The sequence below is a fragment of the Nesterenkonia haasae genome, assembly GCF_010119385.1.
Classification (GTDB): domain Bacteria; phylum Actinomycetota; class Actinomycetes; order Actinomycetales; family Micrococcaceae; genus Nesterenkonia; species Nesterenkonia haasae.
Genome location: NZ_VFIE01000018.1, coordinates 547717 through 604860, shown reverse-complemented (window position 1 = coordinate 604860; position 57144 = coordinate 547717). Strand labels below are relative to the sequence as shown.

The 57144-nt window shown below is 61.9% G+C and carries 54 protein-coding genes (2 of these 54 cut by a window edge); 32 read left to right on the top strand and 22 right to left on the bottom strand.

Going from position 1 to position 57144, the window contains the following annotated elements; genetic code table 11:
* Positions 1 to 654 carry the 3' portion of a PIG-L deacetylase family protein gene (locus FH975_RS06255; protein ID WP_407938614.1) on the top strand. It extends 126 nt beyond the left edge of the window, so 654 of the gene's 780 nt are visible here — the last part of the coding sequence; its start codon lies beyond the left edge, outside the window; it ends in the stop codon at positions 652 to 654.
* Here the strand turns inward: FH975_RS06255 and FH975_RS06250 are convergent.
* From FH975_RS06250 to FH975_RS06240, 3 genes are all read right to left on the bottom strand, one after another.
* Positions 651 to 2186 carry an anti-sigma factor domain-containing protein gene (locus FH975_RS06250; RefSeq protein ID WP_153078133.1) on the bottom strand — a complete coding sequence of 512 codons (1536 nt, stop codon included), beginning with the start codon at positions 2184 to 2186 and terminating at the stop codon, positions 651 to 653. The genes FH975_RS06255 and FH975_RS06250 overlap by 4 nt on opposite strands.
* Before the next feature lie 79 nt (positions 2187 to 2265).
* Positions 2266 to 2790 (bottom strand): tRNA (cytidine(34)-2'-O)-methyltransferase, encoded by a 525-nt coding sequence (locus tag FH975_RS06245; RefSeq protein WP_153078134.1) that lies wholly within the window; start codon positions 2788 to 2790, stop codon positions 2266 to 2268.
* Positions 2787 to 3830: a J domain-containing protein gene (locus tag FH975_RS06240; RefSeq protein WP_162320527.1), complete on the bottom strand. Its 1044-nt coding sequence runs from the start codon at positions 3828 to 3830 to the stop codon at positions 2787 to 2789. The genes FH975_RS06245 and FH975_RS06240 overlap by 4 nt, the downstream gene beginning before the upstream one ends.
* Before the next feature lie 37 nt (positions 3831 to 3867).
* On the opposite strand from FH975_RS06240, the gene FH975_RS06235 reads away from it, so the two are divergent.
* The 3 genes from FH975_RS06235 (at position 3868) to FH975_RS06225 (ending at position 7396) form a co-directional block, all read left to right on the top strand.
* Positions 3868 to 5076 carry a cysteine desulfurase family protein gene (locus FH975_RS06235; RefSeq protein WP_162320526.1) on the top strand — a complete coding sequence of 403 codons (1209 nt, stop codon included), beginning with the start codon at positions 3868 to 3870 and terminating at the stop codon, positions 5074 to 5076.
* A gap of 9 nt (positions 5077 to 5085) precedes the next feature.
* A complete protein-coding gene (locus FH975_RS06230; protein WP_153078137.1) occupies positions 5086 to 5568 on the top strand; it encodes a YbaK/EbsC family protein in 483 nt (160 codons plus the stop codon).
* Between the two features lie 103 nt (positions 5569 to 5671).
* Entirely contained in the window at positions 5672 to 7396 is a 1725-nt protein-coding gene (locus FH975_RS06225) for an ABC-F family ATP-binding cassette domain-containing protein (RefSeq protein WP_162320525.1), read from the top strand.
* 13 nt (positions 7397 to 7409) lie between these two features.
* Here FH975_RS06225 and FH975_RS06220 read toward each other — a convergent pair whose 3' ends face one another.
* Together FH975_RS06220 and FH975_RS16755 are read right to left on the bottom strand one after the other, a co-directional pair.
* Positions 7410 to 7976, bottom strand: coding sequence for an isochorismatase family protein (locus FH975_RS06220; RefSeq protein ID WP_162320524.1), 567 nt, complete (start codon positions 7974 to 7976; stop codon positions 7410 to 7412).
* 35 nt (positions 7977 to 8011) lie between these two features.
* Complete coding sequence (locus FH975_RS16755) at positions 8012 to 8146, bottom strand: hypothetical protein (RefSeq protein ID WP_268896672.1); 135 nt, start codon at positions 8144 to 8146, stop codon at positions 8012 to 8014.
* A 154-nt stretch (positions 8147 to 8300) separates the two neighbouring features.
* On the opposite strand from FH975_RS16755, the gene FH975_RS06210 reads away from it, so the two are divergent.
* Positions 8301 to 8795 carry an NUDIX hydrolase gene (locus tag FH975_RS06210; RefSeq protein ID WP_162320523.1) on the top strand — a complete coding sequence of 165 codons (495 nt, stop codon included), beginning with the start codon at positions 8301 to 8303 and terminating at the stop codon, positions 8793 to 8795.
* Here the strand turns inward: FH975_RS06210 and FH975_RS06205 are convergent.
* The 9 genes from FH975_RS06205 to FH975_RS06165 all read right to left on the bottom strand — a co-directional run bounded on the left by FH975_RS06205 (position 8792) and on the right by FH975_RS06165 (position 17715).
* Positions 8792 to 9547 carry a hypothetical protein gene (locus FH975_RS06205; RefSeq protein ID WP_162320522.1) on the bottom strand — a complete coding sequence of 252 codons (756 nt, stop codon included), beginning with the start codon at positions 9545 to 9547 and terminating at the stop codon, positions 8792 to 8794. The genes FH975_RS06210 and FH975_RS06205 overlap by 4 nt on opposite strands.
* 14 nt (positions 9548 to 9561) lie before the next feature.
* A complete protein-coding gene (locus FH975_RS06200) occupies positions 9562 to 10623 on the bottom strand; it encodes a uroporphyrinogen decarboxylase/cobalamine-independent methonine synthase family protein (protein ID WP_162320521.1) in 1062 nt (353 codons plus the stop codon).
* A 22-nt stretch (positions 10624 to 10645) separates the two neighbouring features.
* Positions 10646 to 11032, bottom strand: a complete 387-nt coding sequence (locus FH975_RS06195) for a chorismate mutase (protein WP_153078143.1) — start codon at positions 11030 to 11032, stop codon at positions 10646 to 10648.
* Positions 11033 to 11063: 31 nt separating this feature from the next.
* Positions 11064 to 12188 carry a tRNA 2-thiouridine(34) synthase MnmA gene (gene mnmA / locus FH975_RS06190; protein ID WP_162320520.1) on the bottom strand — a complete coding sequence of 375 codons (1125 nt, stop codon included), beginning with the start codon at positions 12186 to 12188 and terminating at the stop codon, positions 11064 to 11066.
* A gap of 233 nt (positions 12189 to 12421) precedes the next feature.
* Positions 12422 to 13684: a DUF58 domain-containing protein gene (locus FH975_RS06185; RefSeq protein WP_162320645.1), complete on the bottom strand. Its 1263-nt coding sequence runs from the start codon at positions 13682 to 13684 to the stop codon at positions 12422 to 12424.
* Between the two features lie 41 nt (positions 13685 to 13725).
* Positions 13726 to 14733 (bottom strand): AAA family ATPase, encoded by a 1008-nt coding sequence (locus tag FH975_RS06180; protein WP_153078145.1) that lies wholly within the window; start codon positions 14731 to 14733, stop codon positions 13726 to 13728.
* Positions 14730 to 15989 carry a DUF4350 domain-containing protein gene (locus tag FH975_RS06175; protein ID WP_162320519.1) on the bottom strand — a complete coding sequence of 420 codons (1260 nt, stop codon included), beginning with the start codon at positions 15987 to 15989 and terminating at the stop codon, positions 14730 to 14732. Before FH975_RS06175 ends, FH975_RS06180 begins: the two co-directional genes overlap by 4 nt.
* Positions 15986 to 16630: a DUF4129 domain-containing protein gene (locus tag FH975_RS06170; RefSeq protein ID WP_162320518.1), complete on the bottom strand. Its 645-nt coding sequence runs from the start codon at positions 16628 to 16630 to the stop codon at positions 15986 to 15988. The genes FH975_RS06175 and FH975_RS06170 overlap by 4 nt, the downstream gene beginning before the upstream one ends.
* On the bottom strand, positions 16627 to 17715 hold the full coding sequence (locus FH975_RS06165; RefSeq protein WP_162320517.1) for a hypothetical protein: 1089 nt from the start codon (positions 17713 to 17715) through the stop codon (positions 16627 to 16629). The genes FH975_RS06170 and FH975_RS06165 overlap by 4 nt, the downstream gene beginning before the upstream one ends.
* Before the next feature lie 139 nt (positions 17716 to 17854).
* Between FH975_RS06165 and mtrA the strand changes: the two genes are divergently transcribed.
* The 6 genes from mtrA to secA all read left to right on the top strand — a co-directional run bounded on the left by mtrA (position 17855) and on the right by secA (position 26606).
* A complete protein-coding gene (gene mtrA / locus FH975_RS06160) occupies positions 17855 to 18538 on the top strand; it encodes an MtrAB system response regulator MtrA (RefSeq protein WP_153078149.1) in 684 nt (227 codons plus the stop codon).
* Positions 18539 to 18633: 95 nt separating this feature from the next.
* On the top strand, positions 18634 to 20304 hold the full coding sequence (gene mtrB / locus FH975_RS06155) for an MtrAB system histidine kinase MtrB (protein ID WP_328821796.1): 1671 nt from the start codon (positions 18634 to 18636) through the stop codon (positions 20302 to 20304).
* Entirely contained in the window at positions 20304 to 22049 is a 1746-nt protein-coding gene (locus tag FH975_RS06150) for an LpqB family beta-propeller domain-containing protein (RefSeq protein WP_162320515.1), read from the top strand. The genes mtrB and FH975_RS06150 overlap by 1 nt, the downstream gene beginning before the upstream one ends.
* 64 nt (positions 22050 to 22113) lie before the next feature.
* Positions 22114 to 22953 (top strand): ComF family protein, encoded by an 840-nt coding sequence (locus tag FH975_RS06145; protein ID WP_162320514.1) that lies wholly within the window; start codon positions 22114 to 22116, stop codon positions 22951 to 22953.
* A gap of 142 nt (positions 22954 to 23095) precedes the next feature.
* Entirely contained in the window at positions 23096 to 23824 is a 729-nt protein-coding gene (gene hpf, locus FH975_RS06140; RefSeq protein WP_153078153.1) for a ribosome hibernation-promoting factor, HPF/YfiA family, read from the top strand.
* A gap of 166 nt (positions 23825 to 23990) precedes the next feature.
* A complete protein-coding gene (gene secA / locus FH975_RS06135; protein WP_162320513.1) occupies positions 23991 to 26606 on the top strand; it encodes a preprotein translocase subunit SecA in 2616 nt (871 codons plus the stop codon).
* Between the two features lie 8 nt (positions 26607 to 26614).
* Here the strand turns inward: secA and FH975_RS06130 are convergent, their stop codons facing one another.
* Both FH975_RS06130 and FH975_RS06125 read right to left on the bottom strand, forming a co-directional pair.
* Positions 26615 to 27223, bottom strand: a complete 609-nt coding sequence (locus FH975_RS06130) for an Rv3235 family protein (protein WP_162320512.1) — start codon at positions 27221 to 27223, stop codon at positions 26615 to 26617.
* A gap of 53 nt (positions 27224 to 27276) precedes the next feature.
* Entirely contained in the window at positions 27277 to 27549 is a 273-nt protein-coding gene (locus tag FH975_RS06125; RefSeq protein ID WP_162320511.1) for a LysM peptidoglycan-binding domain-containing protein, read from the bottom strand.
* Between the two features lie 133 nt (positions 27550 to 27682).
* Here FH975_RS06125 and FH975_RS06120 point away from each other — a divergent pair, with 133 nt between their 5' ends.
* Complete coding sequence (locus FH975_RS06120; protein ID WP_162320510.1) at positions 27683 to 28210, top strand: hypothetical protein; 528 nt, start codon at positions 27683 to 27685, stop codon at positions 28208 to 28210.
* A gap of 6 nt (positions 28211 to 28216) precedes the next feature.
* On the opposite strand, the gene FH975_RS06115 is transcribed toward FH975_RS06120, so the two are convergent.
* Positions 28217 to 28426 carry a helix-turn-helix domain-containing protein gene (locus FH975_RS06115; RefSeq protein ID WP_153078158.1) on the bottom strand — a complete coding sequence of 70 codons (210 nt, stop codon included), beginning with the start codon at positions 28424 to 28426 and terminating at the stop codon, positions 28217 to 28219.
* A gap of 166 nt (positions 28427 to 28592) precedes the next feature.
* On the opposite strand from FH975_RS06115, the gene FH975_RS06110 reads away from it, so the two are divergent.
* The 6 genes from FH975_RS06110 (at position 28593) to FH975_RS06085 (ending at position 38100) form a co-directional block, all read left to right on the top strand.
* Positions 28593 to 29297: a CpaB family protein gene (locus FH975_RS06110; RefSeq protein WP_162320509.1), complete on the top strand. Its 705-nt coding sequence runs from the start codon at positions 28593 to 28595 to the stop codon at positions 29295 to 29297.
* Positions 29297 to 30679: an AAA family ATPase gene (locus tag FH975_RS06105; protein ID WP_162320508.1), complete on the top strand. Its 1383-nt coding sequence runs from the start codon at positions 29297 to 29299 to the stop codon at positions 30677 to 30679. The genes FH975_RS06110 and FH975_RS06105 overlap by 1 nt, the downstream gene beginning before the upstream one ends.
* Positions 30680 to 30725: 46 nt before the next feature.
* On the top strand, positions 30726 to 35597 hold the full coding sequence (locus FH975_RS06100) for an NAD-glutamate dehydrogenase (RefSeq protein WP_162320507.1): 4872 nt from the start codon (positions 30726 to 30728) through the stop codon (positions 35595 to 35597).
* Positions 35598 to 35599: 2 nt separating this feature from the next.
* Complete coding sequence (locus tag FH975_RS06095) at positions 35600 to 37126, top strand: sensor histidine kinase (RefSeq protein ID WP_162320506.1); 1527 nt, start codon at positions 35600 to 35602, stop codon at positions 37124 to 37126.
* A gap of 205 nt (positions 37127 to 37331) precedes the next feature.
* The gene (locus FH975_RS06090; RefSeq protein ID WP_028463811.1) at positions 37332 to 37580 is read left to right on the top strand and encodes a WhiB family transcriptional regulator; all 249 of its coding nucleotides are present in this window, start codon (positions 37332 to 37334) and stop codon (positions 37578 to 37580) included.
* Between the two features lie 118 nt (positions 37581 to 37698).
* Complete coding sequence (locus FH975_RS06085; RefSeq protein ID WP_162320505.1) at positions 37699 to 38100, top strand: hypothetical protein; 402 nt, start codon at positions 37699 to 37701, stop codon at positions 38098 to 38100.
* A 48-nt stretch (positions 38101 to 38148) separates the two neighbouring features.
* On the opposite strand, the gene FH975_RS06080 is transcribed toward FH975_RS06085, so the two are convergent.
* The gene (locus FH975_RS06080; RefSeq protein WP_153078261.1) at positions 38149 to 38508 is read right to left on the bottom strand and encodes a DUF1844 domain-containing protein; all 360 of its coding nucleotides are present in this window, start codon (positions 38506 to 38508) and stop codon (positions 38149 to 38151) included.
* A gap of 105 nt (positions 38509 to 38613) precedes the next feature.
* Here FH975_RS06080 and infC point away from each other — a divergent pair, with 105 nt between their 5' ends.
* The 5 genes from infC to FH975_RS06055 all read left to right on the top strand — a co-directional run bounded on the left by infC (position 38614) and on the right by FH975_RS06055 (position 41880).
* Positions 38614 to 39348 (top strand): translation initiation factor IF-3, encoded by a 735-nt coding sequence (gene infC / locus FH975_RS06075; RefSeq protein ID WP_328821802.1) that lies wholly within the window; start codon positions 38614 to 38616, stop codon positions 39346 to 39348.
* Between the two features lie 285 nt (positions 39349 to 39633).
* The gene (gene rpmI / locus FH975_RS06070; RefSeq protein ID WP_119903029.1) at positions 39634 to 39828 is read left to right on the top strand and encodes a 50S ribosomal protein L35; all 195 of its coding nucleotides are present in this window, start codon (positions 39634 to 39636) and stop codon (positions 39826 to 39828) included.
* A 50-nt stretch (positions 39829 to 39878) separates the two neighbouring features.
* Positions 39879 to 40265, top strand: coding sequence for a 50S ribosomal protein L20 (gene rplT, locus FH975_RS06065; protein ID WP_153078165.1), 387 nt, complete (start codon positions 39879 to 39881; stop codon positions 40263 to 40265).
* Between the two features lie 234 nt (positions 40266 to 40499).
* Positions 40500 to 41564 carry a TrmH family RNA methyltransferase gene (locus tag FH975_RS06060; RefSeq protein WP_328821795.1) on the top strand — a complete coding sequence of 355 codons (1065 nt, stop codon included), beginning with the start codon at positions 40500 to 40502 and terminating at the stop codon, positions 41562 to 41564.
* Positions 41548 to 41880: an RNHCP domain-containing protein gene (locus FH975_RS06055; protein ID WP_202923036.1), complete on the top strand. Its 333-nt coding sequence runs from the start codon at positions 41548 to 41550 to the stop codon at positions 41878 to 41880. The genes FH975_RS06060 and FH975_RS06055 overlap by 17 nt, the downstream gene beginning before the upstream one ends.
* 32 nt (positions 41881 to 41912) lie before the next feature.
* Here FH975_RS06055 and thpD read toward each other — a convergent pair whose 3' ends face one another.
* Positions 41913 to 42812, bottom strand: a complete 900-nt coding sequence (gene thpD / locus FH975_RS06050; protein ID WP_153078167.1) for an ectoine hydroxylase — start codon at positions 42810 to 42812, stop codon at positions 41913 to 41915.
* Between the two features lie 135 nt (positions 42813 to 42947).
* Positions 42948 to 43898, bottom strand: a complete 951-nt coding sequence (locus FH975_RS06045; RefSeq protein ID WP_162320642.1) for a cation diffusion facilitator family transporter — start codon at positions 43896 to 43898, stop codon at positions 42948 to 42950.
* Positions 43899 to 43995: 97 nt separating this feature from the next.
* Between FH975_RS06045 and FH975_RS06040 the strand changes: the two genes are divergently transcribed.
* Positions 43996 to 45183 carry an amidohydrolase gene (locus FH975_RS06040; protein ID WP_162320504.1) on the top strand — a complete coding sequence of 396 codons (1188 nt, stop codon included), beginning with the start codon at positions 43996 to 43998 and terminating at the stop codon, positions 45181 to 45183.
* A 41-nt stretch (positions 45184 to 45224) separates the two neighbouring features.
* The gene (locus FH975_RS06035; RefSeq protein ID WP_153078169.1) at positions 45225 to 45524 is read left to right on the top strand and encodes an acylphosphatase; all 300 of its coding nucleotides are present in this window, start codon (positions 45225 to 45227) and stop codon (positions 45522 to 45524) included.
* A gap of 31 nt (positions 45525 to 45555) precedes the next feature.
* On the opposite strand, the gene FH975_RS06030 is transcribed toward FH975_RS06035, so the two are convergent.
* Complete coding sequence (locus tag FH975_RS06030; RefSeq protein WP_162320503.1) at positions 45556 to 47643, bottom strand: S9 family peptidase; 2088 nt, start codon at positions 47641 to 47643, stop codon at positions 45556 to 45558.
* A gap of 215 nt (positions 47644 to 47858) precedes the next feature.
* Positions 47859 to 48452, bottom strand: a complete 594-nt coding sequence (locus FH975_RS06025; protein WP_235928477.1) for a hypothetical protein — start codon at positions 48450 to 48452, stop codon at positions 47859 to 47861.
* Between the two features lie 116 nt (positions 48453 to 48568).
* Between FH975_RS06025 and FH975_RS06020 the strand changes: the two genes are divergently transcribed.
* The 7 genes from FH975_RS06020 to FH975_RS05990 all read left to right on the top strand — a co-directional run.
* Positions 48569 to 49264, top strand: a complete 696-nt coding sequence (locus FH975_RS06020; protein WP_153078171.1) for a CDP-alcohol phosphatidyltransferase family protein — start codon at positions 48569 to 48571, stop codon at positions 49262 to 49264.
* Between the two features lie 2 nt (positions 49265 to 49266).
* A complete protein-coding gene (locus FH975_RS06015) occupies positions 49267 to 49995 on the top strand; it encodes a lysophospholipid acyltransferase family protein (RefSeq protein ID WP_202923035.1) in 729 nt (242 codons plus the stop codon).
* Positions 49992 to 50984, top strand: a complete 993-nt coding sequence (locus FH975_RS06010) for a phosphatidate cytidylyltransferase (protein WP_162320501.1) — start codon at positions 49992 to 49994, stop codon at positions 50982 to 50984. The genes FH975_RS06015 and FH975_RS06010 overlap by 4 nt, the downstream gene beginning before the upstream one ends.
* 196 nt (positions 50985 to 51180) lie before the next feature.
* Positions 51181 to 53184: a DUF2207 domain-containing protein gene (locus FH975_RS06005; protein ID WP_162320500.1), complete on the top strand. Its 2004-nt coding sequence runs from the start codon at positions 51181 to 51183 to the stop codon at positions 53182 to 53184.
* A gap of 122 nt (positions 53185 to 53306) precedes the next feature.
* The gene (locus FH975_RS06000) at positions 53307 to 56312 is read left to right on the top strand and encodes a DUF4040 family protein (RefSeq protein ID WP_162320499.1); all 3006 of its coding nucleotides are present in this window, start codon (positions 53307 to 53309) and stop codon (positions 56310 to 56312) included.
* Positions 56312 to 56842 carry a sodium:proton antiporter gene (locus FH975_RS05995; protein ID WP_153078176.1) on the top strand — a complete coding sequence of 177 codons (531 nt, stop codon included), beginning with the start codon at positions 56312 to 56314 and terminating at the stop codon, positions 56840 to 56842. Before FH975_RS06000 ends, FH975_RS05995 begins: the two co-directional genes overlap by 1 nt.
* A protein-coding gene (locus FH975_RS05990; protein ID WP_162320498.1) for a monovalent cation/H+ antiporter subunit D family protein crosses the window boundary here: on the top strand, positions 56839 to 57144 show its start. The gene runs 1305 nt beyond the window's last position; only the first 306 of its 1611 coding nucleotides appear in the window; the start codon lies at positions 56839 to 56841; its stop codon lies off the right edge, out of view. The genes FH975_RS05995 and FH975_RS05990 overlap by 4 nt, the downstream gene beginning before the upstream one ends.

Sequence of the window (57144 nt, the reverse complement as noted above, 5' to 3'; positions counted from 1 at the left end):
ACGATCGCCGCATTGACCGATGCTGGTGTCGAGGTCACTCTGTGCATGCTGACCACTGGTGACGCCGGTGGGTTCGACCCCGGTCGGAACGCTGAAGAGACGAGCCGACTCAGGAGGGCCGAGCAGGAGGCAGCTGCGGACGTCGTCGGGATATCCGAAGTGATTGTGCTGGATGAACGGGACGGTTTTGTCCAGCCCACCTCGCAGCTGGTGGGGGAGTTGGTGCGCGTGATGCGCCAGACCCAGCCCCAAGCGGTGCTGAGCTTCCACCCGGAGAGGGCGTGGGACCGACTGCAGAAAGCCCACCCCGACCATTTGGCGACCGGTGAGGCCGTGGTGCGGGCAGCGTACCCCTATGTGGAGAACCCCTTCGCATATCCAGAACTAGAGGCAGCGGGGTTGCCGGCGTTCAAAATCCAGCACCTTCTGCTGATGGGATCGCCAGCAGAACGCGTCAACCTCCGGGTGGACGTCACCGGATACCAGGATCGGAAACTTGCCGCGCTGGGCCGGCATTTCAGCCAGCATCGCGATGCTGACCGGATGCGGGAGTTCGTCGTGGAGCAGCTGCAGACCGCACACGGTGCTGGCGGTTATGCCGAGGAGTTCCACCACGTGGTCGTCAACGACCCCGCCCGGATCTCCGGGTTCTAATCCAGCGGAAGTTGGGCCACGATGTCACCCTGCGGACGCTCTTCACCGCGCACTTCTTCGACAGTGACCAGCAGCGCCTGGTGCTGGGCCAAATTATTGATGTCGATGATTTCATCTTCTAGCTGGTCAGCGGTGAAATTTCCTATTGAGGCAGGTTCACCGGCACCGCTGGGAAGAAGCCACAGCTGATACGTCTGGTCGCCTTCAGTGCCGGGAACATCCTCGAACTGGACATATCCGACATCTTCGGTGGGAGCGAGGACCGCGTCGATGGTCCCGCCCTGCTCCATTTGGTAGTCCTCCACTAGTGAGGCATCAGGGTCGGCATCGGCGATGGCCTGGACGTCGCGGGGGACGGTGAACTGCCAGATGACCAAGGCCCCGATGAGCACAATCGCTATGAACCCGGCAATGAACATCCACTTTTTGACCACAGGTTTACGGCGTTCGTCCTCCCCGGTGTGGTTGGAGATGTCCTCCACCAGCGACACCCCGACCTCTTGGCCGCCGAGTCCTTCCAGGAGTTCCTCCAGCAGAGTAGAGGGAGGAGCCACCGGGTCGGAGGCGAAAATCTCTGCCAGTGTCCGCCGTGCTGCGAGCACACGGGTCTCCCACTGCTGGGCTTCCTCCGGAGAGGCCGTGAGTGCTTTCTCATCGAGCAGTGCGCGTTCCGCATCGTCCACGGCGTCGAGTGCGTAGAGCTCCGCGAGCTCCACCAGCAGACCTTTGTCCAGATCGGCAGCAATCTGGTTCGAGAAGTTGCGGTTCACGCCTCCGGAGCGCTCCAGATCTTCCTTGGTGACCGCGGCGCGGAGGATAGGGTCGGTGCCGGTGTCCCGGGCTTCGCGCTGGCTGTGTAGACGCGTCATGGCATCGCGCAGCCTGGATTTGATCGACGGCACCGCCGCGCCGACCGTTTCGGCCACCTCCTGGTGGGGGATACCCGCCAGGAAGGTCAGCGCCAGGGCTTGGGCCTGAGAGTCGGAGAGCGCCAGCAGATCTTCCAGCACCTCTTCGGGAAGACCGGCGACGCCGCCGCCTTCACTTTGCGGCACGGGCGTCAGTGGAATCGGGCTCGTGCTGCGGTCGCGGAATCGCTCCACGAAAATCCGGTGCGTCAGCGGGATGAGCCATTCTAAGACCAACTCATACTCATTGGGTCGGTAGCTGGGACTCTCCGGACTGACATCTGCGAACTCCTCCGTCAGCAGCTGAGATGCCTGAGTTTGCAGCCGAAGGTCACGAGCCCGAGCGTCAGCCTGATCCCAAAGATGCCGGTAGACCGCGATCGTCGAAGAGTGCGCGTGATCGTACTCTGCGTGCATGATGAGCGCCAGCCCGTAGACCACGTCGGCGGTGGCATCAAAGAACGCAGAGAACGCAGCCTGGTCCCCCTGCGCAGTGCTCGTCAGCAGATCCGTCAGAGTGGGCTGTTCGATCTGCTGGTGGTGATCAAGTTCCACCGGTGTTTCGGCGACCGGTGCGGCCTCTTGGGGGGAGGCCGCCTCATCGCGGCGGGGAGTCTCGCTCATAAGGCCGAGTCTAGTCAGCGGACCTGAATGCTGAGGCGACCAACACCCACCCGGAGCCGTGCATCTCTGTGCGCCAGGATCACACAGCGCCGTTGAAGCGACATTGCCGCCAGGCCTCATACACGGCAATCGACACGGAGTTCGCGAGGTTGAGGCTGCGCCTTCCGGGCAGCATGGGGATACGCACAGTTCCAGTCACCCGTGGGTCCTCTTTGACGGAGGTGTCCAGACCCGTGGACTCTCGGCCGAAGAGCAGAACGTCCGCGGGGCGGTAGCTGACATCGGTATGGGCCGTGGAGCCCTCTCCGGTGAAGGCGAAGACCCGCGCGGCCGCAGCCTCGCCGGTACCAGGGGGCGGTGTAACCAGGTTGCTGGAGACCCCAAGGTGCGCATAGGCGGCCTCGAGGTCCTCGTGTTCGGTCATCACAGCGAGATCGTGGTAATCCAAGCCTGCCCGCTTGAGCTTGGCATCGGAGAAGTCGAACAGGGTCGGTCCGGCGATGTGCAGCTCAAATCCGGCAACGGCAGCGAGCCGGATGATGTTGCCGGTGTTACCGGGTATCTCCGGCTGATCCAGCACAATGCGTAGTCCTACACCGCTCATAGGTCATCCGGCACAGCAAGCCTGCCGCGCAGCGCTGCCATGAGGTGACGATTGACCACATTTGCCTGTTCAGATTCGGAGAGCACATTGACCAGATGGCCAATGGCGCGCCCGGCAGCGAGTGGCATGTGTCCACGCCGTCCCGCCCCTTGAGGCTCGACCACGGGGTGGAATAGGTCCCCATCGGCAGCGATGAGAATGTGCTGCCAGTCGGTGGTGATGGGGCCGTCCCCAGCGCCCAGCGACCGCAACTGGCGATTCAGACTGTTGCGCAGCAGCTTTGCCGCGGTCGCAAGGTCTGGCAGGGCCAAGCCCCTCCCGGCCACGCGCAGCGTACGGCCGTCCCACGAGGCGGTCGAGCCTGGCACCTCTAACCCACTCACCAACACCAGAGTGGACCCGCAGACCACCACATGGTCCACGCGATCGGAGCTCTTCGGCACCCGCAGCTGACCCTTCCGGTCAAGCTCGGGTGCATCCAGGGCCACGTCATTGAAAAGTCTTGCTGCAGGAAGCGCGCTGAGCACGTGCTTCTCCAACAGCCCGGAGGTGCGACGCTGTCGGCGCTTGGTCCGGCCCCCGAAGAGCCCACCGGACTCGAATGCACCGTGGGTCTTCTGGCTGGTCAGGGTCAGGTTCAGCGGCTCCGGCTCCGTAAGCGGCGGCACATAGACGGGTGGCTGGTCTGCGCTGGGGGAGCGGGAAGCCGACCTGCGCCGCGTCCGAGTTTCTGAAGGGCGCGGGCCTGCCCCGCGTGCAGCCGCGCTGCGCGAATAGGTGAACCCAGTGCCCTCTTCCGTGGGGGCAGGCGTTGCTGCCGAGGGCGCGGAGCCTGTCTGGCGGCGTCGTCGATCATATTGTGCGCGGTTCTCAGGGGAGCCGAGAACATCCCAGGCGGCTTGGATCTGGTGGAATCTCTCCGCGGTGCCACCGCGATCAGGATGGTGTTCCCGGGCGGCGCGACGGTAGGCGGCACGAATGACCTGGGGCTCGGCGTCAGGCGCCACGCCCAGCACTGTGTAGAAGTCCGGCTCATTCATCAGAGACACCAGATTACCGCGCGTAGAATCGGTGGTGATGTCCCGCTACTTCGATCACGCCGCGACCACCCCAGTGAAACCCACTGCGGTGCAGGTGCTCACCGAGCAGATGCCGAGGCTCGCCAACCCCTCTTCGCTGCATGGTTCCGGACGACGAGCGCGATTAGCTGTGGACTCTGCACGCTCTCAAGTTGCGGCCGCCGCCGGCGCAGATCCGTCTGAGGTGATCTTCACCTCAGGTGGCACGGAAGCCGACAATCTGGCGCTGAAGGGTCTCTATTGGCAACGCCGGGCCGGTGATTCCCGGCGGCGCCGCATTCTGCTGCCCGGCACCGAACACCATGCGGTGCTGGATACAGCTGAATGGCTTGAGGCCCAGCACGGCGCCGAACTTGTCATCATTCCGGTAGACGGTGAGGGGATGGTGGACATGGCCGCGCTCGGACAGTTGCTCAGCCATAACCCCGAGACGATCGCTCTGGTGACGGTGATGTGGGCCAATAATGAGATCGGCGCAGTTCAGCCAATAGCGGATATCGGACGACTCTGCGCAGAAGCAGAAATTCCCTTCCACACTGATGCAGTGCAGGCATTCGGCTCGCTGCCGGTCAGTTTCGCTGAGTCCTCGGCGTCCACCATGGCGCTGAGCGGACACAAGATCGGGGCCCCGGTGGGGATCGGAGCGCTGCTGGTGCGCAGGGATGTGAAGCTCGTTCCGGTGCTCCACGGCGGGGGTCAGGAGCGCGATATCCGGTCCGGAACTCTGGATGCACCAGGGATCTGTGCGTTCGGTGCTGTGGCGGAAGAAACGGTGGCCCACCTTCCGGAGGAGGCCGCCCGGCTTGCTGGCCTGCGCGATCAGCTCTTGGACGCCGCCCTTGAGTTAGAGGGGGTCCATCTCTGCGGGCCGGACCCGCGTATCTCACCACCGCTGAGGATGCCGAACAATCTGCACATCATTGTCGATGGCGCGGAGGGTGACTCGCTGCTGTTCATGCTGGATATGGCAGGGTTCGACACCGCCACGGGATCAGCTTGTACCGCTGGGGTCCCGCGCCCGTCACATGTGCTGTTGGCTATGGGCCTCACCGAGGTTCAAGCCCGCGGAGCCCAGCGATTCTCCTTGGGTTGGACGACCACTGAGAACGACGTCGCGGCCCTAGCTGAAGCGCTGCCAGGAATCATTGCCCGCTCCCGGAGCGCTGGCCTTGCGGCAGACACGCCCCGCTCCGCCGCACAACGGTAGGTTGGTGACATGGGAACCGCCAAACATCCTGCAGTGCAACGAGTTCTTGACAGTCTCGCCGAACATGGCATTCACCCAGAGGTGACGTGGTTCGACGACGCCACGACTACGGCTCAGCTGGCCGCTGACGCCCTCGGGGTTGATGTTGGGCAGATCGCGAACTCTTTGGTGTTTACATTCGACGAGGAGCCTGTTCTAGTGCTCACCTCCGGCGCCCACCGGGTGGATACCGAGTGGTTGGGTGACCAGTTGGGAGGGGCCATCGGCAGGGCCTCCAAGGACGTGGTGCAGGGCGCCACAGGCCAGGTCATCGGAGGCGTGGCACCGGTGGGGCATCCCCAACCAGTGCTGACCTACGTGGATCCCGCGCTCGCTGATTATTCGCAGGTGTGGGCCGCAGCCGGACACCCCAAGACTGTCTTTCCCACCACCTATGACCAGCTGCTGGAGGTCACCGGCGGAACTCCCCAAGCTGTCAGACCCAAGACATAAATCATGCGCTAAAGTGGCGTATATGAAGCGTTGAGTCACAGCTCATTCCTGCGTCGGCGGCGGATCGCCCGGCAGGATTCCTGACGATTTTCGAAGGAAAACTGTGACCTTGCGAACCACCTCCCGTTCGGCGCACCTGCGTGCTGAGGGGATTTCTGTCTCCTTTGCTGACCGCCGCGTCCTGACTGACATCTCCTTCACCGTCGCTGCAGGGGAGCGGGCGGCGATCATCGGCGAGAACGGCACTGGGAAATCGACCCTCCTCCGTGTGCTCGCCGGGCTTCTTACTCCTGACGCCGGTGATGTGCGGGCTGCAGCACCAGCCGTTGGGGCACCGCGGATCGGCCTGCTTCACCAAGAGCCTCCTTTTGCAGCTGAGAGTTCGGTGGCAGAGGTGCTTGAGGACGCCATCGTCCCTGTTCGCGCGGCCGAACATGCCTTGGAGGAGACTGCTGCGGAGCTGGCCGTACATCCGGCAGATGAGCGCGTGCAGGCCCGATACTCCCGAGCTTTGGACACCGCTGAGCAGCTTGGAGTGTGGGACATCAGTTCTCGCATCGACGCCACCCTGGACGGACTCGGCGTAGGCAGTATCCGGCGTACCCGTGCGGCGGGGACACTGTCCGGAGGGCAGCAGGCTCGTCTCTCTCTGGCCTGGTTGCTGCTCAACAGTCCCGACTTCCTCCTGTTGGACGAGCCGACCAACCACCTGGACGACGACGCCATTGTCTACCTCCGCACGGTGCTGAGTCAGTGGCGCGGTGCAGTGGTTTTCGCCAGCCATGACCGGGCGTTCCTGGACGACTCCGCCACCACTCTCATCGACTTGGATCCTTCGCCACTAGCCGAGTCAGTGGCAGGACCCTTGACGCAGGGCGGTTTTGGCAGCGGGATTGGTGTCACTCGTTTCACCGGCAGTTACACGGACTACCTCCGCGAGCGCATGGATGCCCAGCAGCGATGGTGGGCCCAGTACCGCGATGAGCAGAGCGAGCTGAAGCGACTCCGGGCCACGCAGCGGGACAGTCATACAGTGGGACATGAAGACTGGAAGCCACGGACCGAAGCCAGGAGCGCAGCGAAGTTCTACGCTGACCGCAACGCCAAGGTCGTTTCACGTCGCATCACAGATGCCCGGCGTCGATTGGAAACCTTAGAAGCCGAGCAAATCCGCAAACCTCCAAGAGTCCTCTCCTTCAGAGGACTGAGCTCAGCAGGGACTCAACGCAGTTCACACCAGCGATCCGGAACCCTCCTCAGGGTCGCCGCGGCAGCAGTGGAAGGCCGTCTTCGGCAGACGTCGCTGACCATTGGTGCAGGCGAAAAGTGGCTGATTACCGGGTCCAATGGTTCGGGGAAGTCCACTCTGCTCGCCCTCCTGGCGGGTGCACTGCAGCCCAGTTCAGGCGCGGTGGATCACCCGTCACGGATCTCCGTCGGCATGCTCAGGCAGGACCACATGCTGCCTGATCCCGCCGGGCGAGGACCAGGGCGAACAGTGAGTCAGGCGTACATCGACGCAGTGGGCCCTCAACGGGCGCACGAGGTACCCTTGCGGACTTTCGGGCTTTTGCCGGCTCAGGATGAGGACCGCGAGCTGACGGAGCTGAGCGTGGGGCAACAGCGGCGCCTGGCATTGGCAGTAGTTCTCGCGGATCCGCCTGAGCTGCTGCTGTTGGATGAACCGACCAATCACTTTTCAGTTCTCCTGGCCACGCAGATTGAAGCCGCTATCCGCGAATACCCAGGTGCCGTCGTCGTCGCCTCTCACGACCGCTGGTTACGGAAGACATGGGAGGGTCACCGGATAGAACTCAGCGGGGTTTGAGTGAGACCACGGGTCAGCGTGCGATGAGCTCGCGAGTGGTGGTGACGGTCGCGAATTCGCCGTGCAGATTAGTTGCCGTGACCTGGGCCAGCGTATCCGCGGCAATCATATTTCCATCCGGAGACCGACGGTCAAAAGTATGGGTGGCATCCAGGGCGAAGAACACCGTGTAGCCCAGGTTTCCGCCGACGCGTGCAGTGGTTTCGCAACAGTGATTGGTGGTGATCCCAGCGATGACCAGGCCCTCAATTCCCTGTTTCTGGAGCCACGCATGCAGATCGGGAGTGCCGTGGAAACTGGAGTTCACGCTCTTGGCCACCAACAGATCAGGCTCCCCTGTTACGACGTCATGGAACGCGTTGCCCGGGTGGTCAGGGTGAAGTGGTGAGTGGGAGTCACTGGAATCATGGCGGACGAACACCACGGGACGCCCCTTTACCCTCCAATGGTGGAGCAGGGCCTCAATATTGGCCTCGCAAGCGGAGTTATTCCGCGGGCCCCAGTAGCTCGCGTCGCTGAAAGCCTTTTGGGCGTCAACGGTGATCAGGGCTGTGCGCTCGGCACTATCTGGGATGCTCATGCTGCCATTATCCGGGATCGCCTGGTCCCGTCACCTCAGAGCTTTCGCGGCAGGAGTCCCATCAGCGTAGAGGTGAAGGCCGATTGCAACCCCTCATGGAGCTCAATGTGCAGCACACCCAGGGCGGGCTCCTCCGCATACGCGGCGAGGAGACTAGGTGGCGTTGGCACGTAGGACGACAGAGCACCTGCTTGGACCGCGACATCGCCCCACTAAAGTCTTGCCGCGACCCCGGGGATGCGCAGGCTCTGCATCTTCTCGCTGTGAAGGCGTACCGCCATCACCCAGAGGGTTGCCCCAGGAAATGTCAGATACCTTGGAGCGATGAGTGATCTGATCGAGTACTCGGCTGGCATGAAGAAGCAGTTCACGGCCACCGGTTATGTGGTGAACGAAGACCGCACGCGCATGCTCATGGTCTTTCACAACACCCTGCGTTGCTGGCTTCCTCCAGGTGGGCACGTGGATCGGGACGAATATCCCAGTGATGCCGCTGTCCGCGAGGTATTTGAAGAAACGGGGGTCCATGCCCGGCATGCAGGAGCGCACACTATGCACCTGGCGCTGGATGACCCCACGGAGGTTCAGCTGCCGACGCCCTTTGCCATGTCAGCCCAACTCATTCCGGAGTCGGTCAAGGACATTGAGCACATCCATATGGACGCGATGTACCTCCTGGTTGCTGACCATGACGCCGATCTCACAGCGCTGGAGTCGGAGGTTCAGGACGTCCGGTGGTTCACCAAGAACGAGGTCCTGCACCATGCTGAGACCAAAGACAGCGTCCGTGCCTTCGCCCGGAAGCAGCTGAAGATCTAGCGCTTGCGAGGCGTGGTGGCCAACACGCACACCAGAGCGGCTAGAAAGAAAAGTGGCACCAGGACGAGGTCGGCGATCGCGACACTGGGCCACAGCTCGCCAAACGCCTGCCAGCGGGAGACCGTCTGCCCCGTGAAGTCGCGCAGCTCAAGAATGACAGCACCGGCATAAGCGCCCATCCCGCCTAACAACATGACGACCCCGAGGCCGCGCACCACACCCACAGGGCTGGGCATTGTGAACGCGGCGAGCAAACAGAGTCCGCTGGCCACCAAGAACAGGGGCGCCAAGATGAGAGACTCAGCAAACCCGGGAACGTCGCGGATCACCCCACTGATGGTGCTTTGCACAGCAGTGGCCCATCCGGTTCCGACACTGGCCTGAGCCCACACCGACAACACAAGGACGGTCCCCAGGCTCGCCCAGATGGCCAGAAGCAAGGTCAAGAGAACACCCAAGCACCCGCCTGATCTGCGGCGGGGCGCCCGCTCCTGTCGGTACTGATCCTGGTGCTGGGGCGGCATCGCGCCCGGGGCCGGCTCGTAAGGTGCGGCAGGGGGTGACATCGAATACGGTTCAGCCGGAGGATGCACCGGGTAGGGACGAGTAGCGTCGTCCTCGGGCGGCGGGGCGTCGTGCCAGGGCTGCGTCGGGGGCCGCTGGTGTGCAGAACTGGAGAACGTATCCTCCTCCGGCAATGGCGGCAGCCGCCGCGTAGCATCCGGATCGTCCGGCGTTCTCGCGCTGGTCATCCGTTTTTGCCTCCTCAGGCTTCCATCTGATCGGTGAGCGCATCAGCCGTGTCCCGCAGCCGACTCCATGTTCGCAGAAACTCGCTGTCGCTGAACTCACCTAGCGCTGACCGGTCAGCAGTTCCATGTCCCACCACCGTGAAGGAGGATAACGACGACGCCGACATCCCCAGCCGCTGCCACGGCTCAGTCAGACGCCCCGCTAGCTGGGAGACCTCCGGGAGCTTGGACGAAGTCCGGGACGTCCGCGGCCGCAGCAGCCCGGCCCAAATGGACGCTCCCGCCTCCACGAGTTCGGCGGTGCGCTCCCAATCTGCAGCATCGGCTCGGTGCACAGGCATAGCGAAGCCGTCTGCTGTGGTTTCACGGCGGCTGAAAAAGTCTTCCACGTGCTCCGCCGCGACGAGCTCCCCACAGTCGAAGATCACCTCATCTACGCCGGACCCCCGCAGAGCGTCCACCACTGCGCGGAACATGCTCCGCGTTTCATCGCGACCGAGCGCTCGTATGGTCCGGTAACCGCTCACCGTGGGTACAGCGCCGGCGCGTACCGCACTGTATTCCGGTTCCTGGAGCACCACACTCACCGACTGGGGTCCCACTGACCGCCGCACATGCTGGATGTGGTCGACCAATCCGGAGGCCAACGAGTCGGTCAGATCCCGCCGAGCGCCATGGTCGATGAGCGCTTTCTCGCCGTTCGGCAGGTGCAGTCTGGCAGCCAGGGAGACGGGACCCAGCACCCCAAGGTGCAGCGGGCCCAGAACCCCGCCGGCCTCCTCCTTCGCACCGCGGATGTCTGCCAGTGTGTTGACGTCTGAGGTAAGCAGCGCAGTGCAACGCTGGTGGTCGGCCCCTGGGCGTGGCACGAGCCGCCACCCGTAGGACGTGATTTCAGCGTGCAGCTCCCTCAGCTGAGCGACCGCCCGGCCAAGTTGGGTGCCGTGGTGCCCGCGGGCCGGAAGCTCAGGAAGTGCCCCCACATGTGGGGGAGCCAGCTCAGGCTCCACCAGCTCAGCGGCATGCCGGAAATCGCCGCCGGGCATTGTCGCCGGCGCAACGGACCGGACCATCACAGCAGGACTCTTCGCAAGGTGCTCACTTTTGGCTCGCCCAGTCGAAGGGTGCCTCGGGGTCGTTGGGCTGGGGCTGAGGAGAGTGCTCGGAAATGGCCTGATGGTGGCGGATCACTTCCTCAATGATGAAGTTGAGAAACTTTTCGGCGAAGTCTGGGTCCAGATGGGCCTCTGCGGCCAGCCGCTTCAAACGATCGATCTGAGATTTCTCGCGGCCTGGGTCCGCTGGGGGTAGCTTGTGCTTGGCCTTCAACACCCCCACCCGCTGCGTGGCCTTGAACCGCTCAGCCAGCAAGTGCACCAGTGCGGCATCGATGTTGTCGATCGACGAGCGCATTGTCAACAGTTCAGCCATGATCTCTGGGTCGACGTACTTGGCGGCATCGCCCGCCCGCGGGTCAGTGCTCATGGGACCAGCTTACTGACTGAACTGGGCCAGTTCAGACCGGTTGATACTTCGTGGACCGCGCAGTGTCGATGGTGGCCTGCCCCAGCACCCGGCTGCCCTGGTACATCACTGCGGTCTGACCTGGAGCGACACCTTTGAGCGGTTCCATAAGCTCTACTACCAGTCGCGGACCGCCGTCGTCCTCCGCAACGCGGGCGCGGGCTGGGACTGGATCCGCATGTGCGCGGATCTGAAGCTCAATACCGAACCACTTTCCGGTCGCTGCTTCAGCCACGGGCGGGCCAGCCCAAGAGAGCCGAATACCCGTGATGAGCTCAATGTCGAGCAGCTCCTGAGACCCGGCCACCACAGTGTTCTCCTTGGGACGGATCTCCAGAACGAACCTGGGCTTGCCGTCCGGAGCGGGCCGGCCGAGCTTCAATCCCCGCCGTTGGCCCACAGTGTAGGCCTGGGCGCCGTCGTGCTCGCCGATCTGGTTGCCCTCAGCGTCTAGAATCGGGCCGGAGGTCATGTCGATCTGTTCAGCCAACCACCCCCGTGTGTCACCGTCAGGAATGAAGCAGATGTCGTGTGAGTCGGGCTTCTGAGCGACGGAGAGTCCGCGCTGCGCGGCCTCGGCACGTACCAAGTCCTTCGACGGGGTCTCACCCAGCGGGAACATGCAGTGGGCCAGCTGCTGGTCGTTCAGCACACCAAGCACGTACGACTGATCCTTTGTCCAGGTGGCCGCGCGGTGAAGCTCTCGGGACCCCTCGGGACCCTCGATGATCTTGGCGTAGTGACCGGTGGCCACGGCGTCGAACCCCAAGGCAATGGCCTTGTCCAGCAACGCCTCGAACTTGATCTTCTCATTGCAGCGCATGCACGGGTTGGGGGTTCGTCCGGCGGCGTACTCGGCAATGAAGTCGTCCACAACATCGGCCTTGAATCGCTCGGAGAAGTCCCATACGTAGAAGGGAATGCCCAACTTCGCGCAGGCACGCCACGCATCGGAAGAGTCTTCGATCGTGCAGCAACCGCGTGAGCCAGTGCGCAGAGTTCCAGGCATTCGGGACAGGGCCAGGTGGACTCCGACCACTTCATGGCCGGCGTCGACAGCGCGGGCTGCGGCGACGGCGGAGTCTACCCCGCCTGACATAGCTGCAAGGACTTTCATGTTTACCTACGGTACGGATAGAGGGTTGATGCGACAACAGCCCCGTACAACCGTGTCCGAGCCCCGCACATTCCCGTGTTCCGCGCTTGTCTGGGACATCCCCGGGCTCCAAGGGCCGAATATGCCGCCACATGGGACCGTGGTTCGGCTGTTTGTAGGCAGAATCGGCCGTTGAGTAGGTTGAGCGGTTGGAGCCAAGCGCAGCACGCGGAAGCGGCAATGCTGCGCGGACCTCAGAGCTTGCCGGTGGCTTTCAGCCGGATGTAGCAGTCCGCAAGGGCTGCAGGCAGAGCCTCTGGTTCAGCCTGGACCACCTCAATGCCCATTGCATTCAGCTCTGCGGCGACCGCCTCCGCCTCAATCATTGCGCGTTCAGCGGCAGCAGCCGCGTAGACCTCGCTGGGAGTTTCCCGGGCCGCTGCGCGTTCGATCAGCTCCGGATTGCTGACCGATGCAACCACAACCCGGTGCTTGGTCGTCAAAGCGGGAAGAACCGGCAGCAGTCCTTCGTGCAATGACGGAGAATCAGCGGCAGTGAGGATCACCACCAACGATTTGTGCGGCGTGATGGCGGCCACCTCAGCTGGAAGCTGTGAGAAGTCGGCCTCCACCAAGGCGGGCTCCACTCGGGAAGCTGCCGTACTGAGCACGTTGAGGAACATTCCGCGTTCTGACGACGACGCTCGGGCCGTCACCTCCCGCGCGAAGGCAAGGAAATCCACCCGATCACCCGCATGTGAGGCTAAGGCGCCCAACAGCAGTGACGATTCGAGACCGGCGTCCAGCCTGGGCTCATCTCCGATTCGTGCGGCTGAAGTACGTGAGGCATCCAGGCAGAGGATCACTCGCCGGTCACGCTCAGGTCTCCAGGTGCGCACCACCAGGTGCTGCCCTGCGGCGTCCTGTCGCCGAGCGGTGGCCCTCCAGTCGATGGAGCGTACGTCATCGCCACGCACATAATCCCGCAGTGAGTCGAACTCAGTTCCTGCCCCGCGCAGTTGCACGGCGGTGGCCCCGTCCAGTTCACGCAGACGCCTCAGTCTCGAGGGAAGGTGTTTGCGAGATGCGAATTCTGGAAGCACCGACACTGTGTGCGGCACCCGGTGGACCACCTGGCGTCCCGCGAGGCCCAGTGGACCCAAGGAGCGAATGCTCAGATGTTCGCTCATCAGCTCACCGCGCCGCTGCGGCTCGAGTTCAATGCGCAGCTCAACCGTGCCGCGGCCGGGCACCTGGATGTGTTGCAATGCGTTGCTCGCGCCCGCCGTCGGCTGCCACCCGTCTTTGGCCCAACCGCGCAATGTGCGCGTTCCTAGGTTCTCCAAACGGGTAGTTGCGGTGGTTCGCTGTCCGATCCGGGTGGGATTGGTCTGCTCGCGGACCAGGCGCATCTTGCGGGGGGAGGCGCAGCTCAGGATGTCCACAAGGGCGATTCCGACCAGCACCACAAACCACAGCCACCACCAGGCGGGCAGCAGAATCACCAGCACAGACATGCCCAGGGCGACCCAGAGGAACCTGAAGGTGATCACTGTCGCTACCGGGGCACCGGGGTGGTGGTCAGTATGCCCTGCAACACATCGTCGGCTCCAGCGCCGTCCATGGACGCTTCAGGTGTGAGCGCCACCCGGTGACGGAGGGCTGGCAGAGCCAAGGCCTTGATGTCATCCGGGGTCACATAGTCGCGCCCGGAGAGCCAGGCCCATGCTTTTGAGGAGTTCATCAGGGCGGTCGCTCCGCGGGGGGAGACACCCAGCTGGAAGCTGGGCGCCGCACGGGTGGCGCGGGCGATATCCACGATGTACCCCACAACATCTGGGGCAATCTGCACTGTGCTCACCGACTTGCGTGCAGCCAGCACATCCTCCAGCTGGGCCACGGGACGCACACCTGCAGCGGTCAGATTCGACGGGTCAAACCCTGCAGCATGCCGGTTGATCACCTCAACCTCCTGCTCCCGCTCAGGTAGACCCAGATTCACCTTGAGCAGGAACCGGTCCAACTGCGCCTCCGGCAGGGGATAGGTGCCTTCATACTCCACTGGGTTCTGCGTGGCTGCCACCAAGAAGGGATCCGGCAGAGCACGGCCGGCACCATCGACGGAAACCTGCCTCTCCTCCATCGCCTCCAGGAGCGAGGCCTGCGTCTTCGGCGGGGTGCGGTTGATCTCATCGGCCAGCAGCAGATTTGTGAAGACCGGTCCCTCCCGGAAGCTGAAATCCCCGGTCTTGGAGTCGTAGACGAGGGAGCCTGTGACGTCACCGGGCATGAGGTCCGGGGTGAACTGCACTCGGGCCGTGCGCAGCCCCAGCGAAGCGGAGATCGTCCGCACCAGCAGGGTCTTGGCCACCCCGGGGACCCCTTCGAGCAGGACGTGTCCACGGACAAGTAGGGCGATGATCACGCTGGTCACCGCAGCGTCCTGCCCCACCACAGCCTTGGCGACCTCCTGACGTACCCGGGTCAACCGGGCCCGCAGCTCGTCTGCAGAGGTTTCGGGGCGCTCTGTTTGGTGGTTGAGCTGATCCGGCGGGTGATCGGTCATTCAGTTCTCCTTTGTGTTCGTACGGCACGTCGGACGTCCTTCTCCAGGTCGGCAAGCGCCTGGGCATGGGACACCGCATCCTTATGACTCATCACAGGGCCTGGGGAAGTAGAAGATTGTGCAGCTCCGGTGCGGTCAAGCAAGCGGCGAATGGCAGCCGGGTCGCGGCCAGTGGCTCGGGCCGCCGCATCGGCGACTGTCGCTGGGTCCGATCCCCGGCCCAAGCGGAGCAGTCGGGTGAGTCGCAACAGATGCGCATTGCGCAGCACAAGGCCAGTCTGGGCCACCGCATTCGCTCGCTGATACAGCCTGCCCCGGCCGACAGTTGCCTCTTCAGCTGGGACGCTGACCGGCATGGGTTCACTCACGACGGGCCCGTAGCGCCGTCCGGCCGCGACCATGCCGAGCACTGAGCACAGGCCGAGCCACCAGAGCAGAGGCCAGACCCATTCGGGCAAGTAGTCGAGGGGCGATCCCCACTGCTGTTCGCCGACAGTATCGGCACCAGACGGGGTGTACCAGATGAGGTGAGCCGCCGCGGCGTCGTCCTCCGGACCAATTCCGAAGAGCCCAAGCGCGAGGGCAGCATTGCCTTCCTCCGTGATGTGCTGATTGGTGAACGCCTCCGGCGCGGTAAACACCACACCGTGAGAAGTCTCTGACAGGACGAAACCGTCCTCGCCGACGGGGAAGCATCCAGAATCAGCACGCAGCGACGCCCCTGGGGCCTGAATGCTCGCCGCGGCTTCAGCTGCTGGGTGGGCACATGAGCTGCCGGCCTCCAGCACCTCGGCGGTGCCGGCCGTGCCCACCGGGATCCGTGGCCCGCTCTGTGTGTCGTCGCTCAGCCCGCTCAGCAACCACGACTCTTGACTGATCCACAGCACCTCACGTCCAGATTCCCATTCGGATTCCAACTCATCGATCAGCCGCTCCTCTGCCTGAAACCCGCGCAGCAGCACCACGACGCTGGCATCGGGCTCTTGCTCCATCAGGTTCCGGGCAGCCTCGGCCGAGTAGGCACGGTGGATATCGACCCCATGGTCGGCCAAAACGTTCGCTACAGCGGCATACCCATCAAGATTCGTATTCTCAGTGCCGTATGTCTCCGAATCCGAAGTCTCCAGCAGCTGTATCAGCAGTGCCACCACGGCGCCGACTACTAGCACCACAATCCAGAATTGCCACCGCGATGCCGCCGAACGCAGCGCTGCCGCACCGGAAGACACGGTTGACGAGCTCGTCTGAGAGGTCATTGAGGCACCGCCAACCGCGGACCGTCCACCCCGCCGCGGGGCTGAGCTGTTGCCGTCTGCAGCTGTACATCCAGTTGAGCGACGAACTCAAAGTCGGCAGCTACCAATGAGGCAGAACCGTAGACCGACCGGTTGAAAAGCTCAGCCGCACGGTGAAGATCGGCGGCAAACGCGCGGTAGGTCACCCCTAGGCCGTTCGCGATCTCTGTGGCGGTGCGGCCCTGCTGCTCGGATGCCACCCCGCGTTCTTCAGCGGCGCGGGCCACAGCACGGAAAGCATCGAGGGCGGCTGCGTTGAAGTCCCCGGACCGGGCCGCCTCCTGCGCCCGGGTGCGGAACTGCTCGGCCGAGACCCTCGGGTCGATCTCAACGATCCCTTCGGTCACGGTTCCGCTTTGGAGGCGCGGACGGACCACCAGAATGATGACCACGACCGCTGCGGCGACGACCAGCACCACCAGCACGGGCCCGAAGGGAACGTCCACTCCGCCGATAGAGAATGCCCGATCCTGAAGCCAATCCAGGAATGAGTCGATGGCCTCGCGTAGCGGACCGGTGAACTGGCGCTGATAGGAGCCGTCAGCGAGCTCGGTTTCCAACACGCGGCGGGCGTCGTCGCGCTCATACAACTCGGTCGTCACCGCTGCGGGCCTCCAGGGGAGTTCGGGGCAGCGACGGCAAGATGCTCAGGGGAGGCAGGCAGGAGCTTGTCCAAGTACTCGGCGTCCGAATCGTTCTGCGGCGTCGGCGGGGCCACATGCTTCAACATGACGTCAAGGGCTTCCCGGCGGAATCGTGCATTGAGGTACATGACACCGATGACCGTTCCGAGCAGCGCTACCAGCAGAGTATTGAGCGCCATATCGTAGAGCTGACCGAAGCCCAGCACCAGGAGGACGAGCAGATCGTTCTGGCCCTCTTCAGACTGCCAAGCGAGCTCCCCACCGAGACCAGTGACAATTCCTGCCGGCAGGGAGGTGACCGCCAGCACCACAAGCAGCATCAGATAGAGCAGTGCCACGGCACCGATATGCCTCCACCACATACCTCGGTTGAGGGCGAAAGAACGCGTGATCGCGTTGAAGGCATGGCGCCGTTCCACAATGATCACCAATGGTCCGAACATCAGGCCGGCGGTCAACCAGCACACCAGCAGAAAGAACCCCGGAAGAACCAGGAGGAGCCCGAACCCGAAGGTCACGACTGTCAGCAGGACCCCTGCCACCACAGCCACAGCGGCGAGCACTCCGATCACCACGAGCAGAACCAGCAGGTGAAGCAGCAACCAACCTAGCCTGCCCGCACGCAATAACAGGGTTTGCCGCAGGGTGGTCGGCAGTCCATAGGCCGACCGGAGCACGGGGATGGCCAGCAGGCCCAATGACATAGCCATCACCAGACTGCCGATGAAAGAACTGGCCACCATCATCAAGACCATGCCTGCCTCACCCAGGGCAGCAAACATCAGCTCCTGGTCATCGAAAGCAACGGGGTCAGTCAGCATACGGATATAGTTATCGACCGGCATCACCACCAGCAGCACCAATGACACCAGGAAGTTCAGCACGGCGGCCGCGAACGGCAGGCCCAGAGCCGCTCGGGGATTGCGACGAATGACGGAGAAAGCGCCACCAAAGATCTCATCCTGCGCTAGGGGGCGAAGCGGAAAGACCGCCCCTGGGCGCACCGGGGTGCGAGCCAGCTGCGACGCCACTGTAGTGCCCATTCCACCCCGCTTGTCTCAGAAACCATGAGGTCCATGTCCAACCCTATCGCCTCATATATCCTGGAGAATCAGCGGGTGCACGGATCGTCATTGACCCGCGTCCCCCGGCGTCAGTAGCAGTGAGGAAGGACGGAGCTCCATGAGAGCTAACATCTTGGTGGTCGACGACGACGAGGCACTGTCGGAGATGATCGGCATTGTGCTGCGCAATGATGGGTTTGAGCCGACCTTCTGCGCCACCGGCGACCTCGCACTGGAGGCTTTCCGCGCCTCAGACCCGGACCTCGTGCTTCTGGACCTCATGCTTCCCGGTAAAGACGGAATTGAAGTGTGCCGGGAGATCCGCGAAGAAGCTGACACTCCGATCGTGATGCTGACCGCAAAGTCCGACACCGCTGATGTGGTCAGGGGCCTGGAAGCTGGTGCCGACGACTACGTCCCGAAACCTTTCAAACCCGCTGAACTGGTGGCCCGGGTGCGCGCACGCCTGCGCACTCCGGAACCTTCAGGGCGGCCGGAGGGGGAGGCGCTGAGCATCGGAGACCTCACCATTGATGTTGCCGGTCACGAAGTGCGCCGGGGAAACACCAGAATCTCGCTGACGCCCCTGGAATTCGATTTGCTCTCAACGCTGGCCAAGAAGCCTTGGCAAGTGTGGAACCGGGAAATGCTGCTCGAAGAGGTGTGGGGCTATCGACACCAAGCGGACACCCGGTTGGTCAATGTCCACGTGCAGAGACTGCGGTCCAAAGTCGAAAAGGACCCCGAGAACCCAGAGATCATCCAGACGGTGCGGGGCATCGGCTATAAGGCCGGCGGCTGAGGAGCGGCGCGGCTATCACTGAACAGAGCAACCCGTCTGGAGAGATCCCGGCGGTAGACCCGCCCGCTACGTCACCTTCGGCCGCAGCGCCCAAAGTGACGTTCGGGCGGCGTGTGACCAGATTGTCCAAATTTTGGGCACGGTCGCTCATGGCGAGAGCCATGGTCCTGACTGGCATCATCACGCTGGTCGGTTCAGCGCTCATTGCATACTTCTTGGTGCAGCAGGTCACCACCGGTCTTTACCAGGAACGGCTCGATCAGGTCGAAGCAGAGGCTACGGCAGGGTTGTCCGAAGCGCGAAGCTCCTTCGGGGCCATTGAAACGTCGGAACCGGCGAACCTGGAAGAGCGAGTCCCAGAGATCTTCGAAAGTCTGGGCGGTTCCTCGGGGCTGATCCGTGAAAGTGTCCTTATCCCCCTCGAAGATGCTGAGAATCTCCCCGTCACGCCACGGTCCACTCCTGATATTTCGCAGGATGTGATCAGCGACGAACTGCGTGAGGCCGTCCTGGTTAGCGGTCCCGACAGTCAGCATTGGCAGCCGGTGGGCATTGTGGATGAGGACGGCACTGAGGTCCCCGGCGTCGCGTTCGGGATCAGCATTTCGCTGCCAACCGGACCTCCCTACGGACTGTTCTTTGTCTACGACTTCTCATCTGTTCAGGAGAACGTGAACTTCGTCTTCCGTGTCTTCCTCGTAGCGGTCGCGGCAATACTTGTCATGAACGTGCTTATCGCAGCGTGGGTGGCTCGGTCGGTGGTCAAACCGGTATCACAGGCCGCCCAGGTCTCCGAGCGTATTGCAGATGGTCAATTGGACCAGCGGCTGGCGGTCGTCGGTGAGGACGAGATCGCCAGACTGGGAGTGTCATTCAACCGGATGGCGTCAACACTGCAGGAGCAGATCACCCAGCTGGCCCACCTCTCCAAGATGCAGCAGCGATTCGTCTCCGATGTCTCCCACGAGTTGCGCACTCCGCTGACCACCGTCAGCATGGCTGCGAGCATGTTGTATGAGTCCCGTGATGAGTTCGATCCGGTCAGCCAGCGCTCCACCGAGTTGCTGCACCACCAGGTGGAGCGGTTCCAGGCGTTGCTGGCGGACTTGCTGGAGATGTCCCGCTTCGATGCCGGAGCTGCGGAGTTGGCGCTGTCCGAGGTGGACCTCTGGGCTCTGGCCGAGGATGTACTCACCGAGGCAGTCCCCCTGGCCGACCGAGCCGGAGCGGAGCTGAACATGGTCGTGCCGGATGACGTCGAGAGCTACATCGCCGAGGTGGACCGGCGCCGGATCAACCGCATCCTTCGGAACCTGGTCAACAACGCCATTGAGCACTCCGAGGGTCAGCCGGTTGACCTGATCATTTCCGCAAATACGACAGCCGTCGCCATTGCGGTGCGGGACTATGGTGTAGGTATGTCCCCGGACCAGGTGGCCCATGTCTTCGACCGCTTCTGGAGAGCCGATCCTGCGCGGGCGCGCACAACGGGTGGCTCCGGGCTGGGTCTGTCGATCGCTACCGAGGATATCCGCCTTCACCAGGGAAGTCTCGACGCGTGGGGACAAACCGGCCAGGGCTCCTGCTTCCGCCTGGTCCTGCCTCGCGTCCAGGGCACCCCCTACGGGATCACGCCATTGGCGCTGCCCCCCACGTATGGTGTTGACCAGCGCAACCGGATCAGTGCCGATGCTGACATGGTGGCGGTTGAACAGGCTTATGACCGGGTCAACGAGCAGGCGCTGTACAAGGACGGTGGCACCTGATGCGCGCCACGCTGATGCGGTGGGTCGGTCTGCTGCTGGCGACCATATTCGTGGTCACAGCCTGCACGCCGACCTTACCCACCGATGGTGATGTAGGAACCGCGGAGGCCCCTGCCGAGTCCCGTCGCGACTCTGGCGTGGTTGTGGAGCCACCGGAGACTGGGGCCAGCCCAGAGGACATCATTCAAGGTTTCCTGCAGGCCGGGGCGCGGCCCGACGACGACCATGAGGTTGCCCGCGAGTACTTGACCGAGGAGTTCTCCGAAACCTGGGATCCGTGGACACAGACCCTGGTCTACACCGAGGGAAATATGAGCGTGGACGCCGCTGGAGATGAGGTGTACAACGTCCAACTGACGATGGATGCCCGTGTCGACACCGACGGTATTATGGCTCGCCCCGATGAACCCACCAGCCAAACCTTCGAAGTTGAGGAGGTGGACGGGGAGTGGCGCATCAGCAGTGCACCAGATGGCAAGATTCTCGACTCTGGTGCATTCAACAGTGCATACGATGAATTCACCTTGTATTTCTACGATCCTCAGGAGCGGTTCGCGGTTCCCGACGTCCGTTGGCTGATCAACCTCTCTGGACAATCGACCGAGCTGACTGATCTCCTTCTGCGGGGCCCTGCGCCCTGGCTTGCCCCAGGGGTCATCTCGGCGTTCGACGAAGGGGACAGTCTGGGCACTCCGGCGGTACCGGTCTCTGACGGAATTGCGACAGTGGATCTGGAGCCTTCCGTGACCGCCGGAGCTTCCGACCGTGAGATCGCGCTAATGCATAACCAGTTGTCCATGGCTTTGCACCAGTTGACTCTAGTGCGGGAGGTGAGGCTGACGGTGGGCGGGGCCGAAGTAGAAATCCCCGAACTGCCCGAGGGGCAGGCCCTCCAGATTGAGACTCGACCAAGGGCTCTGGAACGCCAGATCGGCATTCAGGGAGACGAGTTGGTCTGGCAGCGCAACACCGACACCTCCCGAGTTGCGGGCATGCCAGACCTCAGCGACATTGAGCCGCGGTTCCCGGCAGTCTCCACAGAGGCTGAGGGAGAGGTCATTGCCGTGATGTCGGGAGACCTAGATGCGCTCTACCACGTGCGGGCCGACTCCGACGAGCCTGAGCTTCTGGTCGAGTCCGAGAATATGCCACGCCCCTCCATGGACAACTTCGGGTGGACATGGACTGTGACCACCAATGATGAGGGCGACCCCACCGTCCGTGCCTTCAATTACCAGGATGAAGACGCCAGCTCAGTGGCCGTGACGGCCGATTTCATCCAAGGCCGTGAGGTCACCTCCCTACGGATCTCTCAAGACGGTACCCGGGCTGCGCTGATCCTGGACGACGCCGGGGTGCGCAGCCTCTACATCGCTTCAGTACAGAGAGACGGCGCCACGGGTGTTCCGTGGGGTCTGGAGCAGCACCAGCGCCTCCACCATGACCAGGATGAGGTCGAACTGGAGGAGGTGCGCTGGTCAGACAACGATGAGGTGCTGGTCTGGAAACCCTATGACCCGGATGAAGACGAGATTGAGACTCGCCGCATGCAGCGCATCAACGTCTCTGGCGCAGCCGACCCGCCGTCTGAAGGACTCACCGCAGTCCTCAACGTCTCAGTAGGAGAGGACCGCCCGATCTACTTCGAACAGGCGGGTTCTGGGGTCCACCAGATTGTGGGGGACCGCGGTATGAGTCAAGACGAGATCGATGATGATGTGCGCGATCTCAGCTACTCCGGCTGACCGGGTTTTCCACACTCAACTCAAGTCTCTGGCGTGATGCAAGGCTTCGCGTCATGCTTGGACTATGACGGGTCCACCACAGCGGTTCAGCTCTGGTGTGGACCGTCTCTGGTTTTCGTCCGCGGGCCGCTCAACCCGGCGTGCCGTCAAGCAGGCTGCTGATCTGATCCTGCCCACCTGGTGTGTCGGCTGTGGTGCCGCAGGTGCGGACCTCTGTGCGGAGTGCTCAATAGATATCCGGCTACTGACTCGTTGCCCTTTCCGGGCCGAGGGAGCAGCCGAGGCGCTTCCCGTCACGGATGTGGATGATGCAGGAGTTCAGGTGCTGCCGGTGACTAGTGCTGGTTTCTACAAGACTCTGGTCGCCGACGTCGTCGTAGCTTTCAAAGATCATGAGCGAGTTGGACTCAAACGCGTCTTAGCGCCTGCCCTGGCCCGGTCCGTTCGCGCAGCTGCGGAAAGAACGCTCTCGACTGCAGACCCCCTGCTCGTGTGGCCGCCGACCTCTGCACGGGCTCAGTTGCGACGAGGTCGCAGCCCCGTGGAGGAGCTGGTGACAGCGGCTGCGCTTCCGGCCGGCTTGGAACCTGCCGGGGCCGTGCTGCGGCGGAAGTCTGGCGGGATGCTGTCCGTGACTGGCCGCCGTGGACAAAAAGGTCGCTCGAAAGGGGGTCGGCGCGCTGCGGTGGCGCAGTTCACTATGGCTGCTGGGGTCCCCCGGAGCTTAGTCGGACGGGAGGCGCTCCTGGTCGATGACGTACTGACCACTGGAGCCACGCTTCACGGTATGTACGCAGCCTTGACCGAAGCTGGGGTGCATGTGCGCGGAGCCGCAGTTCTGGCAGTCACTCCGCGAGCGGGAAAAGCCCAGGATACGTCCTTATCAGCGGCGAATCTGAGGTGAGCACTTCCGTAACCGGCAGACAAGGCATACGGTGAAGTATGGGTGTTTAGATGAAGAGACCCATCGCAGCGACGGTGGGCTCTCAAAGGAGTCCTTAACCGTCGTTGCGCCAACCGCAGGACGGACGTCAGGGAGGACCATCATGACTCTGCAGACCACCTATACCGGACGCAACATCACCATCCCGTCAGCGTTCAAGGAGCACCTCGAGTCCAAACTCGACAAGGTGGAGCAGCTCTCGGACAAAGGACAGCGACTTGAGGTCAAGGTGTCCAGTGAAAGCGCGCATCGCCGCGCCGAAACCTCAATCACTGTGGAACTGACTCTCATTGGACGGGGAAAGATCATTCGATCTGAGGCCCAGGCGGAAGAGAAGTTCGCTGCCTTCGAAATTGCCTGGGACAAACTGTGTGAGCGTCTCCGCCGCGTCCGAGACAAGAAAAAGTCCAAGACTCGCAGCAACGGCACGTTGGGCCATCCTGCACAGTCCGTGGGTCAAGCCCTGGCAGGGCTCACCCCGGTGGATCCGGACCGTCCGCTTTACGAGCAGGTTCTGGATGCAGAGGCCGTCGATGATGTGCCTCCCGAGACCGATGAGTGGGATGAACCGATACGCATTCGCCGAAAGGTCTTTCCTGCCAAGCCCATGAGTGTCGATGCTGCAGTCGACGCGATGGAGCTCCTAGGCCATGATTTCTATCTGTACCTCGACGCTGAGACGGAACAGCCCTCCGCTGTGTACCGCCGGCGTGGGTGGACCTACGGTGTAATTTCTCTTGACCCGACGGGCCAGACTGCGGAGACGAACACCGAAGAGCGTGCTTACCGCGCATCCCAAGGAACGACGCTTTCCCACGTCAACGCTGCCTGAGTCTTCTCGGCCAGCCCTGTGACAGGACTGACACGGAGCCTCCTTCTGACACGGAAGGGGGCTCCGTCAGTTCTGTGGCAGGTACCCGCAGGTTAGCCGGGAGAGGTTCGCGGGCATAGACTGTATAGCTGACGCTGTAGAAACCCTGACGGAGATCGACGCACTTATGCCCACCCTGCTCGAAAAAGTCCTCAAGACTGGGGAGAAGAAGATCCTCAAGAAGCTGCGCGGCTATGCCGACGCGGTGAACTTGCTAGAGGATGAGTTCAAGGAGCTCTCCGACGCAGAGCTGCGCCAGGAGACGGAACGCTTCAAAGAGCGGTTGGCGGACGGGGAGTCACTCGACTCCATGCTCCCGGAGACTTTCGCCGCAGTCCGCGAGGCTGCTGGCCGTACCCTCGGGCAGCGTCACTATGACGTGCAGATCATGGGTGGTGCAGCCCTCCACCTGGGCAATATTGCCGAAATGGGAACCGGTGAGGGCAAGACCCTTGTGGCCACGGCCCCCGCCTACCTGAACGCACTGACTGGTCAGGGTGTCCATGTGGTGACGGTCAACGACTATCTGGCAAAGTACCAGGCTGAGCTGATGGGACGTGTTTACCGTTTCCTGGGTTTGACGACCGGTGTGATCGTCAACAATCTCAAGTCAGCGCAGCGCAGAGAAGCATATGCCGCAGACATCACCTATGGCACCAACAACGAGTTTGGCTTCGACTTCCTTCGCGACAATATGGCGCAGTCTCTGGATGATTTGGTCCAACGAGGGCATCACTACGCGATCATTGACGAAATCGACTCCATTCTCATTGACGAAGCGCGTACACCTCTGATCATCTCCGGTGCCGCCAGTGGGGACATTTCCCGGTGGTATACCGACTTCGCCAAGCTGGTCAAGACGCTGACCAACGACGAAGACTACGAAGTCGACGAGAAGAAGCGCACAGTCGGAGTTTTGGAATCCGGGATCGACAAGGTCGAAGACTATCTCGGGATTGAGAACCTCTACGAGACCCAGAACACGACCCTGATCCAGTACCTCAACAACGCTATTCGCGCCAAGGAACTGTACAAGCGGGATACGGACTATGTGGTGGTGGACAACGAAGTGCACATCGTTGATGAGCACACCGGTCGAATCCTCAAGGGCCGACGCTACAACGAAGGGCTCCACCAGGCTATCGAAGCCAAGGAGGAAGTCCGCATTAAGCCCGAAAATCAGACCCGGGCGACCGTCACTCTGCAGAATTACTTCCGGCAGTACAAGAAGATCTCAGGTATGACTGGCACCGCGGAAACTGAGGCTGCGGAGTTCATGTCCACATACAAGCTGGGCGTGGTGCCGATTCCGCCGAATAAGCCCCGGCAGCGGACAGATCACAATGACGTGGTCTACCGGAATGAACTCGTGAAGTTCGACGCCGTCGTTAAAGACATCACCGAGCGTCACCGCAAGGGTCAGCCGATGTTGGTGGGCACGGAGTCCGTGGAGAAGTCGGAGTATCTTTCCAAGCTCCTAGCAAAACAAGGTATTCGGCATGAAGTGCTCAACGCAAAGAACCACGAACGTGAGGCTGCTATCGTCGCCCAGGCTGGGCACAAAGGCGCTGTCACAGTAGCCACGAATATGGCCGGGCGCGGAACCGACATCATGCTCGGTGGCAACGCCGAGTTCAAGGCAGTGCGCGAGATGGAGAAGCTTGGACTCGATCCCGAAGAGGATGTTGAAGAGTACGAAGCGAAGTGGGATGACGTCTTTGCGCAGACCAAAGCTGAGACAGAGGCCGAAGCCGAAGAGGTGCGAGCCTTTGGGGGCCTCTATGTGCTCGGCACTGAGCGCCACCAGTCGCGCCGAATCGACAACCAGCTGCGTGGCCGTTCCGGGCGTCAGGGTGATCCCGGTGAATCCCGTTTCTACATCTCCCTCACGGACAACCTCATGCGGCTGTTCAACCAGCAGGCCGCCCAGCGGCTGATGCAGTCCTCAGTGCTGGACGACGATGTGCCGGTGGAACACAAAATGGTCTCCGGTGCAATCGCTTCAGCCCAGCAGCAGCGCGAGTCGCAGAACACCGAGCAGCGCAAGAACGTTCTGAAGTACGACGACGTGATGAATCGCCAGCGTGAGGCCATCTACTCAGACCGCCGTCGCATTCTTGAAGGTGACGATGTGCATGAGAAAGTCCAGCACTTCCTTGAAGATGCCGTGGCGCTGATCATTGAGGAGAAAACCGTCGCCTCCTCATCCGAGGATTGGGACCTGGAAGGCCTTTGGGAAGACTTGCGGGATCTTTATCCCATATCTTTGGAGATCGCTGAACTCATTGAGGAAGCTCGCGGTATCGACCAGCTCTCAACGAAACTGCTGAAGCGGGAGATCATCTCGGACGCCAAGATTGCCTATGAGAAGAAGGAAGCTGAGGTTGGCTCGGAAGCACTGCGGCAGCTGGAACGCCGTGTCCTCCTCTCGGTGATCGATCAAAAGTGGCAGGACCACCTCTATGAGATGGATTACCTGAAGTCGGGAATCGGCCTACGCTCCATGGCGCAGCGCGACCCTCTGGTCGAATATCAGCGTGAGGGCTACCTGCTCTTCCACGCCATGGCCGAGGAAATCCGAGAAGAGTCCGTCCGGAAATTGTTCCAAGCCGAGGTGAAGGCTCTCACGCCCCAGTCGGCGGCGCCCAACCTGCCTGGGGTGAAAGACGGACGTGCGGCTGCGGCCGGTAAGTCGATCCAGGTGCCTGGTCTCAACGAGCCTAGAGGCACGTCAGCTAACTAGGCCCTCCCTCAGCCCAGCTCCATGGCAACCACCCGCCAGCGGCCCCGGTGAGCCTGCAGCCGCATTGCGCATGCCCTAGTGCGTAGTTCGTCACTGAACACCACGGCGACTTCCCAGCTCCCTGGAGCAGCCTGACAAGTGCGTTCGGAGCGAAATGCCAAGGGGCGTGGCTGTACCATGGCGCCGACCCGGTGTCTGGCCATGATCTCCGCACGTTCTTGCACCTTGCTATAGACCTCGATATCCAACCACCTTCGGAGTTGGCTGACCGGGCGAAGCCCCAGCAGTGTCTCTGCTGTGGCCTGGCAGACGACGCGTGCTATCGCCACCACCTGCCGCCGCTCCTGCTGAAGGTTCGCCAGCTCATCGGGTCGCTGCCCATCGGTCGGACGTGAGGTGGATCCGGAGAGTGCCTGATCCGCGCCCATAGATGCGAGTAATCGGGGTACCTCAGCTTCCCGTTGGATGCGGAACCGAGGGCGATGAGCATCATTATCCTCCGCCGAACTCGCGGAGGTTGAACCTAGATGCTGTTCCCGGGCGCGCAGCGGACTCGAGCCGGGTGGGGCCAGGTTCTGCACCATCGTAGACGAGCTTCTAACGTTCCGGGCAGTCATGGGTTGCTCCTTCTTGTACGGCGGATCGTGCGCGGGAGGACAGAACATGCGAGTCAACGAAACAGTGGGGGAGGTATACGCAGGATCGTGCCGGGTCGAAGCCCACCTGGCTCCGGTCCTATGCGGTCAAGGTTGTGCTCATGCCAGCGGGGCCACTCCTGGGCGATCTCCCAGTCGGTGGCGTCGGTTCCGAGATGGTCTGCGGCGAGTGTCCACAGGGTGTCCCCTGGCCGTGCGGTTGTGGAGTGCTCATCCACGGTGCGGGAGGGTGACCCAATGTGGCGGGGAGGCAGGGATGAGGGGCGTTCAGGAATGAAAGGTCTCATATAAGAACTCTATGTTTCATTTGATACAGTTTGGTACTTCCTGATGATACACATAATGTGAGGGTGCGCACCATGGGCCGGGCATAAAATAGCCCTCAACGGTCCCGTCGGCACTCAGATAGGGGAGGCTCGCATGCGGTGGGATGCCCTTTTTGCGGATCTGGAGACACAGGCATCAGCGCGGCGTCAAGAAGATTTCGAAACTAGTATGGCCGAGGCGATAGCTCTGGAATGGTCACGAGTGGAACTGGTGGACCGTATCCGGGGGCACACTGGTCAACGAGTGTCGCTCCGCCTCCGAGGCGGGGAATCTGTGACTGTCGAAGTCAGTGCGGTCGGCAGTGACTGGCTCGCGGGGGCAGGAGTCGGGCACCAGTGGCTCATACCGGTGGCAGCGGTAGACATGCTGTCAGGATTGACACGTCGAGCCCAGACTCAGACCAGTCAGACCCAGAGAAGGCTAAGAATTACATCGCCGCTGCGGGCGCTTGCTGATGCGCGCCAGCATGTTGTGGTCCGTTGCACAACTGGTGTGCTTGCCGAGGGAGTATTGCTTGGGGTAGGCCGCGATTTTCTTGATGTTCGTCCCCAGGGTTCTCCCCAGGTCATCAGAACCGTACCGCTGGCTGCGATCACTGCTGTGTGCAGCGCTCGAGGCTGAGGAAGATCAGGAAGTGTTCTGCTCCGCGCGGGCCTGGCGCTGCTCAGCGTAGAGCCGTTCGATGTATTCATCGAGTTTTGATTCTTCCACGCGCCACTGTCCGCGCCCTCCGATTTGGATGCCTTCCAAGTCTCCGCGCTGGATCAAAGCGCGAGTCTGTGACATGGAGATATTCAGAGCTTCTGCAACATCTGGCAGGGTGAGGAACGTTCGCATTCTAGCCCCTTACTTGACGTTTGCTGTCATTTGTTTCTATTGTGGCATCCTCGATGACAGAATCAAGCATTCCGTCATGCGGCGTGCCTCGCCACAGGTGCATTTATTGGTTAGCATCTGAATACTTGCGTCGAAACTGAATCAGATTTTCCATCAGGAGTGGATAGTGGCCACGTTGGGCTATGCATCCGGAGGCTCAGAGCTTACCGACCCGACCCCGGCGGGGAATGCCCCGCAGCCCTCACCCGCACGGCGTATGCGTAGGCCCACCTGGCGGGATCCACGCCTGCTGGTCGGAATTGTGCTCATCGTCGCAGCCGTGGTGGGTGTCATTCTGCTCGTCAACGCTCAAGATCGTACAGTCCCGGTTTACGCTGCAGATCGTGAGCTGAGCAGCGGGACGCCGCTCGAGACCGACGATCTTCGAGTCGTCCACGTCCAGCTCGACGCCGCCGCCGAGCATTACCTCTCCGCTGAAGCGGACCTGCCCTCAGATGTCGAATTGATCCGGCCTCTGACGGAAGGAGAGCTACTGCCATCAGCTGCATTAGCTTCGGTAGATTCGCAGCAGCGTCAGGCAGTCACGGTTGAGATTCAGCACGATCTGGCGCGGTCAGTTCAGCCAGGCCGCCGTGTAGATGTCTGGGCGGCCTCGGGGTACTCGACGCAGCAGGGGCAGGGCGAGGTGAATATATTAGCCGCCGCGGCAGAGGTGACAGATATTCGTGAGTCGAGTTCAGCATTCGGCGCCAGCAGCGGTGTCACCGTCGAGCTGCTAGTTGGCCCTGATGAAGTCACCGACCTACTTGCTGCCTTCGGAGCCGGTGATGCCCTGACGGTCCTTCCCACCGCAAGCGCGCAGGCCGACTGATGGCGCGCTGTGCTGTCATCACCAGCGGTCGAATCGCGGCAGACCATGTGGCCGCACTTGAGCGGCTGCACAGTGAGGTCACCATTGACCGGCGCTGTGCCGACCTTGCCGAGGTTGTGGCTGCTGCGCGGACCGGCAGGGCCGATGCGGCGCTCATTATCGGAGCAACTGAGGAACTGACCGAATCAACCATCAGCGAGCTCCTCCGGGATATCTCCACGATTGTGGCGATATCTGAGCTGCAAACCGAGCGCCACCGACTCGCTCAGCTGGGACTGTCCACCTTCAATGACGACGTAGCGGCATCAGTTTTGGCCCGCGCCCTGCAGTCAGAACGATCCCCTCAGCTGGAGGATCCGCTCCACGGCGTAGCCACTGAGGACGCGGAATTCGCTGCCCTGATTGAAGCCCAAGGGCTGGCACTCCCGGAGGGACGCGAAGAGCACAGTGTGGACCCCCGCACCGGCTTCTCTGGGGGAGTCACCGCCGTCTGGGGTCCTTCCGGAGCTCCGGGTAGGACCACCCTGGCGGTGAACCTGGCCGCTGAATTGGCGCTGAGCGGCAGAGCAGTGCTGTTGATCGACGCAGATACCTATGCCGCCTCGGCTGCCGTTCAGCTGGGCCTTATCGAAGAGTCTGCTGGTATCGCTCAAGTGTGCCGTGCCGCCGAATTCGGCAGCCTGGACTCTGAGATCCTGTTGCGAGCCACAGCAGGAGTTGACGTGGCCCATGCACGCTGTGATGTGTTGACCGGTCTGCCAAGGTCGCACCGCTGGACTGAGCTCCGTCCCCGGGCATTTGAGAAAGTGCTCTCGATGTGCCGCAGTCGCTACGATCACGTGGTGGTTGACTGCGCCTCCGAGATCGGCGCAGACCAAGAGTGGGGCTACGAACAGCCCGCGGTCCAGCGCAACAGCGCGACCCAGACCGTGCTCAGTTCAGCTGATCAGGTCCTGGCAGTCGGATCACCGGACCCCGTTGGTTTCTCCCGCCTGATTAAAGCCGTTCAACACCTGGGCGAAGACCTACCGCAGGCACCTCCTCCGCAGGTGGTGGTCAACAAGCTCCGGAAAGATGTGGTTGGACGCTCACCGCGCAGGCAATTGACAGACGCGTGGCTGGAGCTTGGGCAGCAGAGCCCGATCGCTGCGTTCCTTCCCTGGGAGCCTGCAGTCTGCGACGCCGCCCTGCGGTCGGGCCAAGTTCTCGCTGAGTCTGCCAGCGACTCGGTGTTGCGTAGGCAGATCGCCGCCTTGGCAGGAATCGAAGTGCGGGGGCGTCGTCGTCGGTTTGGCCGTTCCGCCGTCTCCGGAAGGAGGTCCCGCAGGCGGCGACCTGCCGAACTTTCCACGGGGGTTCCTGGGGCTATCAACGAGCGATAGGCTGACTAGTGCTTTATTAAAACTTCAAGGGAGAAGACACTAGGCGATGGCAGAGCAGCCCACCACACTCTGGACACGTGACGACGATCAGTTTGAGGCGCTCGCGGAAGCCTATTTTGCTCATATCGCCCAGGAGGACTTGGCTGCGATCGACATGCCGGCCCGCCTGCACCGGGTCGAGAGCCATGTGCGATTGGCCGATTCCCGCAGAAGTGCCCGGCCGGCAGTTGCGGTGGTGCGTGCCGAACACCGCAGCGTGGTGCAGGTCACCACCGATGACATGCCCTACCTGGTGGATTCGGTCACCAGTGAGGTCACCAGATGCGGACACGCTATTGCCCTTGTGGTGCACCCCATCCTCCTGACTAAGCGCAGCACACGCGACGCCCGGCTGAAAGCGGTGCAGTCGTTGCCCACACAGGGAAGGTCCCTGTCTTCTGGAGACACGCAAGCACTCCCCAGCCTGGCCGCATTCATCGATGAGCAGGACCGCGTTGAGGTCGAGTCCTGGATCACTGTGGAACTGGACCGCATCCTCGATGACGAAGCCGCAGAGACACTTGTCGCCGGACTCAACAGCGTCCTCGATGATGTGCGGGCCAGCCACCGCGACCAAGAGCGAATGACGGCACAGGCCCACCGTGCAGCGGCAACAATACGCAGACTCGACGGGGTGATGGACCGGGACGAGTCTGCGGAGTTCGTTGAATGGATGGGCCAGGGAAATTTCCTTTTCCTCGGCTATAGGGAGTACTCCCTGACCTTCAGGGGGGACGAGCAGGACGACTCCGGTGAACCACCCACAGCGGAGAGCTGGCAAGACGAGGAGGGGATCCACGCTCGGCTAGAGCCCGTGCCTGGCACAGGACTGGGAATACTCGCCGACGTGGGAGGAGTTCCGCGTTCGCGCAGCTCCTCGGAACTCTCTTCGGCTGGCCGTGCTCGCGCCTTGCAGCCCCAAGCGTTGGTGATCACCAAAGCTAATTCGCGCTCCACTGTGCGCCGACGCACCTATATGGACTATGTGGCGGTCAAGACTTTCAATGAGGATGGCCGAGTCACTGGTGAGCGCCGATTCCTGGGACTCTTCAGTCAACGGGCATACACCCAGTCCATTTCCACCATTCCACTGGTGCGGGCCCGGGCTAAGCAGCTTCTAGCCCGTTCGGGTTTCAGCCCTGACTCCCACTCCGGCGCGGACCTGCTGCAGATTCTGGAAACCTATCCGCGCAATGAGCTCATGCAGATGGATATCGCCGAAGTGGAAGAGGTTGCGTGGCAGATCCTCCAGCTACAGGAGCGTAGGCGCATCAAGCTCTTCCTTCGGCAGGACCACTACGGCCGGTTTATGACGGCGCTGCTGTACATGCCCAGGGATCGGTACAACACCCATACGCGGCGGCGTACCGAAGATGAGCTGATGGCGCATATTGATGCAGAGTCCATCGACTTCACGGTTCGTCTGTCCGATTCAGTGCTGGCTCGGGTGTTCTTCCGCATGAGGCTGAAGCCTGGAGCAGAAGAAATCAGCATCAGCGTCGAGGACCTCGAGGCGAGGCTGGCGCGGGCTGTTCGGTCTTGGGGTGAGGGTATCTCCCAGGAGGCTTCGGCCCGGTACACACCGGCTCACGCCGACCGCATTTCGAACCGTTGGGGTGAAGCATTTCCCCCTGAGTACCGTGCGGTATACGAAGTCCCCGACGCACTGCACGACGCCGCGGAGTTTGAGACGCTGCAGGCTCAGCCTGAGGCTGGACCGCGCCTGTACTTCTACGCACCCGACCAGGACGATCCGGCGGATATGCGCCTCAAGCTCTACTTGACGGACGCTAAGACTCTCACCGACACGCTGCCCATCATTGACGACTTCGGCCTGGAGTTGTTGGACGAGCGGGCATACACGATCGTCACGGCCGACGGAGCCACCTGTTATCTCTACGACTTGGGCATCTGCTATCCGGCAGGCGTCGACCCCTACGGGACCAGTGAGCTGTTCAAGGAGGCGTACCACCAGGTGCTCATCGGACGGGTCGAATCCGATGAATTCTCTCGCTTGGTGCTGCACCTGCACATGGACATTCGCAGGGTGACTGTTCTGCGTGCCTACGCCAAGTACATGCGCCAGTTGGGCATGCCGAACTCCTACGACTTCCTCGCAGATGCGTTGTTAGCCAACCCGGAGGTCGCTCGCGCCCTCATCGCGCTGTTTACGGCCAAGTTCGATCCCAATCTTGATTCGGGTCGTGAAGAGGCGGTTCAGGCGTGTTACAAGCAGGTCCAGGATGCCCTGGAATCGGTCAAGACTCTGGACGCTGACCGGGTGCTGTCGGCCTTCCTGAACCTCATAGAAGCCACAGACCGTACCAACCTGTATCAGGGCAGGGACTGGGTAGCGCTGAAGCTCAGACCACAGTCGATTGACGCTGCACCGGCGCCGCGTCCGGCACACGAAATCTGGGTGTACTCACCCACCGTGGAGGGCTCGCACCTGCGGTTTGAAAGGATCGCACGCGGAGGTCTGCGCTGGTCGGACCGATCGGAAGACTTTCGCACCGAGGTTCTGGGACTGGTCAAAGCCCAAATGGTCAAGAATGCGGTGATCGTGCCATCGGGAGCCAAAGGTGGGTTCTACCCTAAGCAGCTGCCTGATCCGGCAGAGGACCGGTCAGCCTGGTTCGAGGCCGGTCGTGATGCATATATGACATTCATTAGGGCGTTGCTGGACGTGACAGACAATCAGGTGATCAGCGACGGCACGATGACAGTGGTGCCGCCGGAGAACGTGGTGAGGCACGACGGCGACGATCCCTACTTGGTTGTCGCCGCAGACAAAGGCACTGCTGCATTCTCCGATACGGCCAACGCGATAAGCAATGAGTACGGACATTGGTTGGGCGATGCTTTCGCCTCCGGAGGGTCGGTCGGTTACGACCACAAGGCGATGGGCATCACCGCACGGGGCGCCTGGGAGTCGGTTAAATCCCACTTCAAAACACTCGGCCATGACACCCAGACGGAGGACTTCACAGTCATCGGCGTCGGTGATATGGGCGGCGATGTGATGGGCAACGGAATGCTCCTGTCGGAGCACATTCGATTGGTGGCGGCCTTCAACCATCTGCATATCTTCATTGACCCGGACCCAGACCCTCAACGGTCGTTTGTTGAGCGTAAGCGACTTTTTGATGCGCAGAAATCTGGCTGGGACGCCTACGACCCAGAGCTGATCTCAGCCGGTGGGGGAGTCTTTTCGCGTGACGTGCGCAGTGTCGAGATCAGCCCCGAGATGAAGAACAGGTTTGGTATCTCCTCCGACCAGCTCACCCCACCGGAGCTGATTGCCGCTCTGCTGAAAGCACCCGTGGACCTTCTCTACAACGGGGGCATTGGGACCTATATCAAGGCTGAGGACGAGTCCCACGAAGATGTGGGCGACCGCGCCAATAACGGTATCCGTATCAACGGTGCGGACGTGAGAGCGAAGGTGATCGCCGAAGGCGGCAACCTAGGCCTGACTCAGGCAGGTCGGATCGAGGCCGCCCAGCGCGGAGTGCTGATCAACACTGATGCCATTGACAACTCCGCCGGCGTCGACTGTTCGGATCACGAGGTCAACATCAAGATTCTCCTGGAGTCCTTGGTCTCATCAGGGCGGCTGGAGCCAGAGGCGCGTAACGGGCTGCTGGAGGACATGACAGAGGACGTCGCCGAACTTGTTCTGCAGACAAATGAGGACCAAAACGTGCTGCTGCTCGCCGAACGGCACCGACTCACCGAATGGTCCCCGAGCTTCGGTCGGCTCATCGGCTGGCTTGAGCTCAACGCCGGATTGGATCGCGAGCTGGAAGTGCTCCCTACTGATCAGGACATGCACCAGAGGCTGGATGATGGTGTGCCGCCGCTGACCGCACCAGAGATCGCCGTGCTGGCCGCCTATGCAAAGATCCATCTCAAGGCTGCCCTGTCCGCCTCAGGCCTGCCCAAGGACCCCTGGTTGCGCCGTATTCTGGAAGACTACTTCCCCACTCAGCTCACCTCACAGTTCGCTGACCAGCTGCCTCAGCATCCGCTGGCAGATCGAATCATCGCCAACGATGTGGCTAATGATGTGATCAACATGGCTGGCTCCACTTTCGTCTTCCGCACTGTTGAGGAAACGTTCGCATCTCCGCATCAAGTCGTGCGGGCCTTCCTCATTGCCCGTGAACTGTTCGATCTTGAAGAGTTCGACGCCGCCCTCCGCCGCCTCCCAGTGGACTTCCCCACCTCATCCTGGGCTGAGGCGTATGTAGATATGCGCCGACTTCTGGACCGCGCTGTGCGCTGGCTGGTGACCCACGGGGTCGAGAGTGATTCCTTGGAGAACGACATCGCTTCCTACCAAGAGCAGATGGCGCCGTTGTACCGGCAGCTGCACGGTCTGCTGTACGGCCCAGACGCTGAACGCGTGGCAGCCCGGAATGAGGAAGTCCTCCAGCTGGGTATGGGCGAAGAGCTGGCAGCCTGGTACGCCGAACTGTTCGAATCGTTCTCACTGCTGGACATTGCCGCTTTGGCACGCAGCAACCATATGGACTCACGTGTGGTGGCTGAGGTCTATTACGCCGTCTACGCCGAGTTCGACGTCGATTCGTTGTTGAACCACATCACTAACCTGCCCAGAGAAGACAAGTGGCAGGCACTCGCCCGTGGTGCACAGCGGGACGAGCTGTACTTCGCGCTCCACGAGATCACCCAGTCTATTCTCACCACCACGGGCCAGCAGGCCCCACAGCAGCGGTTGGAAGAATGGAAACAGGCTAATGCCTCGGCGTTGGAGCGTGCGGAACGCCTCTCCGCAGAAGTGCGTGAACACGAATTCTCTATGGCATCGATCACCGTATTGCTGCGTCATCTACGCGGGCTTGTCGGCGCGTAACCGTGGGAGTCGATGTTCTCAGTGAACGGCTAGACAACAACCGGCACCTCACTCGCAAGGACATTGAGTGGTTGCACGCTCTGGTCGGTGACTGGCAGCTGTTGTCCGATCTGGCGTTCTCGGACCTCGTGCTGTGGTTTCCGAGCACCGATGATGGTGTTGTCGAATCGGAAGGCCGCTCCTATGTGGCGCTGGCCCAGGCAAGGCCCTCAACGACCCAGACACTCGTCCACCGAGATGTGGTCGGTGACCGAATCAGGGCTGACCTGCGGCGCATGGTCGAACGCGCCTGGGTGGCCCAGGTAGAAACCAACTCCTCAGACCAGGGCCAGCCCTCACCAGCGCGGATGCGCGTCACCGCCATTCCCTTAGTGCGTGCCGGGAGGACAGTCGCGGTGATCACACTGCACTTCTCCGTAGCTGCTCTGCGCACTCCATCTCGCATGGAACTCACCTACCGGCGCTGCGCGGCCGACCTGCTCACTATGGTTGCCGAAGGCGCGTGGCCGGATGCCTCACAAGAGTTCACCGGCTACTCGGGCGCCCCTCGTGTGGGGGATGGGTTGCTCCGCCTCGACATGGACGGAAAAATCACCTTCGCCAGTCCGAATGCCGTTTCAGCGCTCCTGCGGCTGGGCGTGCAGGACGCCCTCGAAGGCAGATCGCTTGCGGGCATCGGCGCTGAGCTCCAACGAGCAACGGGAGTCGCCGTCGACGAGTCTCAACCGCTGATGCTCACCGGGCGCAGAGCGATGCGCGCAGAGCTTGAGGCTCATGGAGCAGCCGTCACTCTGCGGTCCATTCCGCTGTTCCAAGGAGGGGAGCGATTCGCAGCCCTGGTTCTCTGCCGCGATGTGACCGAGCTTCGCCGCAGAGATAAGCAGCTGATGAGCAAAGACGCGACTATTAAGGAAATTCACCACCGGGTGAAGAACAACCTCCAGACTGTCTCCGCGCTGCTGCGAATGCAGTCCCGGCGAATGGACTCTTCTGAGGGTCGCGACGGACTTAGGCGTGCAATGCGCCGGGTGGAAACTATAGCTATGGTTCACGATTCGCTCGCCCAGGGATTGGAGGAGAGCGTAGACGTTGATGAGCTGATGCGGCGGCAGCTTCATCTGGCTGCGGAGATGGCCCAATCCGACCGCACAGCGGAGACGCGTCTGGAAGGCAGCTTCGGCCAGCTTCCACCCCATATGGTGACACCACTGGTGCTGGTTATCACAGAAGTGGTGGCCAACGCCGTGGAACACGGTCTTCCCAACTTTCCGCCTGAGGAGCGCCTGCGGGTGACGCTGAGCGTCAACCGCCCTACAGACGCGGCCGGGCGTCAGCGGCTCGAGATCGAACTCACCGACGACGGGATCGGCATCCCCGAAGGTGAGTGGGAACCGGGCTTGGGACTCCAAATCGTTCGAACGTTGGTACGCGGCGAACTTTCCGGCGCCATCGAGTGGTTGCCCGGACAAGCGAAGAATGTCGATCGTCCCGGAACTCGGGTCGTCCTGCGAGCCCCGATTCTTGGCTAGGGAGGTGACCAGCCATTGGCTCCAGAATGGTCGATGGGGCGACCCTCATGTGTGGACAAAAGTGATCAATCACACAGCGTTTCGCAAAATTCACCTACTGAGAGGTCTTGTTTGCCTGGCCGTAACATGCCAGCCTTAAATACTAAAGCATCCAAGACCTGCCTGTGGCGTACTACGTTGTCAGGCACAAGGAGTAGTGATCGCCATGGATTGGCGCAGCCGAGCAGCTTGTCTGGACAAAGATCCCGAGCTCTTCTTCCCCGTCGGCAACACCGGCCCCGCTCTTCTTCAGATTGAAGAAGCTAAGAGCGTGTGTCGGCGCTGCCCCGTGATGGACACCTGCCTTCAATGGGCACTGGACACCGGTCAGGACGCCGGTGTCTGGGGAGGAATGTCGGAGGACGAGCGGCGCGCACTCAAGCGCCGCGCGGCCCGAGCACGCAGGGCCAGCTGACCAGGAGTAGCACGATCAGTAAAGCCGAGCGCCCCGCTCTCCACACGGAGGGTGGGGCGCTCGGCTTTACTGAAACTTTCAGAGCCAGCGTTCCGCAGCAGATGATTGAATAGTCCCCATGTCAGAGTTGCCGTCCGTCAGACCGCCACGCCCAGCTACGGTGTGGACCATCTACGTGATCTTGTTCTGCCAGGGTGCTGTCATCATTCTGGGTACTCTCGTGGCTGCCGTCAGCTCAGACGCACAGGTACTGGACACGGCTGGCACTATCGCGCTGACCGTGCTCTACATACTTACAGGTGCGGTTCTGGTGCTGTTGGGATTCAAGATCTTTTCCGGGGCGCCGTCAGCGCGGACGCCGGCAATGGTCCTTCAACTGCTGATTGTGGTGCTTTCGTTCAGCTTCTTTGCTGGCGGCGAGCTCCTGACTGGACTGATCTTCCTCATACCGGCGGCCGCGGCATTGGTTTTGCTATTCATCAAGCCCACGGCGCAGTGGCTCGATACAGCGCAGAGTTAGCAACTTCGTCCGTTCACTGGGGTTGGAGCGAAGTGTGGAAATGCGGACTCAGGTCACCGCACCCGTCCACTTCTCCCCGGGACCCTTGCCAGGAGCGTCAGCGATGATGGAGGCTTCGCGGAACGCCAGCTGCAGAGAGCGAACACCGTCGCGCAGCGGAGCAGCGTGGGTAGAACCGACCTCCGGTGCCGCTGCGGTGACCAAACCGGCAAGCGCCGTAATGAGTTTCCGGGCTTCATCGAGGTCCTGGAGTTCCTTGGCGTCTGGCCCTTCTGCCAGACCAGTCTTCACCGCCGCGGCGCTCATCAGGTGCACAGCCACGGTGTTGATCAGTTCAACGGCGGGTACCTCAGCAATGTCCCGGGTATGGGTGCCGGTCAGTGAGGCAATTTCATCATCCGGCGTCATTGGCAGATCCGGGGTGTTCTGGTCACTAGTCATACTGATAAGATTCTCACAGTCGATTTGAACCGCGCCAGCGCGTGCCTAAACATCGGCCTCATAGAGTAACTCATCGAATCAGGAGCAAGACAGATCAGCGAACCACGCATCAACAGCCGTATCCGAGTTCCAGAAGTCCGCCTCGTTGGGCCCCAAGGGGAGCAAGTGGGAATCGTCAGGATTGACGACGCACTGCGTTTGGCGGGCGAAGCTGATCTTGATCTGGTCGAGGTTGCTCCGCAGGCCAAGCCGCCCGTCTGCAAACTGATGGACTTTGGCAAGTGGAAGTACGAGGCCGCCGTTAAGGCCCGTGAATCCCGTAAGAACCAGTCGACCACCACGCTCAAGGAAGTCCGCTTCAGGCTGAAGATTGACGACCACGACTACCAGACCAAGGTCGGTCATGCCCGCCGCTTCCTTGACGCAGGTGACAAGGTCAAAGCGATGATTCAGTTCCGAGGACGTGAGCAGCAGCGCCCAGAGATGGGCGTGCGGCTCCTTCAGCGGTTCAGCGAAGACGTCGCAGACTTGGGTCAGGTGGAGTCATCCCCTCGCCAAGACGGCCGGCACATGGTGATGGTTGTCGGACCTCTGCGCACTAAGGCCCAGCAGGCTAAAGCTGCTGCCACCGGTGACGGTGAGGTCTCTGACAATGAAGACAACAAGGCCAAGACCAAAGCCAAGAACGAACGTCGCGCGCAGAAGACTCAGGAGCGCCAGAAGCGGATGTCCACCGATCAGAAGGACGTCAAGCCGCTCTCCAACTCCATGGAGGACTACCTCCCGGACGAGCTCAAGAACCGCTGATCGGTCTAGACCTGTCACAGGGAGTCTCATAAGAGACCTGCCGGCAGGAATATCCGCGGCGGTGCTGCTTTGGAAATTTTGGCCAGCAGTGGTCTTCCCGTTAGTATTGACTGCTGGGTCCGGAGGCCCTATGCCCCCTTTTGGAGCGTGCCTCCAGCCCACGACAAAGGGACTGCCACTCATCACCGATGAGTTGGGCTGTCCACCTCTGTGCCGTCGTCGTGATTGTCCCGTCGATCATTCCAAGGCACTGCAGGTCCGAACGAACCGAAGGAGTGCGGCTCAATGCCGAAGAACAAGACTCACTCCGGAGCCAAAAAGCGATTCAAGCAGACCGGCTCCGGCAAGATTAAGCGCCAGCAGGCTAACCGCCGCCACTACCTGGAGCACAAGTCTTCGCGTCTGACCCGTCGCCTGGCATCTGACCAGATCGTTACCAAGGCCGACGAATCACGCATTAAGAAGATGCTGGGCCTCTGAGCCCTCGGCATCTTGCAAGACAACAGACTTAGCTCACAGGAGAATTAGTAATGGCACGTGTAAAAAGGGCGCTCAACGCCCACAAAAAGCGCCGCAAGGTCCTTGATCGGGCTTCCGGCTACCGCGGACAGCGGTCCCGCCTTTACCGCAAGGCTAAAGAGCAGCTGCTGCACAGCTACACCTATAACTACCAGCACCGCAAGAAGCGCAAAGGCGATTTCCGTCGTCTCTGGATCCAGCGCATCAATGCTGCTTCCCGCGCTCACGGCATGACCTACAACCGCTTCATCCAGGGTTTGAAGGCTGCCGGTGTCGAGGTCGACCGCAGGATGCTGGCCGAGCTGGCCGTCTCTGATTCGAATGCCTTCGGGTCATTGGTTGAGACCGCCCGCAAGGCTCTGCCTTCAGACGTCAACGCACCGAAGGCCAACGCCTGATCTTCTGAGGTGACTTGTGATGCCCGCTTCCATTCAGGGAAGCGGGCATCGCTGCGTTAACACCCGATCATGGCACGCTCGTTGGGACACCAGCACCTGCGCCACTCTTCATCCCATCGAATGTGCCAGCTGAGCCGATATTTCCGGTGTTTGTGCGAGACCCGATAGGACTCTGGAGGAGACCTTCTGCAGCGTCCCATCCGATTGTGCACCGGGGCCTGAGAGAATGACCTGGTGACTGACGAATATCTCATGGACAATCCCCGCAGTGAGCGCGTTAAGCGTGTCGCTGCTTTAGCCACCCGAGCCGGACGGAAGAAGCAGCGCCTATTCCTGGCCGAGGGCCCTCAGTCGGTGCGGGAGGCGCTGAAAGTCTGGTTGGCCAGATATGAACCCGACGACGCTGCGGCACTTCCCGGGACCTCCGAGACATCAAGACTTCCCCAGCTGGATGCACTGTTTTTCGACGCCGCGGCGGTCCAGAGATCCCCGGATGTCGAGGCACTTCTCGACCGGATGCGGGGAGTCCTCTTCGACCCCACCATCGATCTGCCGCGTGATGCCCGCCCGTTTCTCCGCGAAGCGACACCGGAAGTACTGGCCGCCATGGGGGACGCTGAGACCTCCCAGGGTTTAGTTGCGGTCGCGCGCATCCCCGACGGAGATGCTGACTTTCGGTCGCTGGAGTCAGCTACGGTAGCTTCACCTGTCTCCCTCATAGCAGGTGTTGTTCGGGTTCAAGATCCGGGCAATGTGGGAACCATCATCCGGACCGCTGATGCTGCAGGGGCCGAGCTCGTAGTGCTCGCTGCCGGCTCAGCGGACCCATGGTCCCCCAAAGTGGTCCGTTCTGGAGCAGGCTCGCACTTCCACGTACCGATCTTCACTGGCGTCGACACAGACGAATATGCTCGCCTTGTGCAGCGCGAGGGTATTCAGGTGGTGGCTTCGGCTGGTGAAGGTGAGACTCCGCTGACCGCTTTGCGATCAGCAGAACCCGCCGCCGGACAGTTCAACCCTGCGGAGCGCACCCTGTGGCTTTTCGGCAACGAAGCGCATGGGCTCAGCGAACACGAAATTCAACTGGCTGATCATACGGTCGGGATTCCCATCTACGGCCGGGCCGAATCACTCAATGTTGCGACTGCGGCCACCATTTGCCTGTACACCACCGCCATGGCTCAGCGCTCCGGACCCCCAGCCACCCCCGACTCAGCACGACCGAGAGCATCATCGTTGACGGTTGCGGACGGGGAGCCACTGTCACCGACGGAGGATTCAGGTGAGCATCAACGGTGAACCTGGCTTAGGCAGACGCAGCACGGAGAACACCGGGTTCTGCTGCGTCCAGTGTGGTGGGGACATTGCTCGACACACGGGGGGCAGCTACCGAAATCACTGCCCGCACTGCTTATGGTCGCGCCATGTAGATGAGCTCCCCGGAGATCGGGCCGCCCAATGTGGCGGCCCGATGAAACCGGTCGGCGTCGACTACTCGGGAAAAAAGGGTTACATCTTGATTCACCGCTGCACAACCTGCGGGGCAGGAGACCGCAACAAGATTGCACCTGACGACGACATGAACGCCATCATCGCCCTCCAGCGCCCGCACTAATCAGTCAGGAGCGGCTCCCTCTGCGAAACCACTCAGCTCCCTACCGGAGTGAAGTCCCTGCTTGCCAGGAACTCAGGCCGCCGTTTGGGCGCCGCAAAGGGCTCTTCGAGCGTGTTCTCTACGGAGTTATAGACGATAAACACATTGGAGCGCGGATAGGGCGTGACATTTCCATTGGATGCGTGCATGCAGTTGGAGTCGAACATGATCGCACCACCGGCGGGTCCTTCCAGCACATCGATGCCGAACCGGTCTGCGAATTCAGCCAGAGTCTGTGGGTCCGGTACACCGGCCCCCTGCATAATGAGTGACTGTTCGTGGTTGTTCTCCGGGGTCTTACCAGCAGCGCAGACGTAGTGCTTATGAGAGCCCGGCATGATCATCAGCGGCCCGTTGAATGAGTAGTTGTCGGTCAGTGAGATGGAGATGCTCACTGCGCGGGGCCTTGGCATACCGTCCTCGGCGTGCCATGTCTCGAAATCGGAGTGCCACGTGAACTCCTTGCCCACGAAGCCAGGCTTGTAGTTGATCCGGCTCTGGTGGATGTATACCTCCGAGCCGAGGATCTGCCGAGCCCGGTCCACAATGCGCGGGTCATGAGCAATCTTTCTGAAGACATCGTTGGTCTTGTGGATATCGAAGATAGAGCGCACTTCGTTCGAGGCGGCTTCCACGACCGTGCGCCGCTCAGCCTTGACCTGAGGGTCTTCGGCGAGTCGTCGGAGCTCATTGCGGAACAGCTGGAGCTCATCGCCGTCGATGAGCTGGTCGATTGTCAGGTATCCGCGCTGGTCAAAACTCTCCAGCGTCTGGTGATCCAAAGGGCCTTTATCAGTTGGACCCTGAACGACGTCGTCCTGTCGCGGGATAACGCGATTCTCTCCCTGGCGGGTCGGATACAGGTCTACCATTTCGGGGGCGATGGTGGTCATGTGCCACACCTCCTAGTGATTCGGTTGCACGGTCGATCGACGACGCCCGTGGCAGCCGTACCCCTGACTCAGGTGCGCCCACGCTGGCGCCGCTATCAGGACCGTACCAGGCTGAGGCAGGACTGCAACTGTCCTTCAGGGCCGGGCACAGGGATGTGCACCGTCAGTAAGTCCTTCATGGGTCGCACGCTCAGCGGTCTCCAATTGGAATGTGGAGTGGGTGATGGATACGCCAAAATCCTTGGCGACACAGGTGCTCAGTTCGGCCAGCTTGGCGGGAGCACAACCGCTGGTGAAACAGGACTCCTCCACCACCACATGTGCGGAGATGATTGGTAGGCCCGTTGCGACGGTGGAGGCGTGCAGATCATGAACGTCCTGGACATGGTCGATGGCAAGGATGTGCTGGCGCACATCCTCTAAATCCAGTCCGCGCGGCACGAACTCCATCAGCACTCGGCCGGTATCACGCAACAGCAGCACGGCGCGCGGCACGATCATCGCAGCTATCAGCAGCGCAGCCACGGCGTCGGCCTGGTGCCATCCTGTGAGCCAGATGACCGCTGCGGCCACGATGACCCCCAGTGAGCCCAATGCATCGGCAGACACTTCCAGGAAGGCCGCTCGCAGATTGAGGTTGGTGGTCCGCCGGGGCGCAAGCACCAACAGCGAGATGATGTTGCCCACAAGCCCTGCAACCCCGAAGAGCAGCAGCTCAACGTACAGCACCTCCTGCGGGTCATAGAGCCGGCGGACGCCCTCAATAGCAGCGTACGTGCCGATACCTGCCAACAGGGCCGCCTGTGCGCCTGCGGCGAGGACCTCAACCCGGCGGTACCCCCAGGAGCGAGTGCTGCTGACGCCCCGGAACATCAGGCTGGCGGCGATGACGGCCACAATCAGTCCGATGCTGTCTGCGAGTGAATGTACGGCGTCGGTCAACAGGGCCAAGGAGCCGGTCAACCAGGCCCCAATGGCCTGCGCTGCGACAATGCACAGGGTGACGGCACAGGCGATCACGAGGCGGCGGCGCTGGTCGGGCGCCTGAGCCTTGGGTGATACATGCTCGCGAGCCTGGCCCTCCATAAGTCCCATGTATTCACAATAAGCTTCTTTATTGAGAATGGCGAAGGTGCGAATCTACCGCAGAACAATTAGCAGTTCACTCCGCTAAGGTGGACGCATGGTTGCGTCAGGAAACTATATTGTGACGAATGCTCGTGTGGTGCCCGTGACGGAGGATTCCTTCGATGGCTCCGTGGTTGTCACCGACGGCAAGATCGCCGCACTTGGGCCTGATCTGGACACCCCGGCGGGTCACGAGGTGATCGACGCCGCAGGTGGATGGGTGGTCCCGGGACTGGTAGATGCCCACGTCCACTTGGGCGTTCACGAGGAGGGAGAGGGCTGGGCGGGGGCCGACTTCAATGAGGCCACCGACCCGGTGACCGCAGCGGTGCGAGCCATTGACGCAATCAACCCTGTGGAGATCGGCTTCGACGACGCGCTCGCCCATGGAATCACCACAGTCAACGTCAACCCAGGCTCCGCGAACGTCATCGGTGGTCTGACGGTAGCGATCAAGACTCACGGTTCGGTCATCGACGATATGGTGCTGCGTTCGCCCTCTGGGCTGAAGGCTGCCCTCGGAGAGAACCCCAAAAGGGTCTACGGAGATCAGAAGAAGGCGCCCAGCACCCGTCTGGGGACGGCATTCGCTGCGCGAAAAGCCTTCACGGAGGCTCGGCACTGGGCAGCCAAAGACCCTGAGGACCGCCCGGCCGATCTTATTTCAGAAGCTCTGGTCAAAGTCCTCGCGCGTGAGATTCCTTGGCGCCAGCACTGCCACCGTGCCGATGACATTGTCACTGCTCTGCGCATCGCGGATGAGTTCGGCTACGAGCTGGTGCTCGACCACGGCACCGAGGCCCACCTGATCGCCGACCGGATCGCCGCTCGCGGCATTCCTGTGCTCTACGGCCCCATGATGGTGTCACGGTCCAAGGTGGAAGTCCGTGAACGCAGCCCCCGCGCACCGGGCATCTTGTCCCGGGCGGGAGTCAAAGTCTCTATCATCACGGACCACCCCGTGGTTCCCATCGACTTCCTCATCAACCAGGCGGCCCTAGCGGTGAAAGAGGGTATGGATCCGGATGCGGCGCTCAAGGCAGTCACCATCAATCCTGCCGAAGTGCTCGGGGTCGCTGACCGGATCGGTTCCATCGAGCCAGGCAAAGACGCGGACCTCACCCTCTGGGAGGGAGACCCATTGGATACCCGCAACCGGGCCCTGCGCACCTGGATCGAAGGCAGAGAGGTCTACTCCTATGACTCGACCAACCGGACGGGGTCTGTGCTGCCCCGCTGGTAGCTGCTCTTCACACCAGCGCCTGGCTTTGCTTGACTGGGGTGATGGAACACCACTTCAGCGCAGGCACCTCAGTCACCGTCACCGGCACCGTTCAAGGGGTGAACTACCGCAACTCGGCTAAACGCCAGGCCGATGAGCTGGGCCTGGTCGGATGGGTGCGCAATACCCCTGACGAGGCGGTAGAACTGCTGATCGGGGGCGATGGCCCCGCCGTCGACTCTTTCATCAGCTGGTGCGCCAAGGGTCCGAGGCGGGCTGAGGTCACCTCCGTGGATACGCGTGAAGCCACCGACGAGGAGTTGCAGACACTGCCACGTGCCGGGTTCGAGGTCAGACGGTGACAGTAGCCTGGGCCCGGTGATCAGGGCTCGCTCAGGCGTCGTCGTTCCCTGCGCTCTTCGGCGCCGTCAGGCCCAGTTCCTCGGGAAGCTCCCCCTGGTCTCCGAGCACATGGTCGGCGAGGAATGCGAAGATCACCTGGTACCAGACCTTGCTGTGCTGCGGGGAAAGGATCCAGTGGTTCTCATCCGGGAAGTAAAGGAAGCGATGCAGTGTGTCACCGTTCTCGTCGGCGGGCAGCCCGGAATCGGCCAACAGTTCGAACCATAGCCGCAGCCCCTCACCGATCGGAACCCGGTAGTCCTTATCACCGTGGATCACCAGCATCGGGGTCACTATCTCACTGACGAAGTCATGTGGTGAGTGCTGGTCTATCATCGATTGGTCAATTTGTCCGCGCCAGAACGGGGACATGTCCGTGGTCGGCCCGAACTGGTCAAGCGCCCACAGGCTGGCGTGGGTCACGATGGCGTTGAAGCGGTCAGTGTGTCCGGCGATCCAGTTGGCCATATAGCCACCGAAGGAACCGCCCATTGCCGCGGTGCGAGAGGCGTCAATGTCGTCGCGAGCCTCCACTGCATCAGTGATGATCATCAGATCTGTGTAGGGCGCATCTCCCCAAGAGTTCCATCCGCGATCCACGAAGTCCTGGCCATAACCGGTGGACAGAGCCGGATCCGGCAGCAGCACCGCATAGCCCTTCTCCACCGCCAACCAGGGGTTCCACCGCCACGTCCACGCATTCCAGGAGCTCAAGGGGCCGCCGTGGATCCACAGCAGCAGCGGAGCTGGTTCCGCCTGCGAGGCTCGCTCAGGCAGGCACAGCCACCCGCGTACGACGACGCCGTCGCTGGTCTCGGTCTGGACATCCTCCAGAGTCCCGGGCAGTTCAGGGCGCTCTGTGGGGTTCTGCAACCGAGTTACGGCGCCGGTGGTGAGATCAATGCGCACCACCTCATCGGGGAACGCGTAGCTGCTGCGCACCGCATATGCCGTGGTGCCGTCTGGAGAGGGGAAGGCTTGTGAGTAGACGGCATCCTCGACAGGTACCTCGGCGGCCTCGCCGGAGCTGACGTCCACAATGAACACGGCGCCGCGGCCGTTCTTGTCTGCAACGGCAAGCATCCGCTGATCATTGAGCCACGGGCGGGACGAGGCTGGGTTCAGCCACAGGTCGAGGTCCTCCGCCAGGGGAGTCACCGCGCCGGTGCTGAGTTCCACGACATAGAGTTGGGGCGCAATTGCGCTGCTTGGGCTAGGTTTCGATGAGCCTATGACCGCAGCCTTCTTGCCGTCGGGACTGATGGGGCCAGGGGAGAACGTCATCCCCGGCTCGTCGACAAGCAGTCGCCGTTCTCCGGTGGCGGTGTCCACCAGGGCCACGGCGGAGCGACGGTCGGTCTTCGCCTCAGGCACGGTGACGCCGATGAGGGCCTGAGAACCATCTGGGCTCAGGTGCATCGTGCCCTCGAAGAGGGGGCCGAGGCCTTCGGTGATCTGCCGAAGCTTCGGGCGATCCGGCTCGGCGGTGACGGGAGCGTCGTCGTTCTCGGCGGTCCCTGCCTCGAGGACGAAACCGTGGGGCCGGGCAGGGCCGAGGTCGTGATCCCAAAACCGCACGGGGTAGCTGGAGTGCAGAACGGCTTTCACCGAGCTGTCCTGCCGGTTTTTGTGCAGCGTCTGCTGGGCATCTTCATCGGAAGCACCAGGAAGCAGAGGCGCCGTGACCGCTACGACATCTGCCTCAGCCGCAGTCACGACGGATGTGACGCCGCCTGCTCGCCGGTTGAGCACACGCGCCTCGCCCCCGGAAGCGGGGAGGCACCACAGCGCATTGCCCTCGTCTTCTCCGTGGTCGTCGGGTCGGGCTGAGGTGAAATAGAGGTCGCCGTTGGTGGCGAAGGCGGGCCCAGCTTCCCCCTTGGCGCTGCGTGTCAGTCGTCGCGCGGGACGCTCTCCAGCGGGGTCAACCTCCCAGAGGGAAGTGACGTAGCCGTTCTTCTTTGTGTTGAGCGTCTGCACGGTGGTGACCAGTCGGGTGCCGTCGGGACTCAGGGCAAGCCCTGCGGTCCGTGGGTGTGCGACGTAGCGGTCCAGGTCAGAGAAGAGGGAGTCAGCCATGGTGGCCAGTCTGTCACGCAAAACGCAGAGTTGTTGCGCATTGCAACTATGTTGCTGCGTGCTGCGGGGAAGGGTTTATGGGTGCTGTTCCCTCACCCGCGGGCAAACTCCAGGATGAGGCAAACTTCAGGCGGCTGTTGAGAAATCAGCTTCCTATGGCTGCCTGAAAACCCAACAACGCTCTGACATTCACGAGGATCGGCCAGGAGAGGTCATCAGCGCCGTCGCGACATCACGGGAATGAACCAGGCATAGAACACGCCCCAACATGACCAGAACACAGCGGAGACACGTCTATCTGAAATGTCGGGGAAAATCCGCCGGGTGAGATTTGCGATCCCGGTGGCCACCAGCGTCACCACCATGAACCGGATCAACCGGCCAGGCACACTCCAGGCCAGGAAGTTCAGCAGCGACTTCCGCTGCAGCCCGGAGGCGCGGGCATAGAGCTTATAGGGAACCCCACGTGCCGGCCCCCGCATCAAGGAGGCGTGTCCGGATTCGGCCATGTCCCGCTCTACCTGGTGCACCATGGCGCTGGTGATCGCTGGAACCCTCACCAACGCGGAGTGTGAAGTCTGCGCCGTCACCCGTCGCCCCCACCAGGAGGTCACAGCTCCACCTGCCAGCGCCCCACCCAGTGCCGAAACGGTGGTGCCCATGGCACGTTTGGGCCGGCGCAGCCCCACCCAGGAGGTCCACACATCAGGGACGACGAAGAAGAAGGTGGCCTCTGCGAATCCCCAGACGGCTGCAATGCCGTGGTCTCGCAAGGCACCACTGGAGCCTTGTGCGTGCCGCATTCCCATACCGCTGACTCTAGCCTGCGGCGTCAGGGGGATCGAGCGGAGAGGTGAGTCAGATGCTGACGGTTCTGACAAAGTCGTACTAGCGTAAGGGGTACACGAGGGAATGGACACTGCACATGAGCCACGGAACGGACCGGCGGGCAATCCCGCAGCGCAGCACTCGGTGGGCAACCAAGTCCGCCGACATTCTTGCTGCCGCAAAGCTCACCCCGAACCAAATCTCCATTGGCTCGGTGCTCTTCGCCGCAGTCGGTGCAGCGGCACTGGTGTGGTCTGCCCACACTGACCACGAGTCCGGCAGGGTTGCCCTGCTGGTAGTAGCGGCGGTCTGCATCCCGTTACGTCTGCTGCTGAACATGCTCGACGGCATGCTAGCGGTAGAGAAGGGGATGAGTTCCCCGGTGGGTGATATCTACAATGAGCTGCCCGATCGGATCTCTGATGTGCTCTTCCTGGGTGCCGCTGGCCTGGCGACTGCCGGATTGGTGACGGCTGGGCGCGTGGACATCGGAGTGGTCCTCGGTTTCCTGGCCGCGACCCTTGCGGTGCTCACGGCCTATATCCGTAGTCTCGGCGTGGCCCTCGGTACCGGCAATTTCTTCGACGGCCCCTTAGCAAAGCCTCACCGCATGTGGGTGCTCATGGTCGGCACACTGGCCGCCATCGCCGAAGTTTGGTTGCCCTGGACCCCGGGCTGGGCCCTGTTCTGCACCCTGGGGCTCATCGCGCTCGGGTCACTGTTCACATGTATGCGGCGCCTGCGCCGAATCAGCGCGGTGCTGCGCTCGCGAGCTCGGGATCTACCCTCGTGAATGTGGCCGGGCTTTCGCGCCGAAGCCTTGCCAAGCTCATCAGCGCTTTCGCCGGTGCGCGTGTGATCACCGCCCAGGGCGAGTCGGAGCCGCAACTGCCCGAGCAGGCTATCTACTACGCGAACCACTCCAGTCACTTGGACTTCCTCACCATATGGGCGGCCCTGCCCGCTGACATACAGAAACGTGCACGTCCGGTGGCGGCCAAGGACTACTGGGGCTCAGGTCTGCGCAAGGCCTTCGCTGAGCAGATCTTCAACGCCTACCTGGTGGACCGTCACGGTTCCAGTCACACCCGTCAACGGGCATCACATTCCGGAGTGAGCCCGAAGGGTCAAATCGCCGGCATGGCTGAGGTGCTCAGCGCCGGCGATTCGCTGATCATCTTCCCGGAGGGGACCCGTGGTGACGGAGAATCCATCGCCCAGTTCCATGGCGGGCTGTACAAATTGGCTCAGCAAAACCCTGAGGTGCCGGTGGTGCCGGTCACTTTGGCCAATCTCGGCCGGATTCTCCCCAAGGGCGAGGTCGTTCCCGTGCCGCACCTGTCGACCGTTGTCTTCTGCGATCCACTCCACGTGGCCCCGGATGAGGACCAGCAGGCATTTCTGACTCGCGCACGTCAGGTCCTGGTGGACTGCCTGGCACAGCATCAGGCGACCGTCGACACTGCAGATGACGAGGGTGGTGCTTCTGCCGCCGGCAGCCAACCAGGTGGGGATGGACCATGAGTGACTGGGGCCTAGGCCTGCTGGATTCATCGGCACTGAGACTGCTCGGCGGCGTCGTCGTTGTCCTCGTTCTCGCGAGTGCGATTGCGTGGCTGTTGGGCCGCCGCCTAGGCCCCACGAGCACTATCAGCAATCTGAAACAGCGCATCAACGCCTGGTGGCTGATGGTCGCGCTCATCGGGGCGGTGTTGGCCGCGGGGGAGACCGTCACCATTGTGCTGTTCCTGCTGCTATCGCTACTGGCGTTGCGGGAGTTCATCACTATCTCGCCCACTGGCCGGGGTGACCACAAGGTTCTGGTGTGGCTGGTTTTCATCATCCCCGCAGTGCACTACTGGTTCCTCTGGGAGCACTGGTACGGGATGTTCAGCGTGTTCATCCCGGTCTACGCGTTCCTATTCCTGCCGGCGCGCAATGCGCTCGCCGGCGAGACCAAAGGATTTCTGCAGCGAACCGCCACCATCCAATGGGCGCTGATGGTGTGTGTCTACGCGATCAGCCACGCGCCGGCCCTGCTTCAGCTGCCGGTGGCTATGGAATTGGGCCGCGAGGCTGCTGAAGGTTCCTCGCCAGGGGATGGCGGGGCCACAGGTGCGCATCTGCTGCTGTTTCTGCTGATCGTGGTGCAGGGTTCAGATGTGCTGCAGTATGTGTGGGGCAAGACCCTGGGCAAACACCCCATCGCACCCAGTGTGAGTCCCAATAAGACCTGGGAGGGGTTTATCGGCGGAGTGCTCTCTGCGACTGCGCTGGGCGCCGCCCTCTGGTGGATCACGCCCTTCTCCCCGCTGATGGCCGCCCTCCTGGCGTTCATCTCCTGTGTGATGGGATTTGCCGGGGGATTGGTGATGTCCGCGATTAAGCGTGACCGTGGCATTAAGGACTTCGGCTCCACCATCCCCGGGCATGGCGGCATCATGGACCGGCTTGATTCGCTCTGCTTCGCGGCCCCCGTCTTCTTCCACGCAGTCCGGTTCTTCTATGCCTGAACGGTGACCCGGCCCCCTCAGCCCCGGCTAACTTCAGACAGTTGTTGAGAAGTCAGTGTCCTATAGCGGCCTGATATCTCGATGGCGCCCTGATATCTCGCCCCAACACTGCCCCACGCCCCTCCCGTCAGGAAGCGCTCCAAGATCCTCCCCGAGGCGGATGCGCATCCGAGCCGTCAGTCCCTAAGGTGAAAATATGTTCCCTTTCCGCCTCGCAGCAGCCTCCGCAGTCGTTTCCGGAATTGTTTGCCTCACAGCTGTCCCGGTGGCGGCATCTGGCGACCCGGAGGACGACGTCGTCCGCGACCTCACCATAGAGATCACCGTGGATGAGCAGGGTGTGCTTCATGTGCAGGAAACCTATGACTGGGACTTCGGCGAGCGGGAGGGCCTGGGCTTCTACCGCGCGTTGATTACAGAGCAACCCACAGAGGACGGCCGCAGACAGTTCCAGTACGGGGAGTTCTCGCTCAGCAGCCCCAGTGATGCACCGGCAGAGATCGTGGACACTGACCAGAGCCGCGGCGAGTTGGAGCTCACCCTGGGGGCACCGGATGGCTCCGACCAGTCGAGGACTGGGGTGCAGACTTACCAGCTCAGCTACACCGTGCGGGGGGCGGTTGACCCCGACGGCCTCGAGTGGGTGACGGCCGGACCGCAGGCCGATGTCCCCATGGACCGTGTCACCACTGAGGTGAGCTTCCCGGTTGAGGTGCTCGAGGCAGCCTGTTGGCAGGGGGAGGACGCCGCTCTGGATGACGGCGCATCCTGTGAAGTGACCACACAGGAGGAGGCAGTCACCGCCATTGCTGAGAACCTGCCACCTGGGGGCTGGCAAGCTGTCGAACTCAGAGCGGCCGCGGACTCGTTTGCAGATGCTGAGCCAATCTACGCTGAGCCCACCGCCGCGGAGCAGTTCGGAGACCGCATCGCCCCCACCACGGATCGGCTCTGGGGGTCACTGCTCAGCTATTGGTGGGCTGCAGCCGCAGTCGTCCTCGCTCTGATGACCGCCCTAGTGATGTACCGGCGCCGCCGCGGCACAGACGAGCACTTCATCAACTTGCCCCAGGGGTCGGTTCCCACAACGGGTGCGCCGGAAGTTACCGCGCGGCTGCATCATGAGCCTCCCGCCGTCCCTCGCGGCACTGTCCCGGAGAGTATCCGGCCCTACGAGGCGGCACTGCTTTGGCATAAGTCTCCCCACGTCCCGCAGGCAGACTTCACGGCCTTGACGCTGACAGATCTGGCTGCGCGGGGCTACCTCACCATGGAGGAGACCGTTCAGAGGACTGACGGTGAGGACGACGACGCCGAAACAGACTGGCTGCTCACACCAGCTGACACAGACACCTCGGCTCTTACGGCGTGGGAACGTGACGTGCTGGAGGCGCTCTTTCCTGAGCCGGAGCCCGTGCGGATATCGGAGCTGGATGAGCACTTCACTGAGGCAGCACATACCGCGCAGAAGAAAGCGTTGGACCAGTTCAATGCACGGGGCCTCCTGTCCCGGAACGTGGGCGGTGTGGGGAGCCTCTGGACATGGATGGGTGGCGCGATGTTATGCCTGGTGCTAGTGGCCCCCGTGGTGAGTTTCGGGCTCGGGATGCCTACGTCCTTGAGCTTTCTCCTCCTCGGGATCGCAGCTGCAGGGGCGGTGCTGGGGTTGACCTGGGCTGTCACAGCGCGAGCCTCCAACCGCCGAACTGCGGAGGGCCGGGCCCGCTATGAACAACTCCGTGGCCTGCAACTGTCACAGTCAGTCACACTTGGCGCTTCTGAGAACACCGAACTGTCGCCAGAGGAACTTACCGAACAGCTGCCCTATGCCATGGCGCTTGGCGACCATAAGAGATGGACCCGACTGATGGACGACCGCGCTGCAACTGAGCCGCTCCCCGGCCTCCCCACCGGCAGTTGGGTAATTCTGGCCGCGAGCATGCCCGGGACAATTGGCGCCTCGCATCACGGATCAAGTTCGGCGTCGGGAAGCATGTCTCCGGGCGGATTCTCGGCCGGTTCCTTTGGCGGAGGCGGCGGCGTTGCGGGGCGTTCACCATATGTCCAGACGGTGTCTCGTTGCTCGCCTACCTCTGGACTCGCTAGGGTAAGGGGCGGTGTGCCGGGAAGTCTGGTCGGCGGAAGCAGTTGCAACACTGCGTTCATTGGAGCAAATGTAGGATGCTCTGAGCGCATGTGACGCTTCATCGCACCCGATTGACCGATAACGAGCACACAGGAGGCTGACATGTCGCGAAGGCCTCTGCCCGCCGTGTGCCGCGCAGCGCTGCCGCCTGCCCCGGCCTGGGCGGGAGGTACTCGGTGACTCTGCTGGTCCTGCTGTTCCTCACCCTCCTGCTGGTTCCTGCAGCAGCCGCGGTGCACACGCTACTGGGCCGCAACACTGGCTGGTTCGCCGCAATAGCGCTGGTGGTGCTGGGCAGTTTCAGTCTCATTTGGCTCCCCGATCTCATCGCTGGGGAGACTGTTGCGGAGTACCTGCCGTGGATTCCCACAGTGGATGTGGGCATCAGACTGCGGCTTGATGGGCTCGGCATGGTCTTTCTGCTGCTGGTGCTGTTCATCGGCGCGCTCGTGATGGCTTACAGCGCGCGCTACTTCTCGGTGAAGAAGAAGACCAGCGACTATTACATCTGGATGTTGTTATTCGTCTTCGCCATGTCTGGCATGGTGTTGGCCGATGACATGATCCTGCTGTTCGTGTTCTGGGAGTTCACCACCCTGTGCTCCTTCTTCCTCATCAACCGGTCCGGGGACAAAGCCCCAGCCCCGGCGCAGCGGACCCTGCTCATCACCATGGCTGGCGGCCTCGGGTTGTTGACCGCAGTCCTGTGGATAATCGTGCGCACCGGTACTACGAGCCTGTCGGAGGCTCTGCAGCACCAGGTCTGGGGAGACGACGCCGTCTTCACAGGTGTGGTTGCGGTGCTGATCGCTTTCGCCGCCTTCACCAAGTCCGCGCAGTTTCCCTTCCACCTGTGGCTGCCCGATGCGATGGTCGCCCCCGCCCCGGTCAGCGCCTATCTGCACGCTGCCGCCATGGTTAAGGCCGGGATCTACCTCCTGCTGCGTTTCTCCCCGGTCTTCGAGGGGGTCGTGGTCTGGCAGACGCTGCTGATCGTCTGCGGTCTGATCACCGCACTCATTGGGGCCCTGTTCGCACTTCAGCGACACGACATCAAAGAGATCATGGCCTACTCCACGGTCTCCCAGCTCGGTTTCCTGGTCGCGATCATCGGCATCGGAACTCCCACCGCGATCGCCGCGGCCACCATCCACGTCATCGCCCACGCTCTGTTCAAATCCAGCTTGTTCATGATGGTCGGCATCATCGAACACGAAGCCCATTCCCGGGATATCCGTGAGCTCAACGGACTGCGCAAAGCCATGCCGGTGAGTTTCATCATCACCGTCTTGGGCTGTCTGTCCATGGCGGGAATCCCACCGCTTTTCGGCTTCGTATCCAAGGAGAACCTCCTCAAAGGATTCCTCTCTGCGGGCGAGGAGCCCGCACTGTTCGGCCCCGGCCTCACCTGGACCATCACCCTGCTGGGCGTGCTCGCAGCGGTGGGTACGTTCGCCTACTGCGGCCGGATCGTGCTGGGTGTGTTCACCAGCTACACCGGCACCGGCAAGCATGACGATGCCAAAGAGCCTATGGCGCCCGAGACCGCTCATGAAGCCTCACTATCCTTCTATGCACCGGCCCTCCTTCCCGCTGCTGCGGGAGCCATCCTAGGTTTCGTGCCCTTCCTCTTCGACGGCTTGCTGACCGCCTCAACCCAGGCGTCCACCACCGCGAACTATGAGCCGCATTTCTATCTCTATGGCGGGCTCAGCACTGACCTGATGCTTTCGGTGATCATCATGGGCGTCGGCCTGGTGGCTGTGCTGACCCGCTCCCGGCTGGACAGCTTTGTTCCACGGCAGATCTTCCCCTGGACTGGGGTCGAAGTGGTGGAGAAGATGCGTACTGGCAGCATCGCCTTCGGCCGCCGGGTTGGCGATGTCACACGCTCTGATATTCACGCCGTTCACCTCACAGCTCCCGGCATCTTCCTAGTCGGCATCTTTATCGCTGGTGTGCTCAACGTTGGAGATGTCGGAGAGTTCACCCCCGGACATACCCGCATGACGGACTGGGTTCTCATCGGACTGTTGGCGTTCTTCCTCCTAGGAACCGTGATCACTCATTCGCGGACAGCGGCAGTCGTCCTCGCAGGCGGTGCGGGTTTCGTGGTCGGAGCCTGGTACTTCGCACTGGGCGCCGTCGATGTGGGTATGACTCAGCTTCTGGTAGAGATCCTTACGGTGGTGGTCCTGGTACTTGTGCTGCGGAAACTCCCGCGGAAGTTCCACCAGGTCTCACGGTCCCGCACAGCGGTCTCAGCAGTCGTCGCCATTGCCTTTGGGATAGCGGCCTTCATCGCCGCCTATGCCCTCACCGGGCGGCGCGGCCAATCACCTGCGGCCCAGTGGTACCTAGAAGAGACGTATGAGACGGTTGGCGCACTCAATACCGTCAACTCCATTTTGGTCGACTTCCGTGCTTTGGACACGTTCGGTGAGCTGACGGTGCTCGGCGTGGCCGGATTCGCCATTCTGGCCGTGCTTAACTCCGCATTCTCCACCTCCGATTCGCACCCGGCGGAGTCCAAGCTGTGGATCGGTACCCCGTTGGACCACGCTGCGGACAACACGCAGGCCATGCGAAGTGTGTTCAATTGGATGGCGCCCTTCATCGTCCTGCTGTCGCTGGTTCTGCTGCTGCGCGGTCATTACGATTCCGGCGGAGGCTTCATCTCCGCATTGGTGCTGGGCGGGTTCTTTGCCCTGCGGTATCTGGTCGCTCCCTCGGACTCCGCAGTCAAACTGCGCTTCGACTACGCGCTGATCATCGTCGGCGGCATTGTCATCGGCGCAGTGATTGGACTCTTCGGCTTCATGGACGGAGCTGAAGGCTCTTATCTGCGGCCCATCGTCATTCTTGAAGGCATTCCATTGCCCTGGGGAACCGATGCGGGCTTCACCCTCACCACGGCGTTGATCTTTGATGTCGGCATCTACTTAGCGGTTATCGGTGCAGTCTTGGTCGCGTTGGACCGGCTGGGGCAAGCCCAGCGTTACCCGGCCGAACTGCTCAAAGCCCATATGAAATCCCAGGGCCAGAAGACCAGCCAGATCGAACGTATTGAAATGCACGCCGGTGATGACCCGGGGGATGTGCCACTCGAGGCTGAGGGCGAGGGTTGGCACCCGGGCCCCTATACCGGTAATCGGAGCACCGGCAGGGGAGATGAGGGCTGATGAGTATCGCTATAGCAGTCGGGCTACTCACCGCCGCAGCGGTGTACCTCTTCATGCAGCGCGGCATGGTCCGTATTGTGCTTGGATTCGTCATGGCCAGCCATGCCGCAAACCTGCTGCTGTTCGCAGCCGGCAACACCGCCTACCGGGGCGTGCCGTACATCGGAACCTCGGACTATGGAGAAGGCGGAGACCCACTCCCTCAAGCTTTCGTGCTGACGGCCATTGTGATCGCTTTCTCCATCACCATGTTCATGATCACCCTTGCCATCACCACCACGCATGATGACGATACGGAGAACGATGAGGAATCAGCGGCCAAAGTGCTGAGCGCGGCAGACACTGGGGACACCGTAAGCTCCTCGGTGGACACCGGGGTCACGGGCGCTGTGGCTGCCGGCACAGGTGGCGCGGACGCCTCACCCATCAGTCCGGTGCACGATTTCGAAGCCCAGGACGACGACTCGGCGGAGGCTCCCAATACTGATCCGGAAACGGGCGAGCACCCGCGCAGGGAGGACCCACAGTGACTGAACTCCTCCCGCCATTACTGCCGCTGCTCGTGGGCATTCCCCTGCTGATGGGCGCTTTGGGTGCCGCCCTGCGCAAGAGTAAGCGTGCCCGGCACATCATCAGCCTGGGGACCCTGACCGCGATGTTCGTGTTCTCCCTTCTGCTGGTGATCGCCACTCATGATGGCACCGTGCTCGCTCACAAAGTAGGTTTCTGGGATTTCACTCCGCAGGTTGCGATCCCCTTTGTGGTGGACGCATTGAACTCTCTGGTGCTGATGATCATCACGATTCTGGGCATAACCAGCGTCATGTTCGCC

Excerpts from the sequence above, each read along its gene's own strand:
- FH975_RS06250 (WP_153078133.1), bottom strand. The coding sequence starts at position 2,186 with ATGAGCGAGACTCCCCGCCGCGATGAGGCGGCCTCCCCCCAAGAGGCC.
- FH975_RS06245 (WP_153078134.1), bottom strand. The coding sequence starts at position 2,790 with ATGAGCGGTGTAGGACTACGCATTGTGCTGGATCAGCCGGAGATACCC.
- FH975_RS06240 (WP_162320527.1), bottom strand. The coding sequence starts at position 3,830 with ATGAATGAGCCGGACTTCTACACAGTGCTGGGCGTGGCGCCTGACGCC.
- FH975_RS06235 (WP_162320526.1), top strand. The coding sequence starts at position 3,868 with ATGTCCCGCTACTTCGATCACGCCGCGACCACCCCAGTGAAACCCACT.
- FH975_RS06230 (WP_153078137.1), top strand. The coding sequence starts at position 5,086 with ATGGGAACCGCCAAACATCCTGCAGTGCAACGAGTTCTTGACAGTCTC.
- FH975_RS06220 (WP_162320524.1), bottom strand. The coding sequence starts at position 7,976 with ATGAGCATCCCAGATAGTGCCGAGCGCACAGCCCTGATCACCGTTGAC.
- FH975_RS06210 (WP_162320523.1), top strand. The coding sequence starts at position 8,301 with ATGAGTGATCTGATCGAGTACTCGGCTGGCATGAAGAAGCAGTTCACG.
- FH975_RS06205 (WP_162320522.1), bottom strand. The coding sequence starts at position 9,547 with ATGACCAGCGCGAGAACGCCGGACGATCCGGATGCTACGCGGCGGCTG.
- FH975_RS06195 (WP_153078143.1), bottom strand. The coding sequence starts at position 11,032 with ATGAGCACTGACCCGCGGGCGGGCGATGCCGCCAAGTACGTCGACCCA.
- mnmA (WP_162320520.1), bottom strand. The coding sequence starts at position 12,188 with ATGAAAGTCCTTGCAGCTATGTCAGGCGGGGTAGACTCCGCCGTCGCC.
- FH975_RS06185 (WP_162320645.1), bottom strand. The coding sequence starts at position 13,684 with ATGTCTGTGCTGGTGATTCTGCTGCCCGCCTGGTGGTGGCTGTGGTTT.
- FH975_RS06180 (WP_153078145.1), bottom strand. The coding sequence starts at position 14,733 with ATGACCGATCACCCGCCGGATCAGCTCAACCACCAAACAGAGCGCCCC.
- FH975_RS06175 (WP_162320519.1), bottom strand. The coding sequence starts at position 15,989 with ATGACCTCTCAGACGAGCTCGTCAACCGTGTCTTCCGGTGCGGCAGCG.
- FH975_RS06165 (WP_162320517.1), bottom strand. The coding sequence starts at position 17,715 with ATGGGCACTACAGTGGCGTCGCAGCTGGCTCGCACCCCGGTGCGCCCA.
- mtrA (WP_153078149.1), top strand. The coding sequence starts at position 17,855 with ATGAGAGCTAACATCTTGGTGGTCGACGACGACGAGGCACTGTCGGAG.
- FH975_RS06150 (WP_162320515.1), top strand. The coding sequence starts at position 20,304 with ATGCGCGCCACGCTGATGCGGTGGGTCGGTCTGCTGCTGGCGACCATA.
- FH975_RS06145 (WP_162320514.1), top strand. The coding sequence starts at position 22,114 with ATGACGGGTCCACCACAGCGGTTCAGCTCTGGTGTGGACCGTCTCTGG.
- hpf (WP_153078153.1), top strand. The coding sequence starts at position 23,096 with ATGACTCTGCAGACCACCTATACCGGACGCAACATCACCATCCCGTCA.
- secA (WP_162320513.1), top strand. The coding sequence starts at position 23,991 with ATGCCCACCCTGCTCGAAAAAGTCCTCAAGACTGGGGAGAAGAAGATC.
- FH975_RS06130 (WP_162320512.1), bottom strand. The coding sequence starts at position 27,223 with ATGACTGCCCGGAACGTTAGAAGCTCGTCTACGATGGTGCAGAACCTG.
- FH975_RS06125 (WP_162320511.1), bottom strand. The coding sequence starts at position 27,549 with ATGAGACCTTTCATTCCTGAACGCCCCTCATCCCTGCCTCCCCGCCAC.
- FH975_RS06120 (WP_162320510.1), top strand. The coding sequence starts at position 27,683 with ATGCGGTGGGATGCCCTTTTTGCGGATCTGGAGACACAGGCATCAGCG.
- FH975_RS06115 (WP_153078158.1), bottom strand. The coding sequence starts at position 28,426 with ATGCGAACGTTCCTCACCCTGCCAGATGTTGCAGAAGCTCTGAATATC.
- FH975_RS06105 (WP_162320508.1), top strand. The coding sequence starts at position 29,297 with ATGGCGCGCTGTGCTGTCATCACCAGCGGTCGAATCGCGGCAGACCAT.
- FH975_RS06100 (WP_162320507.1), top strand. The coding sequence starts at position 30,726 with ATGGCAGAGCAGCCCACCACACTCTGGACACGTGACGACGATCAGTTT.
- FH975_RS06090 (WP_028463811.1), top strand. The coding sequence starts at position 37,332 with ATGGATTGGCGCAGCCGAGCAGCTTGTCTGGACAAAGATCCCGAGCTC.
- FH975_RS06085 (WP_162320505.1), top strand. The coding sequence starts at position 37,699 with ATGTCAGAGTTGCCGTCCGTCAGACCGCCACGCCCAGCTACGGTGTGG.
- FH975_RS06080 (WP_153078261.1), bottom strand. The coding sequence starts at position 38,508 with ATGACGCCGGATGATGAAATTGCCTCACTGACCGGCACCCATACCCGG.
- rpmI (WP_119903029.1), top strand. The coding sequence starts at position 39,634 with ATGCCGAAGAACAAGACTCACTCCGGAGCCAAAAAGCGATTCAAGCAG.
- rplT (WP_153078165.1), top strand. The coding sequence starts at position 39,879 with ATGGCACGTGTAAAAAGGGCGCTCAACGCCCACAAAAAGCGCCGCAAG.
- thpD (WP_153078167.1), bottom strand. The coding sequence starts at position 42,812 with ATGACCACCATCGCCCCCGAAATGGTAGACCTGTATCCGACCCGCCAG.
- FH975_RS06045 (WP_162320642.1), bottom strand. The coding sequence starts at position 43,898 with ATGGAGGGCCAGGCTCGCGAGCATGTATCACCCAAGGCTCAGGCGCCC.
- FH975_RS06040 (WP_162320504.1), top strand. The coding sequence starts at position 43,996 with ATGGTTGCGTCAGGAAACTATATTGTGACGAATGCTCGTGTGGTGCCC.
- FH975_RS06035 (WP_153078169.1), top strand. The coding sequence starts at position 45,225 with ATGGAACACCACTTCAGCGCAGGCACCTCAGTCACCGTCACCGGCACC.
- FH975_RS06030 (WP_162320503.1), bottom strand. The coding sequence starts at position 47,643 with ATGGCTGACTCCCTCTTCTCTGACCTGGACCGCTACGTCGCACACCCA.
- FH975_RS06025 (WP_235928477.1), bottom strand. The coding sequence starts at position 48,452 with ATGGGAATGCGGCACGCACAAGGCTCCAGTGGTGCCTTGCGAGACCAC.
- FH975_RS06020 (WP_153078171.1), top strand. The coding sequence starts at position 48,569 with ATGAGCCACGGAACGGACCGGCGGGCAATCCCGCAGCGCAGCACTCGG.
- FH975_RS06010 (WP_162320501.1), top strand. The coding sequence starts at position 49,992 with ATGAGTGACTGGGGCCTAGGCCTGCTGGATTCATCGGCACTGAGACTG.
- FH975_RS06005 (WP_162320500.1), top strand. The coding sequence starts at position 51,181 with ATGTTCCCTTTCCGCCTCGCAGCAGCCTCCGCAGTCGTTTCCGGAATT.
- FH975_RS05995 (WP_153078176.1), top strand. The coding sequence starts at position 56,312 with ATGAGTATCGCTATAGCAGTCGGGCTACTCACCGCCGCAGCGGTGTAC.